The 43836-nt window shown below is 71.3% G+C and carries 42 protein-coding genes and 2 pseudogenes; 26 read left to right on the forward strand and 18 right to left on the reverse strand.

All coding sequences use genetic code 11. From position 1 onward, the window contains the following. The 7 genes and pseudogenes from AB0K15_RS45465 to AB0K15_RS45495 all read right to left on the reverse strand — a co-directional run. Positions 1 to 123: pseudogene (locus tag AB0K15_RS45465) on the reverse strand (acyl-CoA dehydrogenase); the annotation flags it as partial. Then, entirely contained in the window at positions 120 to 1460 is a 1341-nt protein-coding gene (locus AB0K15_RS45470) for an MFS transporter (protein WP_364066872.1), read from the reverse strand. The gene AB0K15_RS45470 and the pseudogene AB0K15_RS45465, both read right to left, overlap by 4 nt. A 103-nt stretch (positions 1461 to 1563) precedes the next feature. Next, positions 1564 to 3636, reverse strand: coding sequence for an acetate--CoA ligase family protein (locus AB0K15_RS45475; RefSeq protein WP_364066874.1), 2073 nt, complete (start codon positions 3634 to 3636; stop codon positions 1564 to 1566). Positions 3637 to 3641: 5 nt separating this feature from the next. Beyond that, positions 3642 to 4817, reverse strand: a complete 1176-nt coding sequence (locus AB0K15_RS45480; protein WP_364066876.1) for a CoA transferase — start codon at positions 4815 to 4817, stop codon at positions 3642 to 3644. Then, entirely contained in the window at positions 4814 to 6151 is a 1338-nt protein-coding gene (locus tag AB0K15_RS45485) for an MmgE/PrpD family protein (protein ID WP_364066878.1), read from the reverse strand. The genes AB0K15_RS45480 and AB0K15_RS45485 overlap by 4 nt, the downstream gene beginning before the upstream one ends. Then, on the reverse strand, positions 6151 to 7302 hold the full coding sequence (locus tag AB0K15_RS45490) for an acyl-CoA dehydrogenase family protein (RefSeq protein WP_364066880.1): 1152 nt from the start codon (positions 7300 to 7302) through the stop codon (positions 6151 to 6153). Before AB0K15_RS45490 ends, AB0K15_RS45485 begins: the two co-directional genes overlap by 1 nt. Then, positions 7302 to 8657 (reverse strand): MmgE/PrpD family protein, encoded by a 1356-nt coding sequence (locus tag AB0K15_RS45495; protein ID WP_364066882.1) that lies wholly within the window; start codon positions 8655 to 8657, stop codon positions 7302 to 7304. The genes AB0K15_RS45490 and AB0K15_RS45495 overlap by 1 nt, the downstream gene beginning before the upstream one ends. Positions 8658 to 8769: 112 nt before the next feature. Here AB0K15_RS45495 and AB0K15_RS45500 point away from each other — a divergent pair, with 112 nt between their 5' ends. The 4 genes from AB0K15_RS45500 to AB0K15_RS45515 are packed head-to-tail and all read left to right on the forward strand — an operon-like array spanning position 8770 to position 12313. Continuing rightward, positions 8770 to 9651: a 3-hydroxyacyl-CoA dehydrogenase family protein gene (locus tag AB0K15_RS45500; RefSeq protein WP_364066884.1), complete on the forward strand. Its 882-nt coding sequence runs from the start codon at positions 8770 to 8772 to the stop codon at positions 9649 to 9651. After that, positions 9648 to 10367 (forward strand): enoyl-CoA hydratase/isomerase family protein, encoded by a 720-nt coding sequence (locus AB0K15_RS45505; protein ID WP_364066886.1) that lies wholly within the window; start codon positions 9648 to 9650, stop codon positions 10365 to 10367. The genes AB0K15_RS45500 and AB0K15_RS45505 overlap by 4 nt, the downstream gene beginning before the upstream one ends. Before the next feature lie 39 nt (positions 10368 to 10406). Next, positions 10407 to 11075: a GntR family transcriptional regulator gene (locus AB0K15_RS45510; protein ID WP_364066888.1), complete on the forward strand. Its 669-nt coding sequence runs from the start codon at positions 10407 to 10409 to the stop codon at positions 11073 to 11075. 23 nt (positions 11076 to 11098) lie between these two features. After that, positions 11099 to 12313 carry an acetyl-CoA C-acetyltransferase gene (locus AB0K15_RS45515; RefSeq protein WP_364066890.1) on the forward strand — a complete coding sequence of 405 codons (1215 nt, stop codon included), beginning with the start codon at positions 11099 to 11101 and terminating at the stop codon, positions 12311 to 12313. Positions 12314 to 12338: 25 nt separating this feature from the next. Here the strand turns inward: AB0K15_RS45515 and AB0K15_RS45520 are convergent, their stop codons facing one another. Beyond that, on the reverse strand, positions 12339 to 13202 hold the full coding sequence (locus AB0K15_RS45520) for an LLM class F420-dependent oxidoreductase (RefSeq protein WP_364066892.1): 864 nt from the start codon (positions 13200 to 13202) through the stop codon (positions 12339 to 12341). 30 nt (positions 13203 to 13232) lie between these two features. After that, positions 13233 to 14087 (reverse strand): LysR substrate-binding domain-containing protein, encoded by an 855-nt coding sequence (locus AB0K15_RS45525; RefSeq protein ID WP_364066894.1) that lies wholly within the window; start codon positions 14085 to 14087, stop codon positions 13233 to 13235. A gap of 80 nt (positions 14088 to 14167) precedes the next feature. Between AB0K15_RS45525 and AB0K15_RS45530 the strand changes: the two genes are divergently transcribed. The 3 genes from AB0K15_RS45530 (at position 14168) to AB0K15_RS45540 (ending at position 17674) form a co-directional block, all read left to right on the forward strand. Then, entirely contained in the window at positions 14168 to 15157 is a 990-nt protein-coding gene (locus AB0K15_RS45530; protein WP_364066896.1) for a 4,5-dihydroxyphthalate decarboxylase, read from the forward strand. Positions 15158 to 15435: 278 nt separating this feature from the next. Beyond that, complete coding sequence (locus AB0K15_RS45535; RefSeq protein WP_364066898.1) at positions 15436 to 17391, forward strand: KUP/HAK/KT family potassium transporter; 1956 nt, start codon at positions 15436 to 15438, stop codon at positions 17389 to 17391. 22 nt (positions 17392 to 17413) lie between these two features. Continuing rightward, positions 17414 to 17674, forward strand: a complete 261-nt coding sequence (locus AB0K15_RS45540; protein ID WP_364066900.1) for a hypothetical protein — start codon at positions 17414 to 17416, stop codon at positions 17672 to 17674. A gap of 13 nt (positions 17675 to 17687) precedes the next feature. On the opposite strand, the pseudogene AB0K15_RS45545 reads toward AB0K15_RS45540, so the two are convergent. Further along, positions 17688 to 18651, reverse strand: a pseudogene (locus AB0K15_RS45545) (IS481 family transposase). A gap of 259 nt (positions 18652 to 18910) precedes the next feature. Here AB0K15_RS45545 and AB0K15_RS45550 point away from each other — a divergent pair. Then, positions 18911 to 19270 (forward strand): hypothetical protein, encoded by a 360-nt coding sequence (locus tag AB0K15_RS45550; RefSeq protein WP_364066902.1) that lies wholly within the window; start codon positions 18911 to 18913, stop codon positions 19268 to 19270. A gap of 87 nt (positions 19271 to 19357) precedes the next feature. Here AB0K15_RS45550 and AB0K15_RS45555 read toward each other — a convergent pair whose 3' ends face one another. Beyond that, positions 19358 to 19897, reverse strand: coding sequence for a hypothetical protein (locus AB0K15_RS45555; RefSeq protein WP_364066904.1), 540 nt, complete (start codon positions 19895 to 19897; stop codon positions 19358 to 19360). A 96-nt stretch (positions 19898 to 19993) separates the two neighbouring features. Between AB0K15_RS45555 and AB0K15_RS45560 the strand changes: the two genes are divergently transcribed. Beyond that, entirely contained in the window at positions 19994 to 20473 is a 480-nt protein-coding gene (locus AB0K15_RS45560; RefSeq protein ID WP_364066906.1) for a hypothetical protein, read from the forward strand. A gap of 70 nt (positions 20474 to 20543) precedes the next feature. Here the strand turns inward: AB0K15_RS45560 and AB0K15_RS45565 are convergent, their stop codons facing one another. The 3 genes from AB0K15_RS45565 to AB0K15_RS45575 all read right to left on the reverse strand — a co-directional run bounded on the left by AB0K15_RS45565 (position 20544) and on the right by AB0K15_RS45575 (position 21898). Continuing rightward, on the reverse strand, positions 20544 to 20678 hold the full coding sequence (locus tag AB0K15_RS45565; protein ID WP_364066908.1) for a hypothetical protein: 135 nt from the start codon (positions 20676 to 20678) through the stop codon (positions 20544 to 20546). A 193-nt stretch (positions 20679 to 20871) separates the two neighbouring features. Continuing rightward, positions 20872 to 21432, reverse strand: coding sequence for a carboxymuconolactone decarboxylase family protein (locus tag AB0K15_RS45570; RefSeq protein ID WP_364066911.1), 561 nt, complete (start codon positions 21430 to 21432; stop codon positions 20872 to 20874). A gap of 46 nt (positions 21433 to 21478) precedes the next feature. Further along, on the reverse strand, positions 21479 to 21898 hold the full coding sequence (locus AB0K15_RS45575; protein ID WP_364066913.1) for a GFA family protein: 420 nt from the start codon (positions 21896 to 21898) through the stop codon (positions 21479 to 21481). A 308-nt stretch (positions 21899 to 22206) separates the two neighbouring features. On the opposite strand from AB0K15_RS45575, the gene AB0K15_RS45580 reads away from it, so the two are divergent. The 3 genes from AB0K15_RS45580 to nadE all read left to right on the forward strand — a co-directional run bounded on the left by AB0K15_RS45580 (position 22207) and on the right by nadE (position 24698). Then, positions 22207 to 23109: a patatin-like phospholipase family protein gene (locus AB0K15_RS45580; protein WP_364066915.1), complete on the forward strand. Its 903-nt coding sequence runs from the start codon at positions 22207 to 22209 to the stop codon at positions 23107 to 23109. Between the two features lie 41 nt (positions 23110 to 23150). After that, on the forward strand, positions 23151 to 23711 hold the full coding sequence (locus tag AB0K15_RS45585; RefSeq protein WP_364066917.1) for a TetR family transcriptional regulator: 561 nt from the start codon (positions 23151 to 23153) through the stop codon (positions 23709 to 23711). Positions 23712 to 23855: 144 nt separating this feature from the next. Further along, positions 23856 to 24698 (forward strand): ammonia-dependent NAD(+) synthetase, encoded by an 843-nt coding sequence (nadE, locus tag AB0K15_RS45590; protein WP_364066919.1) that lies wholly within the window; start codon positions 23856 to 23858, stop codon positions 24696 to 24698. Between the two features lie 38 nt (positions 24699 to 24736). Here nadE and AB0K15_RS45595 read toward each other — a convergent pair whose 3' ends face one another. Together AB0K15_RS45595 and AB0K15_RS45600 are read right to left on the reverse strand one after the other, a co-directional pair. Continuing rightward, on the reverse strand, positions 24737 to 25591 hold the full coding sequence (locus tag AB0K15_RS45595; protein ID WP_364066921.1) for a transporter substrate-binding domain-containing protein: 855 nt from the start codon (positions 25589 to 25591) through the stop codon (positions 24737 to 24739). 8 nt (positions 25592 to 25599) lie between these two features. Next, on the reverse strand, positions 25600 to 26436 hold the full coding sequence (locus AB0K15_RS45600; RefSeq protein WP_364066924.1) for a transporter substrate-binding domain-containing protein: 837 nt from the start codon (positions 26434 to 26436) through the stop codon (positions 25600 to 25602). A gap of 116 nt (positions 26437 to 26552) precedes the next feature. On the opposite strand from AB0K15_RS45600, the gene AB0K15_RS45605 reads away from it, so the two are divergent. Beyond that, positions 26553 to 27290, forward strand: a complete 738-nt coding sequence (locus tag AB0K15_RS45605; RefSeq protein ID WP_364066926.1) for an SDR family oxidoreductase — start codon at positions 26553 to 26555, stop codon at positions 27288 to 27290. A gap of 51 nt (positions 27291 to 27341) precedes the next feature. On the opposite strand, the gene AB0K15_RS45610 is transcribed toward AB0K15_RS45605, so the two are convergent. Further along, positions 27342 to 28343 (reverse strand): LacI family DNA-binding transcriptional regulator, encoded by a 1002-nt coding sequence (locus AB0K15_RS45610; protein WP_364066953.1) that lies wholly within the window; start codon positions 28341 to 28343, stop codon positions 27342 to 27344. A gap of 213 nt (positions 28344 to 28556) precedes the next feature. Here AB0K15_RS45610 and AB0K15_RS45615 point away from each other — a divergent pair, with 213 nt between their 5' ends. From AB0K15_RS45615 to AB0K15_RS45675, 13 genes are all read left to right on the forward strand, one after another. Next, on the forward strand, positions 28557 to 30074 hold the full coding sequence (locus AB0K15_RS45615) for a sugar ABC transporter ATP-binding protein (protein ID WP_364066928.1): 1518 nt from the start codon (positions 28557 to 28559) through the stop codon (positions 30072 to 30074). 70 nt (positions 30075 to 30144) lie between these two features. After that, a complete protein-coding gene (locus tag AB0K15_RS45620) occupies positions 30145 to 31188 on the forward strand; it encodes an ABC transporter permease (RefSeq protein WP_364066930.1) in 1044 nt (347 codons plus the stop codon). Further along, entirely contained in the window at positions 31181 to 32233 is a 1053-nt protein-coding gene (locus tag AB0K15_RS45625; RefSeq protein WP_364066933.1) for an ABC transporter permease, read from the forward strand. Before AB0K15_RS45620 ends, AB0K15_RS45625 begins: the two co-directional genes overlap by 8 nt. 18 nt (positions 32234 to 32251) lie before the next feature. Then, positions 32252 to 33325 carry a rhamnose ABC transporter substrate-binding protein gene (rhaS, locus tag AB0K15_RS45630; protein WP_364066936.1) on the forward strand — a complete coding sequence of 358 codons (1074 nt, stop codon included), beginning with the start codon at positions 32252 to 32254 and terminating at the stop codon, positions 33323 to 33325. Between the two features lie 65 nt (positions 33326 to 33390). Then, positions 33391 to 33729, forward strand: coding sequence for an L-rhamnose mutarotase (locus AB0K15_RS45635; RefSeq protein WP_364066938.1), 339 nt, complete (start codon positions 33391 to 33393; stop codon positions 33727 to 33729). Between the two features lie 11 nt (positions 33730 to 33740). After that, the gene (rhaI, locus tag AB0K15_RS45640) at positions 33741 to 34916 is read left to right on the forward strand and encodes an L-rhamnose isomerase (RefSeq protein ID WP_364066955.1); all 1176 of its coding nucleotides are present in this window, start codon (positions 33741 to 33743) and stop codon (positions 34914 to 34916) included. A gap of 3 nt (positions 34917 to 34919) precedes the next feature. After that, a complete protein-coding gene (locus AB0K15_RS45645) occupies positions 34920 to 36962 on the forward strand; it encodes a bifunctional aldolase/short-chain dehydrogenase (RefSeq protein WP_364066940.1) in 2043 nt (680 codons plus the stop codon). A gap of 12 nt (positions 36963 to 36974) precedes the next feature. Continuing rightward, positions 36975 to 38426, forward strand: coding sequence for an L-fucose/L-arabinose isomerase family protein (locus tag AB0K15_RS45650; RefSeq protein WP_364066942.1), 1452 nt, complete (start codon positions 36975 to 36977; stop codon positions 38424 to 38426). 14 nt (positions 38427 to 38440) lie between these two features. After that, positions 38441 to 39901, forward strand: a complete 1461-nt coding sequence (locus AB0K15_RS45655; protein WP_364066959.1) for a rhamnulokinase family protein — start codon at positions 38441 to 38443, stop codon at positions 39899 to 39901. Further along, positions 39898 to 40623 carry a (Fe-S)-binding protein gene (locus tag AB0K15_RS45660; RefSeq protein ID WP_364066944.1) on the forward strand — a complete coding sequence of 242 codons (726 nt, stop codon included), beginning with the start codon at positions 39898 to 39900 and terminating at the stop codon, positions 40621 to 40623. The genes AB0K15_RS45655 and AB0K15_RS45660 overlap by 4 nt, the downstream gene beginning before the upstream one ends. A 17-nt stretch (positions 40624 to 40640) precedes the next feature. Continuing rightward, a complete protein-coding gene (locus AB0K15_RS45665) occupies positions 40641 to 42092 on the forward strand; it encodes a lactate utilization protein B (RefSeq protein ID WP_364066962.1) in 1452 nt (483 codons plus the stop codon). Beyond that, entirely contained in the window at positions 42089 to 42670 is a 582-nt protein-coding gene (locus tag AB0K15_RS45670; RefSeq protein ID WP_364066946.1) for an LUD domain-containing protein, read from the forward strand. The genes AB0K15_RS45665 and AB0K15_RS45670 overlap by 4 nt, the downstream gene beginning before the upstream one ends. A 100-nt stretch (positions 42671 to 42770) precedes the next feature. Beyond that, positions 42771 to 43424, forward strand: coding sequence for a response regulator transcription factor (locus AB0K15_RS45675; RefSeq protein ID WP_364066948.1), 654 nt, complete (start codon positions 42771 to 42773; stop codon positions 43422 to 43424). On the opposite strand, the gene AB0K15_RS45680 is transcribed toward AB0K15_RS45675, so the two are convergent. Beyond that, positions 43421 to 43836: integrase core domain-containing protein (locus tag AB0K15_RS45680; RefSeq protein WP_364066951.1), on the reverse strand; the 416-nt coding region annotated here is incomplete at its 5' end. The genes AB0K15_RS45675 and AB0K15_RS45680 overlap by 4 nt on opposite strands.

Raw genomic sequence — 43836 nt, forward strand, 5'->3', positions numbered from 1 at the left:
GGCATCCGCGTGCTCCAGCGCCTGCGCGTGCGGGACGACCTCCTTGTCCACGAACGAACGCACGGTCGCGAGGATCTCGGACTGCACATCGGTCAAACCGGCGGTCCGGGCCAGACGGGTCACGACAACTTCCTTTCGAGTTCGGCTTCGGTCTCGGCCACCTGGCCGGCCGCGGACTGCGCGATGTCCTCGAGGCTGCGCCGGCGGGTTTCCGGCGCCAGTACCACCACGGCGATCGCGCCGATCAGGCAGACGCCGAGCACCCCGAGGAACACACCCTGCACACCGGCGCCGGCGAACGTCGAGCTGACCAGGAACGGCGTGACGATCACGGCACCGCGCGCACAGGCGTTGGCCAATGCGGATCCCTGCATGCGCAGTTCCGTCGGGAACAGCTCGGGGATGTAGCTCGCGATCTGCACGGAGATCGCGAAGCTCGCGAGAAACACCCAGACGATGCCGGAGATGACGAGCTGGGTCGTCGAATGCGAGTAGCCGTACCAGATCCCGACCAGACCCATGAGGACGAACAGCACGGCGTTGATCCACTTGCGACCCAGCCGGTCGCCCACGACCCCGCCGATCAGGCACCCGGGCACGGCACCCAGCTGCATGATCACCGTGAGGCTGAGGCTCTTCTCCACCGAAAGCCCCTGGCCGACGAGGTAGGTCGGCACCCACGACTGGAACGTGTAGAACGCGATCTGGTTGCAGACGGCGATCAGGACGCACGCCGCCGTGATGCGGCCCAGTGGTTTGCGGAACAGCGCGCGGAAGCCGGGCCGCGCCGACGCGACGGGCGGGGGAGCGAAGTCGGCCGGCGGGCGCTCGGGCAGGTCGGGGTTGTACTTCCGGGCGATCCGGTAGGCCTCCTCGTGGCGGCCCCGGGACTCGAGCCACCGGGGCGACTCGTCGAGGAACTTCACCTGCAGCACCCAGATCAGCGCGGCGGGTACACCGCACACCACGAACATGGCCCGCCAGCCCAGCGACGGGATCACCAGCAGCCCGGCGATCGCCGAGGCCGGCAGCGCGAGGTTCACGATCATCGCGAGCACCCCGGCCCACGACGCCCGCCGGCGGGAGGGGACGAACTCGTTCCACGTGCCGTAGCCCGTGATCAGTACCGCGCCGAGGCCCAGGCCCGTGGCCACCCGCAGCACCGTGATCAGCCCGTGGCTGGGCGCGATCGCGGTGAGCAGCGTGGCGACGCTGTAGAGCGCGAGCGAATACAGGTAGGTCGAGCGCCGGCCGAACCGGTCACCGAGGTAGCCGGCGACCAGGGTGCCGGCGAGCAGGCCGAACGACGTCGCCGAGAGCAGCAGCGCGTTCTGGCCCACGGTCGAGAACTTCGTGGCGAGCATTGCGGCCAGCACCGAGCCCGACAGGTAGATGTCGAAGGCGTCGAAGAAACCACCGCCGCCGAGCAGTGCCAGCTGTTTGAGATGCGGTCTCCCCACGGGGGCGCGATCGAGGAATTGCCCTACGGCAGAAGGGGCACGACGGGAATCGGACATCACGAACTTACCTCCGGCTCGGCATTGAGACAGGTGGTGCAACGGGCTAGTCGTGTTCGGTGACGCACACCAGGGCATCGAGTGCCGTGACACCCTCGCCCGGGCCGAAGACTCGCAGGGGGTTGACCTCGGCCTCCAGCACAGCGGGTGCCGACTCGGCCAAAGTGGACAGTGCGACGATCGCTGCGGCGAGCGCATCGGCATCGCCGTGGCTGCCGCGGTAGCCGACCACCGGGGCGAGCCCCTTGACCTCGCGGATCATCTCGTGCGCGGTCGCGAGGTCCACCGGCGCGAGCCGGAGGCTCGAATCGCGGTACAGCTCGGCGGTGACGCCACCGGCCGCCACCATGATCAGCGGCCCGACCTCGTCGCTGACCCGGTAGCCGACCAGCGCGTCCACTCCGGACGGTGCCATCTCGGTGACCAGCAGCCGCTCGGCCGACCCACCGCAGCGGCCCACTGCGTCGGCGATCGCCCGGGCGGCTTCGACGAGCTCGTGTTCACCGGAAACTCCGAGCACGACTCCGCCCGCGTCGGTCTTGTGCGCGATCTCGGCCGAGAGCACCTTGACCGCCACCGGGTAAGGGAGGCCCCCGGGTATCCGCCCGCCGCGCACGTCGTCGACCGACACCTCGACGCCGGGCTGGGCGGCGATGCCGACCTTCTCCAGCACGCGGTAGGACCCGAGCTCGTCGAGCACCTTCCGCGTGCCGTGGGCGCCGCGGCGCGTCGACGGCCGGTACGCCGGCGTGGCCGGTCGCGCGGCCGCCGCGGTGATGGCCTCCACGATCGCTTCCGGAGTGCGGAAAGCCGGCACCCCGGCCTCGGCGAGTGCGGCCAGCGCCTGGGGCGCGTCGGGCACCGCGAACGCGGCCAGTGGTGTCGGCCCGCCGGCCCGCTCGGCTACCGCCCGCACCGCGAGCTCGGGGTGGAACCGGGCCGAGGACCCGACCACCATCACCACGAGGTCGAACTCGCCACTGCGTTGCAGCTCGTCGAGCGTGCCACTGACGATTTCGTGTTTCGCCCCGGCGAGGGTGAGGTCCATGACGATGCTGTCGGTCACCGGCGCACCGAGCGCCTGGATCCGCTTCAGCAGCGGTGCCGACGGCGCCCGCACCTCGATTCCCCGCAACCCCAGCTGGTCGACGATGAGCGCCGCGCCGCCACCGGTCGTGGTCAGCACCGCGACGGAGAAGTCCTTGGCCGACGTGCCCGCCGGCACCCGCTCCAGCAGCGCGGGCGCCTCGATCAAGGCCTCCAGGTTGTCGACGCGGCTCATGCCGCAGGCCCGGAAGAAGGCGTCGGCCTCCTCGTCGGAGCCGGCCAGCGCACCCGTGTGCGACACCGAGAGCTGTGCGCCCTGCGCAGACCGGCCGAGCTTGTAGACCACCACGGGTTTGCCCCGTTCGGCCGCCGCCAGCGCGAACTCGGCGAGCTGTTCGCTGTGGTGCAGCGACTCCAGGAACAACGCGTACGACCCGATGCCCTCGTCATCCACTGTGGACAGGCAGATCTCGCCGAGGCTCAGGTTCGCCTCGCCGCCGGTGGACACCAAGCCCGCGAACGAGATCCCGCGCTGCTTGCCGCGGGAGACCAGGGCGCCGATGACGCTGCCGGAATGGGACGCGACGAACACGCCACCGGGCGCGAGGTCGGTTTCGGCGAACGCCGCATTGGCGGTGAGCAGCATCCCGTTGCGGGGGTTGACCACTCCCAGGCTGCTCGGACCGAGCACCCGCGTCGGCCCGGCCGCCGCGCGCAGCCGCGCTTCCCGCTCCCGCCCCTGCTCACCTTCCTCGCCGAAGCCGCTCGCCAGCACCGTGGCGACGGGCACGCCGAGGCGCCCGCATTCGCCGACCGCTTCGATCGCCTGCTCGGCGCCGGTCATCACGTAGACGTGGTCGGGAACCTCGGGCAGAGCCGCGAGCGACGGCCACGCCCGCTCGCCGCCCACCTGCTCGCGGCGTGGGTTGACGGGGTAGACGCGGCCGGCGAAGCCCGATGCGCGCAGGTACCGCAGCGGGCGGGAACTCGTCTTGGCCGGATCGTCGGAGGCGCCGACCAGGGCCACACTGCGTGGCCACAGGAGCGCGCCGGACAGTTCGTCGGTGTTCACCGGCATCAGCGGATGACCCCTTCGTCCACGAGCTTTGCGATCTCTGCCTGCCCGAGCCCGAGCTCCTCGCTCAGCACCGCCTCGGTGTCCGCACCCAGGACGGGCGCGGGCGCGACGGAGTCGGGCGGGTCGGCCGGCCAGCGCACCGCGCCTCGGGCGGTCACCACCGGCCCGATGCCCGGCTGGTGGACCTCTTCGAGCAGGTGCCCACCGTCGGCCGCCACTTCGGTGAGCGAGCGGTAGCGCTGCCACAGCACGGAAGTGTCCGCGAACGCCCCGGTGACGGCGTCGACGTCGCGCTCGGCGAACCAGGGCGCCAGCACGGCGACCAGCTCGTTCCGCAGGAGGTACCGGTTCTCCTCGACATCGAGGTCGAGCCCGGCGCGCTCGCCGACGCGGGACAGCGCCTCGGTGGTGCCGGTGGCCTCCTGCAGGGCCCGCCACTGCCGCCGCGTCATCGCCACGACGATCACGTGGACCCCGTCCGCGGTCCGGAACGAGGTGCCGAAACTGCCGTAGATGTGGTTGCCCTGCTTGGGCCGGTCCTGCCCGCTCAGCCGGGCCTCTCCCAGCCACCCCAGGTCGGCGACCGCACCGAGCGCCACGTCGGACAACGCGATCTCCGCGTAGCTGCCCTCTCCCGTCGAAGCACGGTGCAGCAGGCCGGCGAGCACGGCGGTCGCGGCCTGGCTGCCGGTGAGCAGGTCCCAGGCGGGCAGCTGGTGGTTCACCGGGCCGCTGAACTCGGCCGGCCCGGTCAGGTCCGGGACGCCCACCGCGGCGTTGACCGTGTAGTCCAGCGCGGGACCACCGTCCGCGCGCCCCTGCACCCGGACATGGACCAGGTCGGGCCTCAGCTCCCGCAGCCGCTCGTCGGCGAGCCAGCCCCAGCCGACGGTGTTGTCCAGGAGCGTGCCGCGTCCGGTGACCAGAGCGGTCACCAGCTCTTGCCCGCGGGGCGACCGGAGGTCCAGGGCGACGGATCGTTTGCCCTTGTTGAGCCCGGTCCAGTACAGGCTGCCGCCACCGGGCGCGAGTGGCCACCGGTGGTGGTCACTCGCGCCGCCGAGCGGGTCGATGCGGATCACGTCGGCACCGAGGCGGGCGAGCGCGAGCCCGCCCGACGGCGCGGCGACATAGGTCGCCACCTCGACGATCCGCTGTCCCAGCAACGGTTTCACGTTGCCAGCCCCGGCAGGAACGACAGGTCCTCGAGCGCCCGGATGGCGTCGATGGCCTTCGTGACGCCGTCCGCCCCGAGCACCGGCGTGCACAGGCGGCGGAACTTCTCCTCCAGCGCCGCGTCGGAGACCGGGTTGTCCGGCTCGCCGTAGGGCTGGGCGACGCGCAGGCTCAGCGGTTCGGCGCCGTCGAACTCGATCGTCACGCGCGCCGGGCGTTGCGCCGGGTACACCGCGTCTGCTTCGGGGTCGGCGCCGACCCCGACCTTGGCCGCCAGTGCGCGTACGTCGTCGCGACCGTAGGTTCCGGCCTCGAATTCGGCCAGGCCCACCTCGCCAAGCAGCAGCGCGACCGCAACGGTGTGCGGGATGCTCATCTGGGCGCCGAGGAAGCTGTCCACGGTGGTCGCGTTGTGGTGGGAAGCGACGGTGTAGGTGCCGACGGTGATCCGGGTGATCCGGGTGGCGTCGAAGCCGGGCGTCGTCCGCAGCTCGAGCGCCGCGTCGATCGGGCCGTGCAAGTGCCTGCAGCATGGGTACGGCTTGACGTACGTCCGCAGCAGGGTCCACTCGCTGCCCAGGCCGGCGAGGAGCACGTCGGCATCGTGGTCGTTGTGCGCGAAGGCCTCGAAGTAGCCCTTCTTGCCCTCCAGCACCCCGGCCGGGCCCGTGAGCCCACGGGCGGCCAGCTCCGCGCTGGCCAGCCCGTCGCGTGCGGCTTTTCCGGCGTGGAGCCGCTTCACCTCGGCGTCTTGGCCGAGGAACGCGAACAGCCCGCCCGCGTGCGAAGCGGCGATGCCGAGCGCGTGCTCGATCACGTGAGCGTCGGAGCCGAGCACCGTCGACACTCCGGCGGCCGCCCCGATGACGCCGGCGACGGGGGTGTTGTGGAAACCGTTGCGCCACGTCGCCGGGTGTCCGGCGGCGGCGAGCCGGCACGTCAGCTCCAGCGCCACCGCCGCGCCGGCGAGCAGCCGCTCGGGCGTCGCGTCGTGACGCTGCGCGGCCGCCAGCACCGCCGGGAACGCGACCGCGCTCGGGTGCACGCTGCCGGGGGTGTAGCCGTCGTCGACCTCGAGGCTGTGCGCGGCGGTGCCGTTGACCAGTGCGGCACCTTCGGCGGACAGCCGGCCGAACCCGACGGCGGTCGCCTCGGTGCCGGGGTTGGCGTCGCCGGCGTACCCGGCGACCAGCTTCGCCACCGGGAACCGCGAGGCGGCCACGACTCCGCCGAGGTGGTCCAGCAGCAGACGTTTGACGTGGGTGACGACCTGCTCGGGTAGTGGCGCGTCGGCCAGCTGCGCGGCCCAGGACGCGATCTGCGCGGTCGGCATCAGCGCACCACCTCCGGACGGCGCTGGCTGAACCGGGTCCCGAACACGTCCTGGGCGATGGTGTTGCGCAGGACCTCCACCGAGCCGCCGGCGATCATCCAGCCGCGGATACGGCGCACGAAGTACTCCATCGGCAGGTCGGTCGAATAGCCCGCGGCGCCGAACGCCTGCAGGGCATCGTTGGCGACCGCGAAGGCGACCTCGTTCGTGTGTGCCTTGGCGATCGCGGCCTCGATCGGGTCCGGTGTCTCTCCGGCCGCGTTGGCGACCGCGCGGTGGATGAGCAGCCTCGCCGAGTCGAGCTTGATCCGCATGTCCGCGAACTTCCACTGCAGGCCCTGGAACTCCATCAGCGGACGGCCGAACTGCTTGCGCTGCTTGACGTGCTCCACCGCCCGTTCGTAGGCCGTCTCGGCGAGCGCGAGCGCCCGCGAAGCGTTGCCGAGGCGCTCGACGCCGAAGATCGACAGCATGTTCTTGACGGCGTCCGAATCGGCCAGCACGTAGTCGCGCGGCACCCGGCACTCGTCGAAGGTCAGCGTGCAGTGCTGCTCACCCGACATGTAGCGCTCGGGGCGGCCCTTGCTGAACCCGGGCGCGTCCACTGGCACGACGACGGCGCCGATGTCGCGGGTCTTCGGGCCGAACCGGCACCACACCACGGAATGCGTGATCTCCGGTCCGTGCGAGTTCCAGCACTTCTGTCCGTTGAGGACGACGGAGTCGCCGTCGTAGCGCGCGGTGGTGCGCAGGTCGGTGAGCGCCGAGCCCGCCTCCGGCTCGCTCATGCCCGCGCTGACCAGCCCCTCGCCTTTCAGGAGCTTGGCCAGCACTTCCTCCTTGACGCGCTTCGAGCCGAAGTTGGCGATCTGACGGATCGCGCCGAAGTTGCTCGCCTGCACCGCGTCGCCACTGTGCGGGCACACCTTGGTCACCGCCTGCATCACGAGGACGGCCTCCAGCAGCGACGCCCCCTGGCCGCCGTCGGCCTCCGGGATCGTCAGGCCCGTGAACCCGTGTTCCGCCAACGTTTTCAGGCTGTCCCACGCGAATGAGTCGCGCTGGAACGCCCGGGAGGCGAACTCGCGACGGGCCAGTGTGGCAGCCGATTCCCGCAAGGCTTGCTGCTCGGGGGTGAGCGTGAAATCCATCAACTCTCCTGTGTGTCGATCATGGCCAGGGCGGTGCGGAAACCCGCGCCGTCCAGCTCGGCCAACTCGGTGCTGAAGTTCGAGATCCGGCGAGCGGCCCCGCTGCCGCGACCGCCGATGCGCACGCACGCCGTGGTTTTGGCCTCCACCTGCGCCATCGTCATCGGGTGCTCGGGCGAACCGGGCATGTCCGCGCGCCGGCGTTCGACCGATCCGTCGGTGCGGACCAGCTCGACCTCGGCCGGCGCCATGCCGACCTGGGCGGGCAAGTCCTGCAGCACCTGGACGCGGGCGGCGAGCCGCTCGATCCGGTGGTCACCGAGCACCGGGTCACGCAGGCTGGCGAGGTCCACGGTGCCGGTGCGCAGGGCAGCTGCCACCAGCCAGGGGATCGAGAACTGGACGTCGGCCACCGGCTGCCCGCGCCACCGGAACGGCCGCGCCACCAAGGCGTAGGCCGGTCCGGCCGGCACGTGCACGGCCACGTGCTCGATTTCCTCGGCGCGTACGCCGAGCACCGCGTCGATCGCGGCGTGCGTGTAGCGGCACGCGGGGTAGGGCTTGAGGGAAAGACCCGCCACCTCCCACCCGGGCGCGCGGATCCCGGCGAGCGCGCCTGCGGTGTCGCCGTCCGCGCGCAATGCGAGCACGCCGTACTCACCGTCGAGCCAGCCGGTCGGCCCCGGCGCTCCGCGTGCGGCCAGCAACGCCGCGGAAACCCCGGCCTGCACGGCGAACGAGGGCTGAAGCCGCTTGGCCGGCGACCCCTCGGCGACGACCTGGCGGGTCATCGCCGAACCCGTCGCGGACAGCGCGAGGCCGAGCGCGTGGGTGAACTGTTCCGGCGCCAACCCCAGAGTCCGCGCCGCCGCGGCGGCCGCACCCAGCGCGCCGAGACCCGCGGTGCGGATCATGCCGCGCTGCCCGCCGATGGCCGCCGAAACCCGGGCCAGCACCTGGACCCCGACGAGCACGCCCGCGAACACGTCGGCCCCGGACCGGGCGTGCGCCGAGGCCACGGCGAGCGCCGCCGGCAGCGCGACACAACTGGTGTGCACCACTGCGGAATCGTGGGTGTCGTCGAAGTCCCAGGCGTGGATCAGGGCGGACAGCGCCGCCGCGGCGGCGGGGGCGGGCAGGCTCGCGTTCGTCCAGGGGAGCCGCACCGGACCCTGCCCGAGGTCCTGTTCCCAGCCGGACAACGCGGTTGCGACCCCCGGCGCGGTCTGGCCCGCCGCTGCGACGCCGAGCGCGTCGGCCACGAGCACCTCGACCGCCCGGCGCTCACGCGCCGTCAGGGACGCCGGGGAGGTGGCGCACAGGGCGGACGTCCAGTCCGCCGCCGGTTCGCCCATGTCGGTACCTCCAGCCTCGTCGTGACTTCTCCTGGCGCAGGAGGTTACACATTTTATAAAATGCTGTCTATGCAATACGATCCCTGGCATCACCGAGGATCGGAGGAATCGGATGAGCTCGACAGTCGGTGTGCTCGGAGCGGGGATCATGGGCCGGGGTATCGCCCAGGTCTTCGCCGCCGCCGGGCACGCGGTCGTCCTGTGCGACGTCGACCAGGAAACGGCCGAACGCGGGCGTGCCACCATCCGCGACGGGCTGGCCCGTGCGGCCGAGCGGGCGGGGAGACCGGGCGCCGTCGACGAAACACTCGACCGGATCACCGCGACCGGGGACGTGGCCGGGTTCGCGGGCAGCGACCTGGTGGTCGAAGCCGTGCCCGAGGTCCTCGAGCTCAAGCACCGGATGCTCGCCGACGTGGCTGCCGTGACCGGGCCGGACACGGTGCTCGCGAGCAACACCTCGGCGCTGCCGATCACCGCGATCGCCGCGGGAGTCCCGCAGCCGCAGCGGGTGGTCGGCTTGCACTTCTTCAACCCCGTGCACCGCATGCGGCTGGTCGAGATGGTGTGCGGGCTGCAAACCGCGCCCGCCACCGAATCGTGCGCTCGCGAGCTGTGCGAGTCGGCGGGCAAGGTCGTGGTCCGCGTGGCCGACCGGCCGGGGTTCGTCACGAGCCGGGTCAACGTGCTCATCGGCAACGAGGCGTTCCACATGCTGTCCGAGGGCGTCGCGAACGCCGAGGAGATCGACCTCGCGCTCAAGCACGGTCTCAACCACCCGATGGGCCCGTTCGAGCTCGTCGACCTGGTGGGCCTCGACACCCGGCTCTCGGTGCTGCGCGGGCTGCACACGGCACTGGGCGAGCGGTTCCGTCCCGATCCGCTGCTGGTCAGCCTCGTGCAGGCGGGCCGGCTCGGCCGCAAGACCGGCGAGGGCGTCTACCGCTACGACGAGGACGGGACCCGCGTCCCGGGATCAGGAGACCTGCGATGAGCGTGCGCACCGAACTCACCGACGACGCGGCGACGATCCGGCTCGACCGCCCCGAGAAGCTCAACGCGCTCGACCTCGAGATGAGCGCCGGGATCGACCGGGCGCTGGCCGGCTTCGCGGAAAGCGAGCGCCCGCTGGTGATCCGCAGTGCGGTGCCGGGCACGTTCGTGTCGGGCGCCGATCTCACCGAGCTCGCGCAGCGCACCCGGCGCGAAGCACTGCAACGCGTGAACCACCGGCTTTTCACGGCGATCGAGGAATACCCGTGGCCCACCATCGCGCTGGTCGGCGGGCACGCGCTCGGCGGCGGCTGCGAGCTCGCCCTGGCGTGCGACTTCCGGCTGTCCTCGACCACCGCGACCTGGGGGCTGCCGGAGGTCCGGCTCGGCATCATCCCGTCGGCGGGCGGGCTCTTCCGCCTGCCGCGAGTGGTCGGGCAGTCCGCCGCGAAACGGCTGATCTTCACCGGCAAGCGAATCGGCGCCGCGGAGGCGCTGGCGATCGGGCTCGTCGACGAAGTCTCGGACGACCTCGACGAAGCACTGGCCCGGTTGCTCGGCGACCTCGGCAAGGCCTCGATGACGGCGGTGCGCTACGCGAAGGAAGCGCTGCACGCTCCCGGCGACCACCGGCGGATCGCCGACGCCGCGCTGCAGGCGTTGTGCTTCGAGAGCGACGAAGCGCGTCGGCGCCTGGCCCAGGCCGTGCGTAGGTAGTCTGCACTTTACAGAATGTGAAGAAAAGAGGGCTGACCCATGGCGCGCACACCGGAGATCGCGGACGGCACTCCGGCACCTCCGCAGAGCCGGACGGACTACGTCGTGACCCGGCTGAAGCAGGACGTCGCCAACGGGACGCTGCAGCCGGGGCAGGCGCTGCGCCAGGTGCAGATCGCGCAGCGCTACGGCGTCAGCGTCACCCCCGTGCGCGAGGCCCTGCGCATTCTGGAAGCCGACGGCACGATCAGCTACTCACCCCACCGCGGCGCGACCGTGAAGGACGTCGACCCCGAGACGGCGACGCACTTGTACCGCCTGCGCGCCGCGGTGGAGGGGCTCGCGACGGAGATCGCCGTCGAACGCGTTTCCCCCGAGCGCCTCGAAGCGATCGAAGCGGCCCACGCCACGCTGCGAGCCGCGATCGCCGAGGGCGCCACGAGCACCGAGCTCTCGCGGCTCAACAAGGATCTGCACTACACGATCTACCAGGGCGGCGCGGCGCTGCTGCTCGACCACATCTCCAGCCTGTGGTCGCGGTTCCCGGCCAGCGTCACGCTGTGGGACACCGAGCACAACGTGGCGGCCCTGGACTCCGACCACGCCGAGATCATCGACGCCGTCCGGGCCGGGGAGGCCGAACGGGCGGGCGCGCTGATGTCGGCACACATCCGGCACGCCGGAAGGCTTCGCGCCGGCACCGACTGACCTTTCCCCGGGAGACCCTCGTCATGGAGCTTCGCCCTGCCCTCATCTGCTCGCCGCTGCGCACCCCCGTCGGCCGCTTCGGCGGTGCGTTCGCGTCGGTGAGCGCCGCCGACCTCGCCTCGACCGTGCTGCGCGCGCTGCTCGAACGCACCGGCCTCGACCCGGACGCCGTCGATGACGTCGTGCTCGGTCAGGCGTACCCCACTTCGGAAGCCCCGGCGCTCGGCCGCGTGGTCGCCCTCGACGGCGGCCTCGGCCTGCGCACCGGTGGCCTGCAGCTCGACCGCCGCTGCGGCTCGGGCCTGCAAGCCGTGCTGCACGCGGCCATGCAGGTCCAGACCGGCGTCAGCGACCTCGTCGTCGCCGGCGGCGCGGAGAACATGAGCGACGCCCCGTTCTACGCCACCGGGATGCGCTGGGGCGTCAAGGGTTCCGGCGTCACGCTGCACGACTCGCTCGCCCGCGGGCGCGTCACCGCCGGCGGCCGCGACCACCCCGTGCCGGGTGGCATGCTGGAGACCGCGGAGAACCTGCGCCGCGAGTACGGCATCAGCCGCGCCGACCAGGACGCGCTCGCCCTGCTTTCGCAGGAGCGCGCTGCCGCGGCGCAGCGCTCGGGCGTCTTCGCCGAGGAGATCGTCCCCGTGACCGTCCGCACCCGCCGGGGCGAGCAGGTGGTCGACGTCGACGAACACCCCCGCCCGGACACCATCGCCGAAGCCCTCGCCGCGCTGAAACCCGTGCTGGGCAAGACCGATCCCGACGCCACCGTGACCGCCGGCAACGCCAGCGGCCAGAACGACGGCGCCGCGCTGTGCATCGTCTGCACTCCGGAACAAGCGGAGGCACATGGCCTCACGCCGTTGGTGCGCCTCGTGACCTGGGCCGTGGCCGGTGTCGCCCCGGAAACCATGGGCATCGGTCCCGTGCCCGCCACCGCCGCCGTGCTGGCGCGCGCCGGGATCGAGCTGTCCGATGTGGACCTGATCGAGATCAACGAGGCCTTCGCCGTCCAGGTCCTCGCGTGCCTGCGCGAATGGCGGCTCGACGACGGCCTGGACCGCGTCAACGTCCACGGGTCCGGCATTTCCCTCGGCCACCCCGTCGGCGCCACCGGCACCCGCATCCTCACCACGCTGGCCCGCGAGCTCACTCGCCGCGAGGCCCGCTACGGCCTCGAGACCCTGTGCATCGGCGGAGGCCAGGGCATCGCCGCGCTGTTCGAACGCGTGTCCTGAGCAGGCCGGGCCGGCGGGCTGATGGTCACTCGCCGGCCGCGGCGGGGAGCCAGCGGGCGGCGAGCGTCGACACCCAGTCGGCGGCCAGCTCCGGGTCGCCGGGCGGGCTGTCGACGATCACCAGTTCGTCGACGCCGAGTGCGGCCAGCTCTTCGACGTCGTCGGGCTCGGGGTCGCGCAGGGCGACGGCGATCCGCAGTTCGGCGAGGTCGCGGTCCTGCGTGGCGAGGAAGGACAGCCGATCGGCGACTTCGGGAACGCCGTCGAGGTTGAAGCCGTACCAGCCGTCGCCCAGGGCGGCGGCGCGGCGCAGCGCCGAGTCGCTGTTGCCGCCGAAGACGATCGGGATGGTGGCGCCACAAGGTTTGGGGTTCACGCGGATCGCGTCGAACTGGACGAAGTCGCCCGTGAACGAGGCGACGTCTTCGCGCCACACCGCGCGCATGGCCGCGACGTACTCCTCGGTTCGCGCCGTCCGCCGGGCGAAGGGCACGCCGAGCGCGTCGAACTCCTCGCGTGACCAGCCGACGCCCACACCGAGCGTCAGGCGGCCGCCGGACAGCACGTCGAGGCTGGCGGCCTGCTTGGCCACGACGATCGGGTTGTGCTCGGGCAGGAGCAGGACACCGGTGGCGACGCGGATGGTCGACGTGGCCGCGGCGGCGAAGCTGAGGCCGATCAAGGGATCGAGCCAGTGCGCTGCCGCCGGCACGGCGATGCGCCCGTCGGGCGAGTACGGGTAGCGCGAGGACGCGTGGTCGACCATCACGACGTGCTCGCCCGACCACAGCGTCGCGAAGCCGCACGCCTCGGCCGCCACGGCGACCGCGTCGATCACGGCCCGGCGGGCGCCGGCGCCGATGCCCAGTGCGTGCAGTCCGAGCTGCATCGGACCAGCTTCGCACACTCCGGGCCGGGATCAGGCGCGCTGACTGTCCGCCGCGATCCGGACGAAGCCGCGGACCTGCGGGCTCGCGCCGGTTTTCGGCCACGCCACCACGAGGTCGCTCGGCGCGTGGCCGGACAGCGGGAGCGCGACGAGGCCCACCGGGAGCGGCTGGTCGGCCGGGGCGAGGGCGGCCGTGCCGTTCCAGGTGACGGCCTGGAGGCATTCGCGGATCGTGCGCAGCACGGGTGCGGCGGGGTCGGGCTGGCCGCCGGTCCAGAACGACGTCCAGGCCGGGTCGGTGCCGTCGGGGAGCCGGACCCACCGGTGGCCGGTGAGGTCGGCGGCCGAAACCGCCGGGCGGGCGGCGAGCGGGTCGCCGGCTCGCAGGACGACGGCGACGGGGACCGTGCGCAGGACGTGGGTGGCGATCCCGGTGGTGTCGAAGGGGGTGCGGGTCAGCGCGACGTCGACGAGGCCGGCACGCAGGCCGGCGGTCGGATCGGTGAGGTCGGTTTCGCGCACGGTGATCTCGACGTGCGGGTGGTGCTCGCGGAACCGGGGGACCAGCTGCGCGCCGACGAACTCGGCCGCGTCCGCGAGGGTGCCGACGACGAGCCGCGCGGTGCCGGCCGCGGCGGTCACGCGGCCGCGGATGCGGTCGGCCTTGGCGAGGAGGGCGACGGCGTCTTCGTGGAGAACCACGCCGGCGGCGGTGAGGGTGACGCCCTTGGGCGTGCGTTCGAACAGGGTGGCGCCGAGCTCGTCCTCCAGCTGCCGCAGCGCGCGGCTGAGCGGGGGCTGGCTCATGTGCAGCCGGTGCGCGGCGCGGCCGACGTGGCGCTCCTCGGCCACCGCGACGAAGTACCGCAGCACGCGCAGATCCACCTCGACACGATACCCGTGGGGTACCGGATCGTCGCAAACGGTCTTGGACGCGAGCGCCCGCACAGGCCGACGATCGGGGCATGGACACGACCCCGTCCGCACTCACGATCGGGTGCTTCCGCTACGACACGACACAGGCGCTGTTCGAGGGCGGCATCGACGCGAAAGTGACGACCGCGCCCACGCTGCCCGAGATCTTCGAACGCGTGATCCGCGAGCACGAGTTCGACGTCGCCGAGCTCGGCCTCACGTTCTACCTGCGGCTGCTGGACGAAGGCCTGCCGTACGTGGCGCTGCCGATCTTCCCGAACCGCGTGTTCCGGCATTCGTGCGTCTTCGTCAACACCCACGCCGGCATCACCGGGCCGGCCGACCTCGCCGGCAGGACGATCGGCGAGTTCGGCACGTACGGCCAGGACTCCGGCGTCTGGGCCAAGGGGATCCTCGCCGACGAGTACGGCTTCGCGCCCGAGCGCAGCCGGTGGGTGATCGGCGGGCTCGAGCACCCGGCGCCGCCGTTCGGCTTCATCCCGCACCCGCACCCCGCCCGCGCGGACGTTTCCGAGGCGCCCGCGGGGAAAGCGCTCGGCGCGATGCTCGAGGCGGGCGAGATCGACGCGCTGTTCTCCGCCAACGTTCCGCAGTGCGTGCTCGACGGCTCGCCGAACGTCGCCCGGCTGTTCCCCGACTTCGAGCCCCTCGAACGCGACTACCACCGGCGCACGGGGATCTTCCCGATCATGCACACGATCGTCGTCCGGCGTGAGCTCCTGACCGAGCGGTCTGAACTCGCGCGCGAGCTGTACACCGCGTTCTCCGCGGCCAAAGACACCGCCGCCGACCGTTACCGGCGCGACCGCAGGCTGTACCAGGTTCCGACGATGGTGCCGTGGCTCGACGCCCTCGTCGAGCGCAACGAGGAGCAGTTCGCCGGAGACTGGTGGCCCTACGGCATCGAGGCGAACCGCGCGACCCTCGACACGTACCTGCGCTACCACCACGAGCAGGGCCTGTCCGAGCGCCGGCTGCGGGTCGAGGAGGTCTTCGCCCCGGCCCTCCTCGGCACCTGACCGTCGACAGTGGACCGGCCAGCGAGGCCGGCGAGGTGCCCGGCACTCCGGTGAAACGCCGCAATCGTCCCGACGAACGGGTGAGGTCCCGGCCGGGCGCGCATCCGGACGGTGACGACCCCGGCACGCGTCGGAGCGGGTGATCGCCTCCGCCGGTTCCCCGGCCGGAGAGAGCCCCGAGCTGACGCGGCGGTTGATCTTCCGATGCCGTCCACCTCGGACCGGTAGGGTTCCCCCCGATGCCGGGGCTGTGCCCGCTCGCGCCGAGGAGGAAGACAGTGACCGAGGGCCGGAAGGCGACCACGACGGAGGACGGGCCGGCCGGCCGCGCGCGGCTCGCGCGGGACTCCGTGAAGCTGGCCGTGGTGGTCGGGGCGCTGGGGGTCGTGTTCGGCGACATCGGGACGAGCCCGATCTACACGCTGCAGACGGTGTTCAGCCCGAGCGACCCGCACCCGGTGCCGGTGAGCGCGCAGAACGTGTTCGGGGTCGTGTCGCTGATCTTCTGGTCCGTGACGATCATCGTGACCGTCACGTACGTGCTGCTGGCGATGCGTGCGGACAACGAGGGCGAGGGCGGCATCATGGCCCTGATCACCCTGCTGCGCCGCCGCGGTGGGCAGGGGCGGCGGCGGGTGGCCGTGGTGCTGGCGGGGCTGGGCATCTTCGGCGCGTCACTGTTCTTCGGCGACAGCATGATCACCCCGGCGATCTCGGTGCTGTCGGCGGTGGAGGGGCTCAAGGTCGTCGACGACTCGTTCGAGAGCTGGGTCGTGCCGATCACCGCCGTGATCATCGTGGTGCTGTTCCTGGTGCAACGCCGGGGCACGGCCGCGGTCGGGCGCGTGTTCGGGCCGGTGATGATCACGTGGTTCACCGTGATCGGCCTGACCGGCGTGACCGGCATCGTCAAGCACCCCGCGATCCTCGAAGCGCTCTCGCCCACGTATGCGCTCGACTTCATGGTGGGCCACTTCGACATCGCCTTCTTCGCACTGGCGGCGGTCGTGCTGTCGGTCACCGGCGCCGAAGCGCTCTACGCGGACATGGGCCACTTCGGCCGCCGCGCCATCACGCGCGGGTGGCTGTTCCTGGTGTTCCCCGCGTGCGTGCTCAACTACTTCGGCCAGGGCGCGCTGATCCTCGAAGACCAGGCCAACCTGAGCAGCCCGTTCTTCCTGCTCGTCCCCGGCTGGGCCCGGCTGCCGCTGGTCCTGCTGGCCACGGCGGCGACCGTGATCGCGTCGCAGGCCGTGATCACCGGCGCGTACTCGGTCGCGTCGCAGGCCGCGCAGCTCGGATACCTGCCGCGCCTGCGGATCGCGCACACGTCGGAGACCGAGCGCGGCCAGATCTACGTGCCGTGGATCAACTGGCTGCTGATGGTCTCCGTGCTGACGCTCGTGTTCGCCTTCCGCAGCTCCTCGGCGCTGGCGTACGCGTTCGGCATGGCGGTGACCGCGACGATCACCATCACCACGTTGCTGTTCTTCTACATCGCCCGGTCGAAGTGGAGCACGCCGCCGTGGCTGCTCTGGGCCGGCGGGGGCGTGCTGCTGGTGGTCGACCTGCTGTTCGTCGCGGCCAACCTGACCAAGCTCGTCCACGGCGCGTGGCTGCCGCTGCTCATCGGCCTCACCGCGTTCACGGTCATGACCACCTGGCAACGCGGCCGCCTGATCGTGACGGCCGAACGCAGCCGGCACGAAGGGTCGCTGCGCGAGTTCGTCGACAAGCTGCGCAACGGCGAGTCGCCGACGCAGACCGTGCCCGGCACGGCCGTGTTCCTCAACCGCGGCAACGACAGCGCGCCGCTGGCCATGCGCGCCAACGTGGAGCACAACCACGTGCGCCACGAGCACGTGGTGATCATGTCGCTGGAGACCGAGCCCGTGCCGCGGATCCCGGACGCCGAGCGGATCTCCGTGGACGACCTCGGCTACGCCGACGACGGCATCACCCACGTCACGGCCCGCTTCGGCTACATGGAGACCCCGGACGTGCCGCGCACGCTCCGGCTCGTCGACCCGGCCGACACCGAAGGCCGCCTGCAGGTCGACGACGCGTCCTACTTCCTGTCGAAGATCGAGCTGCGCCGCGGCGACGAACCCACCATGGCCTCGTGGCGCAAGCGCCTGTTCATCGCCACCTCCTACATCACCGCCGACGCGGCCGAGTACTTCGCGCTGCCTCGCGAACGGACCGTGATCATGGGTTCGCACATCGACGTTTAGCGCGTCACGAAAGGTGCCGATGATGACCGACCCCGATCCGGAAGCCCTGCGCGCAGCAGCGGCGAAGGGCGACTCCGACGCGGTCGACCAGCTGATCGAGCTGGCCGCCGAACGCGGCGACGCCGCCGAGCTGCGCCAGTGGGCGGCGGGCGGCAGCTCCGACGCCGCGGACCTGCTCGTCGAGCTGGCGACCGAGCGCGAGGACCACGACGAGCTGCGCCGGCTCGCACTCGGCGGCAACACCACGGCCGCGGAAGTGCTGGCGGAGCTGGAGGGCGACTAGGTCTATTTGGCCATCAGGTTGGTGGCAGTCGGCTGGTGGGTGGGTGTCCGCCGAGTGCGCTGTGGCGGCGTTGAGTGTTGTGGTGCTCGATCCAGGGGGCAAGGGCTGCGGTGCGTTCGGTGTTGCTGGTGAAGGCCTGCCGGTAGGCCCATTCGGTGTGCAGGGTGCGGTTGAGGCGCTCGACTTTCCCGTTCTGCCAGGGGCAGTGGGGTTTGATGAACTTCTGCCGGATGCCGTTTTTGGCGCAGACCTGGCGCAGGGACCAGCGGTAGGCCCAGGCGTTGTCGGTCATCAGCCGCTCGATGCGGGTGATGCCGTGGCCGGCAGTAGGTGATCGCTCGGGCGAAGAACGCTGCGCAGGTCGGGCCCTTCTCGTCCGGGAGGATCTCGGAGTAGGCCAGCCGGCTGTGGTCGTCGACCAGGGAGTGGACGTAGTCGAACCCGATCCTGACGCTGCGGTCACGGGTGGCTTCCTGGTTCGCGCGGCCGTGTGCTGGCCAGCCGCCGCCGTCAGGAATGTGGCCGATCTTCTTCACGTCCATGTGGACCAGCTCGCCCGGCCGGTCCCGTTCGTAGCGCACCGCGGTGGTTTTGCTGGCCCGGATCACCTCGCCGGTGATCGGATCGAGCGCGGACAACCGCGGGATATTGTTGCGGGCCAGCACCCGCGACACTGTCCTCGTCGGCACCCCCAGCGCGGCTCCCAGCCAGTCCGGCCCACGACGCTGGCTCTGGCGCAGGTGCACGATCCGGCGCTCGGTCTCCTCGCTGGTCCGCCGCGGCGAGGAATGCGGGCGCGAGGACCGGTCGCGAAGACCGGGCTCGCCCTCCGCGGCGTATCGGTCCAGCCAGGTTTTCACGCATTTACGGGAGACCCCCATCGCGGCCGCGATAAGCGCCTGCGGCCATCCCGCCCGGTGACGTTGGACGATCAGCAGCCTGCCCACAACCGTGGTCCCAGCATTACGGTGAGACACGAGAGCCTCCGGTTGGAGTGGGTCCTAGACAAACCACACCCCAACCGGAGGCTCTCCCCATGTCAACCAAGACCACCCGCAACCAACGTCCTGGCCAAGTACAACTAGGGCGTGCCTGACAAAACTTCGGATTGGTTGCTGAAATGCTGCAGATGTGTCGCGGTTTCAGTTGATGTCAGACGAACAGTGGGCGTTGATCGACGATCTGCTGCCGGTCCGTAGCGGGTAGCGTGGCCGTCCGTTTTCCGACGCCCGGGCGATGACCGAAGGAATCGTCTACCGGTATCCCGCCGGACTGGTCGACTGGGCGGTGTCGGTGGACTTCACGATCGCTCGGGCGCATCAGCACGCCACCACCATCACCGTCCGACAGCGGGCTGGGTGGAATTACACGGATCTGCTCAATGAGCCGCCTGACCAGGCGATCGGCCGCTCCCGCGGCGGCTGGAGCACCAAAGTGCACCACCTCGTCGACGGGAATGGCCGACCGCTGGTCGCGCTGGTCGGCCCTGGACAGGCCGGCAACGCACCGACGTTCCCTCACCTGATGCGGCACCTGGCGATCCGTCGAACCGGGCGCGGTCGGGCACGCACCCGGCGGTCCTCCTGCGCGCCGTGATCACCTGGACCAAGGCAGTCTCAGACAAGGCCTAGGGCATGGTTCACGTCGTCGGACCGTTCGCGGTCTCCACGAGCATTCGATGGGCTATCCCTCAATTGTCAGCTGCGCCGGGCCTGCGATTTGAAGCTTCTGTTGGACAACGACGTGGTCGAGCTGTGCCGCCAGGCGCGGGATCGTCGTTGATGCCAGGTAGGTCTCGGCGCCCGCGTCGATCATGCGGCGGATCGGCCCCTCATAGCGGATGCCCAATTCCGGGTCCTCGATCTCGGCGACGACGACACGCGCCTCCGGGTACGTCTCGTGCAAGGCGCCGATCAGCTGCGGGCTCACCGGCGGCACCAGCACCACATCCGCCGTCTTCGGTGCGGAGTGCAAGTCCAGCACAATGTAGTCCGACCCCAGCTGCTCGGACAGCGCCGCACGGGCCGCGCGGGACAGCTTCATCGTCGTGGCCACGACCGTCACGTTGTCGTAGACGTCCCGCGTGCCGGGATCGACGTCGGACGCGGTCCTCGTTACGGTCGCGATCGGTTCGCTGTCCCTCGTGATCACGAGGTCCTCGCCGCCGATGATGAGGTCAGCGACGTCCTGAGGCAACTGCCGCACATCGATACGGGTCGTCATGACACTCGATCATGTCACAATTTGCGGTGCAGTAACTCGGCCGGCGAATCACCGACGCCGTCAACGCCCACACACGCGGAATGCTGCAGCGATACGATGTCGGTCCTGACACCACCGCAGCGCAGGCTCAACGGCGGCGACCGCCAAGCCAACTCCGCCCTCTACACGATCGTCATGGCGCGACTTCGCTGGGATCCGCGCGCACGCGAGCAGCGGTGTCTCCGAACGCGCGGCGCGGCAATCGCCGAGGGCTCTGCAGTCTCCGCTGTGACCACGAAACTGTCTCACGGGGCGTCGGGCGCGCTGCGGCGTTTCGCGGGCTGGGTCGCGCGCGGCTCGGTCGGGCATCCGCTTCTCGACGAAATCGACTACGGGGACGAGCTGCGCGACTCCCCGAGCCAGATGGAGGCACTGTTCGCAATCTTCGCCAACGTCTTGGAACTCGACGATCAGGGCGAACCCGTGAACGAACCGCATGCCGAGCGGCGAGCCGCGGTGTGGATCTACCGGTACTGCACCGGGAACATGCCGCCGGGCGAACCGGAATTCGAAGGCTGGGAAGTCGAACTCCACTGACGGCTTCGGCTTGGCACGGCGGGTGGCCAAGGCGCGCCCCTGCTCGATCGGGTCGAAGGACCCGGCAGGGTCACTGCGGGGGCGGGATGTGGCGCGCGAAGGGGTCGTCGTCGTGGGTGTCGAGCCAGGTGCCGGCGAGGCGGAGCAGCAGGGCCACCAGCGTGAACCCGCCGATCGCGACCAGGGTGAACGTCAGGTCGGTCATCTGCTCAGCGTGCGGCGGCGTGGCGGGTCCGGCCGTGCGCCCCGACGGAACCTTGACGCCCGCGGACCGCTCGTTGACGACGTTTTGCCGCCGTCGGTCCGATTCGGGTGACGGCAGACCGAGGCGGGCCGGTCGCGTTCGGCCGTGAGGCCGGCCGATCGCGGCGTCGAACCGGCCCGGGGTCGCCGATTCCTCACTCCGGCCGCTCGACGCCGAAGACGTGCAGCTGCATCGCGACGAGCTGGTAGTAACCGACCACAGTGGACAGTTCGAACAGCTTCGCCGCGCCGAGGTCCGAGACGGCGTCGGCGTATTCCTCGTCGGTGAGCCTGCCGTGGTCGACGAGCCGGCGGGCGGTCCTCGCGACCGCTGCCTCTTCGGGATCGGCGAGGTCCGGCTCCCGGCGCTCGCGCAGCGCGGTGATCTCCTCGTCGGTCAGCCCGACCTGCCGGCCGACGTGCTCGTGGGCGAACTGCTCGTACCCGCTCTCCCGCGAAGCGGCCACCGTCAGGATGGCCAGCTCCCGGGCCCGGTCGGACAGTTCACCGCCGTGGCGCAGCGCCGCGCCGAGCCGCTGCAGCGCGTCGCCGACCGGCGGGTTGAGCAGCATGGCGTTGAACGGCCCCGCGAGCGTCCCGTCGGGGTCCACGATGCCGAACGGGTTCCGCGCGCGCGGCCCGGTCGTGATGGAGTCGTAGAGGCTGCGCTGCTCGTCGGTCATCGCGGCGGGGGAGATGCGGGGAATCCGGCTCATGGCGGGAATCCTAGGGAAACGCGGTCCGCTGCGCCTTGCTCGCGAGCTACCGTGCGTCGCCGTCGAAGCGCGCGCGACCGGGGTGCGGCGCGAGCCAGTCCTGCGCCCGGCGCCACCACACGTCGGCGAAGGGTTCGAGGCCTGTGCGGTCGTCGAGGGTGCCGCCCTTGACGATGAGGGTTTCGGGGCGTTCGCGGAGGACCGTGAAGATCGGGGTGCCGCAGTCGCCGCAGAACAGGCGGTCGCGCAGGTGGCCGTTCTCGGTCCCGGTGGTGTGGTGGACCTTGGGTGTGCCCTCGATCCCCACCGCGTCGCGCGCCACCAGGACGTTCTCCGAGAACGCCGATCCCGTGTGGCGCTGGCAGTCGTCACAGTGGCACAGGACGACACCGTCGGGCCGGGCGTCGAACCGGTAGCTGATGGCGCCGCAGAGGCAGTGGCCCGTTCGGACGACGGGGTCGGTCATGGCGAGATCTCCTTCTCCCGGTGGGGCAGCCGCGGTGGGAGTCGCGCGTGGACGGTCCCGGCCGGCCGCAACCCGAGTATCGCGACGGACGAAGGTCCGGACCCGCCCCTGCCGAACGGCCGATGGCAGGAGTACGACCGCCGGGGACAGGCTCGCGCCGGCGCGGTCGGAGTGGGGGTCGAAGCCCATGCCATCAGTAGTAGACATCAGACGTAGACATCAGGCGTAGACTATCGGGTGACGGTACCCCGAAGCCCGAAAACGGGTGTTTCGTACGCCGTTTCGGCAACCGCGAAGGAGAACGTGCCATGCCCGAATCCCGGGAGCTGCGTCCGCTGACCGCGCTCGTCCTCGGCGGCGGTGGTCCGGTCGGCGCCGCGTGGACCTCGGCCCTGGTGCACCGGCTGGAGACCGTGGGCGTGCCGCTGTCCGAGTCCGGGGTGGTGGTGGGCACGTCGGCCGGGTCGATCGTCGGCGCGTGGCTCACGATGGAGCCCGCCGGGCTGCCGACGGTGCCGGCGAAGATGCGGGAGCGCGCGGCCTGGCACGCGCGGAACGTCACCGCAGGGCGCGGGGACCGGACGCTTTTGCGGAGCCTGGCCCAGGACACCGCGGACGGACCCGAGCGGGCTCGGCGGGTCGGCCGGGCCGCGATCGCCGCGGTGCCTCCGATTTCGGAGGCGCAGGCCGGCGAGCTGTGGTCCTGGGCGTTGCCGGCCGGGGAGTGGCCGCGCCGGCTCCGGATCACCGCGGTGAGCACGGACACCGGCCTCGCCCGCGGGTGGTCGCCGGCCGACGGGATCTCCGTCGCGGTCGCGGTGGCCTGTTCGTCGGCGGCGCCGGGCGTCGCGCCGCCGGTGAGCGCGGCCGGCTCGACCTGGGTCGACGGGGGAGTTCGCTCGGGTACCAACGCCGACCTGGCCCTCGATCCGCAGTGGCACGGCGGCGGTGCCGTCGAGCCGGGCCGGGTGCTCGTGGTGGCGCCGATGCCGTCCGCGGATCTCGCGCGGGAGGAGGCTTTCCTCACCGAACGCGGTCACCGCGTGCGGGTGATCACGGCGGACCCGTTCTACGACCAGCCCCACGACCTGCTGGACGCGGGGTTCATCGACCTCGGCGCCGAGGCGGGCGCGCGCCAGGCGGACGGCCTGGCCGACGACCTGGTGCAGTGGTGGAACGAACCGATCCGGCCCGCGGCGAGCCTCGGCTAAGGTCCACGAGAACGATCACCCCAGCCGCGAAGGATCCCCGGATGCCCGAAGCTTCGTCTCCCCGTCGCCGTGACGCGGCGGCGAGCCGTGACCGGCTGCTGGCCGCCGCCGGCGAGCTCTTCGCCGATCGCGGCTACGACCAGACGACGGCCCGGGACATCGGCGAACGCGCCGGCGTCGACCCGACGATGATCGCGCGCTACTTCGGCGGCAAGGCTCAGCTGTTCATCGCAGTGCTGCGCGCCGAGGGCGAACCGGGCGAGCGGCTTCCCGACGTCCTGGAACCGGCCCGGCTGAAGGGGCTGATCGAGCGCACCGGCACGCGCGGGCCGGGCCCGATCCTGCAGGCTGCGATCCGGCCGTACGACAACCCCGAAGCCCAGGAAGCCGCGCTCGCCGAACTGGACCACCGCGTCCTCACCCCGCTGCGCGAGCGGTTCGTGCGCGAGGGTGTGGCGAACCCCGAGCTGCGCGCCGAAGTGCTGTCGGCCGCCTTGATCGGCGTGATCCTCGGCCGGCGCGCGGGCACGTTGGAGCATCTGGCGGGCGCCGGCACCGCCGAACTGCTGACCCTGCTGCAGGAGATCCTCGGCAGTGAGTGAGACCGCGCCGGCGTCCTGAGAGGACAGTGCCCGAGCGCTCGGGTCCGGCATCCGGCACCGTGCGCCGAGGCCGCGGTCGAGGCCGGCGGCGTCACCCCTTCCTCGGTGGTCGGCCGGGCACGAGGCGCCAGTAAAGTACGGCGAATGGAGAACCTACGGCAGCAGATTCTCGCCGAGCTCGGCGTCAAACCGGTCATCACGCCGAAAGCCGAGATCCGGCAACGGGTCGACTTCCTCAAGGACTACCTGCGCTCGACGCCGGCCAAGGGCTTCGTGCTCGGCATCAGCGGCGGCCAGGACAGCTCGCTGACCGGCCGGCTGTGCCAGCTCGCCGCCGAGGAGCTGCGCGCGGAGGGGCACGAGACCACGTTCGTCGCGGTTCGGCTGCCCTACGGCGTGCAGGCCGACGAAGAGGACGCACAGATCGCGCTGGAGTTCATCAAGCCGGACCATTCGGTCACGGTGAACGTCAAGCCCGGTGCGGACGCCGTCGCGACGGAGTCGGCGCTCGGGATCAGCGAGCTGCTGGGTGAGGCCCCCGGCCTGCGCGACTTCGTGCGCGGCAACATCAAGGCCCGCGAGCGCATGGTGATCCAGTACTCGATCGCCGGGCAGCTGAACCTGCTGGTCGTGGGTACCGACCACGCGGCGGAGGCCGTGACCGGCTTCTTCACCAAGTACGGCGACGGCGGTGTCGACATCACGCCCCTGACCGGGCTGACCAAGCGCCAGGGCGCCGCGCTGCTGCAGGAGCTGGGCGCGCCGCCGAGCGTCTGGCAGAAGGTGCCGACCGCCGACCTCGAAGACGACCGGCCCGCCCTGCCCGACGAGGTGGCCCTGGGCCTCAAGTACGCCGAGCTCGACGACTACCTCGAAGGCCTCGCCGTGAGCCCGGAGGTCGCGGAGAAGGTGGAGTCGATCTTCCTGAAGACGCGCCACAAGCGCACCGTGCCGGTCAGCCCGCTCGAGGACTGGTGGCGGAGCTGACCCGACGGTGGCCGGGTCCGCGGACCCGGCCACCTCGGTCACTTGGCCGCGGGATCCTTGCGGACCTGTGCCTGCAGTGAAGGCCAGTACTGGAACAGCGAGCTCGGGTACTCCTGCCCGGGGAAGTACTGGTGGTACAGCTTGAGGAACGTGCCGTCGTCCACCACGGCGGCGAGCTGCTTGTCGTAGTCGGCCAGGAACTTGTCGAGTCCTTTTCGGACGGCCATCGCCTCGGGCAGCGGGTTCTGCACCGAGACGCCCACCTTCAGCCGGCCGGGGTGCTGGGCGAAAACCGTGATGGCCTGCACCGAGCTGACCACGAAGCCGTCGAGGTTGCCGTTGAGGAGCTGGTCGATGCCGGTGGCGTTGGTCTGGACGCTGACGACACTGGCCTGCGGCAACGTCTTCGCGGCGAAATCGGCCTGCGCGCTGCCGATGCCGACGCCCACGCGTTTGCCGTTCAGGTCGGCGACGGTCTTCGCCGGCGAGTCGGAACGGACCAGCACGTCGTTGGCGTCGACGTAGAACGGCGTGGTGAAGGCGACGTTGCGCTTGCGTTCCTCGGACATGGTGAGGTCGGCGATCATCATGTCGTACTGCCCGGCGGTGACCAGCGGCAGACCCGCGCCGACGGTCGAGAGCTTGTAGGTGATCTTGAGGCCCATGCGCTTCGCGATGACGTCGTTGAGGTCGATCAGCATCCCGGCCGGCTTGCCGCCGGCGTCGGGTGACACGAACGGCGCGTCGCCCTGCGGCACGCCGGCGGTGATGGTGCCGGGTACCGCGAGGCCGTAGGGGTCCGTGCTCGCGGAGCCGCCACCGCCGCAGGCGGAAACGGTCAGCAGCCCGGCTGCCGCGAGCGCGGTGAAGGCGGTCCGGAGTCGTCGGCGCATTTCTCGCCTCATCTGCCCTTCTGGATCTGGTCCCGGAGCTGGGGCCAATAGGTGAACATCTGCGACGGATAGGGCTCGCCGGGGAAGTACTTGTCGTACAGGCGAAGGAACGTGCCGTCGTCCATCGTGGTCTCGAGCTGGTCGCCGTAGGCCTTCTCGAACGCGGTGAGTTTGCGGTTGACCGGCATCGCCGACGCCTGCTCGTGCGGTGCGGCGTAGGCGATCTTGACGCGGTCCGGGTTCTCCTGCAGCACGGTGGGGACCTCGGTGGAGGCCAGCACCATCGCGTCGAGGTTGCCGTTGAGCAGCTGGGTGACGCCCGCGCTGTTGGTGGGCTGCGAGATGAGGGCGGCGCCGGGGATCTTCGCGGTGACGAAGTCGGCCTGCGCGCTGCCCAGCCCCGCGCCGACGCGTCGGCCGGCGAGGTCTCCCGCCGCCTTCACCGCCGAGTCCGTGCGGACCACGACGTCGTCGGAGGCCAGGTAGAACGGCTTGGTGAAGTCGACGCTCTTCTTGCGCTCGGCGGTCGGCAGCATGCCGATCGCGAGCATGTCGAGCTGCCCCGCCGTGATCAGCGGCAATCCGGCGCTGACGGTGGTCATCCGGTAGGTGATCTTGAGGCCCATGCGCCGGGCGATCACGTCGTTGAGGTCGACCAGCAGGCCCACCGGCTTGCCCGTCGCGTCGGGGGAGACGAACGGCGCGTCGCCGGCCGTGACGCCGGCGGTGATGGTGCCGGGCTCGGCCAGCCCGTAGCCGTCCGGTTGGCCGCCCGACCCGCACGCGGCGAGCGAGACGGCGGCGGTGGTCGCGATCAGGATCCGCCGGATCCGCAGAGCTGCCATAGCTCCCTCCAGGCACCGGCTCGCGGGCGCGGGCTCGGTGGTCTGGTATTTCTTAGGCTCATAAGACCAGGTTGTCAACTGCCGGGTTCGTGCTCGCGTCTGGTAGACGTCGTGGCATGACAGACCTCATCGACCTGGCGGGCAAAACGGTCATCGTCACCGGTGCCTCCTCGGGAATCGGCGCGTCGACCGCCCGTCGCCTCCACGAGGCGGGCGCCCGTCCCGTGCTCGCGGCCCGGCGCGCCGACCGGCTCGCCACGCTCGGCGACGAACTCGGCGGCGCCCTCGCCGTCCCCACCGACGTGACCGACCCCGCGCAGGTGGCCGCCCTCGTCGCGGCCACTCTCGAGCGCCACGGCCGCATCGACGGCCTGGTCAACAACGCCGGTGCCGGCCTCCACGGCCCCCTCGACCAGGTCGACCCCGCCGCCTTCGGTGCGACGCTGCAGCTCAACGTCGTCGGCCTGCTCGCCGTGACGCAGGCCGTCCTGCCCGCCATGCGGCAGCAGGGTTTCGGCCGCATCGTCAACATCAGCTCCGGCACGACCCGCCGCGTCGCGGTAGGCGTGGGTGCCTACGCTGCGAGCAAGTCGGCCGTGAACATGCTCAGCGCGGTGCTCACGCGGGAACTCGCGGCCGACGGCATCGCCGTGTCGCTCCTGCTGCCGTCCATCACCGCGACGGAGTTCGCGGACGGCCGCTTCACTCTCGGGGCGTCCCCGATCCCGGGGATGGTGGTCCAGAGTCCGGAGTACGTGGCCGGGGTGGTCCTGCGGCTGCTGCGGACGGGGGAGGAGTCGTTCGACATCCCGCACGGGGTGGAGCAGCCGGAGATCACGCGCGTGCCGGAATGATCCCGAAGCAGATCCACTGTGGATGATCGGTGGCGGCCATCCACAGTGGACCTACCTGGCCCGCAGAGTGGACGCCCGCACGACCAGTTCCGGAAGATACGTCACCTGCTGGTGCACGTGCCCGGGGTCCGACGTCTCCTGGATGAGCAGCTCCGCGGCCGTGCGGCCGAGGCGGTGGCGGGGCTGGCGGACGGACGTGAGGGGCACGGTGGCGGCCGCGGCGAAGTCGATGTCGTCGTAGCCCACGATGGCGAGGTCGGCCGGGACGGAGATGCCCAGTGCGGCACAGCTGCGCAGGAGGCCAAGGGCGAGCAGGTCGTTGGCGCAGAACGCGGCGGTCGGGCGGGTGGCCGACGGCAGGCCGGCCAGGCGTTGGCCCGCGTTGCTGCCGTCCTCGACGGTGAGCTGCGGGGTGGCGAGGTCGACCAGGTGGTCGGGGCCCAGGCCGGCCGCGAGCAAGGCCCGCAGCGCGCCCTCCCGGCGGTCGCGGACCTGGCCGAGGGTGAGCGGGCCGCCGACGAAGGCAAGGCGGGTGTGGCCCTGGTCGAGGAGGTGGCGGGCGGCGAGCTCGCCGCCGCGGACGTCGTCGACGGCGACCGAGCAGTGGTCGGTGCCGGGGCGTTTGCGGTCGACGATGACGACCGGCGTGCCGCGGCGGGCGAGCTCGGCGAGGGCGGGGGAGTCCGGGTCGACCGGGGTGATGAGGACGCCCTGCACGCGTTGCTGTTCGAGGCGGCGGAGGTAGGCGGCCTCCCGTTCGGCGAGGTTCGCGCTGTTGCACACGAACAGTGACAGGTCGTCCTCGGCGGCCGCGTCCTCCATGCCCGCGGCGACGTCGGTGAAGAACGGGTTGCGCCCGTCGAGCATCACGTAGGCGAGCACGCTGCTGTGGCCGGCTCTCAGCTGGCGCGCGGACTCGTTGCGGACGAAGCCCAGCGCCGCCATCGCGGCCTCCACTTTGGCCCGCGTCTTCGGGCTCACGCGCTCGGGCCGGTTGAGCACGTTGGACACCGTGCCGAGCGAGACGCCGGCGGCCGCGGCCACGTCCTTGATCCCCGCCGCGCGGGGTGCGGGGGCCGCGACCTCGCTCGAGTCTTCCACCGCCACCCCACCCTGTGTTGAAACGTGACAATCACGGGACGCTGCCTGAAAAACCGCGACTACGTTGAGATATGCGCAGGCCGGGTTTTTCGTTGACTTCCCGTTCCGGCACATAGTAGCGTCACCGCGCCAGGTTTGTGAAACCTTTCAATCCCGGAGGTCGCGATGACGCGGCAGGAGCGCGACCGAGTGCCCTTGCTCGAGGTCCGTGGGGTCACGAAGTCGTTCGGCGCGGTCGCGGCGGTCGCGGGCGTTTCCTTCCCCCTCTACGCCGGCGAGGCCCACGCGCTGGTCGGCGAGAACGGCGCGGGCAAGTCCACGATCGTCAAGATGCTGGCGGGTGTGCACCGCCCCGACCAGGGTGAGCTGCTGCTGGACGGCCGGGAAGCCGAGTTCTCCTCACCCGCCGACGCGAAAGCCGCCGGCATCGCCGTGATCTACCAGGAGCCGACCTTGTTCCCGGACCTCACGGTCGCCGAGAACATCGTGATGGGCCGCCACCCGCGGGGCCGGCTGGGGATGATCGACCGCTCGGCGATCCGCGCCGAGGCCGAGCGGCTCTTCGCCCGCCTCGGCGTGCGCATCGACCCGAACCGCCCGGCGCGCGGGCTCTCGATCGCCGACCAGCAGATCGTGGAGATCGCCAAGGCGCTCAGTGCCGACGCGCGGGTGCTGGTGATGGACGAGCCGACGGCGGCGCTGAGCCTGGTCGAGGTCGAGCGCCTGTTCTCCGTGGCCCGGGCGCTGCGTGACGAGGGCGCGGCGATCATGTTCATCTCGCACCGCTTCGAAGAGATCGTCGACCTGTGCCAGCGCGTGACGATCATGCGCGACGGCCGGCACGTCTCCACCGACGCGGTGGAAGACGTGACCGTGGACGAGATGGTGCGCCGCATGGTCGGGCGCGACCTCGACGCGCTGTTCCCCAAGCAGGACGTGGAACCCGGCGCCGTGGTGCTCGAAGTGGACGGTCTGACGCGCGAGGGCGTGTTCCGCGACGTGTCGTTCTCCGTGCGGGCGGGCGAGATCGTCGCGTTCGCCGGGCTCGTCGGATCCGGCCGGTCCGAAGTGGTCCAGGCGGTGTTCGGAGTGGACGAACGCGACGCCGGAGTCGTGCGGCTCAACGGGAAGAAGCTCAAGCCCCACTCACCGCGCGCGTCGATGGCGGCGGGCATGGCGCTGGTGCCGGAGGATCGTCGGCAGCAAGGCCTGGTCATGGACCTGTCGATCGAGCGCAACGTGACGCTGCCGCGAGCGCGGGCGCTGTCGAAACTCGGCCTGCTGCTGGGCCCGGGTGAGCGCCGGGAAGCGGTGCGCTGGACCGAACGGCTGCGCACCAAGTACGGCCGTCTAGGCGACGCGGTGGGCACGCTCTCGGGCGGCAACCAGCAGAAGGTGGTGCTGGCCAAGTGGCTCGCGATGGCGCCGCGCGTGCTGATCGTGGACGAGCCGACGCGCGGCATCGACGTCGGCACGAAGGCCGAGGTGCACCGGCTGATGTCGTCGCTGGCGGCCGAGGGGGTCGCGGTGGTGATGGTGTCGTCGGAGCTGCCGGAGGTGCTGGGCATGGCCGACCGGGTGCTGGTGATGCGCGAAGGCCGGATCGTGGCGGAGATCCCGCGCGCCGAGGCGGACGAGAACTCGGTGATGTTCGCGGCGATGGGACAGGGGGCGGTGGCATGAGGACTGCTCGCACGTATGCCGTGAAAACCACGACACCCGCCGACGTCCGACCGTCCGAAAAGGAGGCCGCGTGAACGCGACCAAGGTGGCGGCCCCGCCACCCCGCCAGGCGAGCCCGGGGGAGCGGCGATCGGTGTTCGGAGCCGTGTTCAAGGCCCGCGAATCGGGCATCGTGCTGGCGCTGATCGTGCTCGTGGTGTTCACCGCGACGCAGAACTCCCGGTTCCTGTCGGGGCAGAGCATCCGCGACATCCTGCTCGGCACGGCGATCCTCGCGGTGCTGGCCGTCGGGCAGGCCGTCGTGATGATCACCCGCAACATCGACCTGTCCGTGGGGTCGGTGCTCGGCCTGTCCGCCTTCGCCGTCGGCACGATGCTGCGCGACAACCCCGGGCTGCCGGTGATCGTGGCGCTGCTCGCCGGCCTGGTCGTCGGCGCCGCGTGCGGCCTGATCAACGGCGCGGTCGTGCGGTTCGGCCGCGTCCCGGCTCTGGTCGTCACCCTCGGCACCCTGTACGCGTTCCGCGGCGCCGTCTACTTCTGGGCCGGCGGGCAGCAGATCAACGCCGACAAGCTCCCGCGCTCGTTCCTCGACTTCGGCGACGCATCGGTGCTCGGCATCCCGTGGCTGGTGCTGATCGCGGTGCTCGTGATGGTGATCGCCGGGGTGGTCCTGCGCAACTACCGCGGCGGACGCGAGCTGTACGCCATGGGCTCGAGCCCGCAGGCCGCGCAGCTCGCGGGCATCAAGGTCGGCCGCAACACCACCATCGCGTTCCTCGTCAGCGGAGCCCTGGCCGGCCTCGCCGGGGTGTTGTTCGCGGCCCGGTTCGGCACGGTCGACGCCGCGGCCGGCACGGGGTACGAGCTCAACGTCGTGGCCGCCGCGGTCGTCGGCGGGGTCGCGGTGTTCGGCGGCAGCGGTTCGGTGTGGGGCGCGAGCCTCGGCGCGCTCCTGCTGACGGTGATCGGCAGCGCGCTGGCCGTGCTGGACATCGACCAGTTCTGGCAGCAGGCGATCGTCGGCGCCCTGATCCTGCTGGCCATCGGCGCCGACCGGCTGGTCGCGGTGCGCGTCGCCAAGGCACTGAAGAAGAGGGACTCCCATGTCTGACCCCACCATCAGGACGGACACAGCCCGGCGGCCCGCCTGGCTGGCGCGGCTCGCGAGCTGGGACGTCGCCGTGATCGCGATCGCGATCGTGGTCCTGCTCGTCGCGTCGGGCACCATCGACAACTTCGGCACCGGCCGCAACTACACGTTCCTGTTGCTGGACCTGCTGCCGATCGCGTTGATGGCGCTGCCGATGACGTTCATCATCGTCACCGGCGAGATCGACCTGTCGGTGGCGAGCACGCTCGGGCTCACGTCCGCCGTGATGGGTTCGCTGTGGAACTCCGGGCTGACGATCGAGTCGATCATTCCGCTGTGCATCGTGCTGGGCGCGCTCCTCGGCGCGGTCAACGGATTCTTCGTCACGGTCCTGAAGCTGCCGTCGCTGGCCGTCACCATCGGCACGATGGCGCTCTACCGCGGCCTCGCGTTCGTGGTGCTCGGCGACAGCGCGGTGGCCGACTTCCCGCAGTCCTACACCGCGTGGGTCACCGGGACGCTCGGCGGCGGCCCGATCCCGAACGTGCTGGTGCCGCTGGTGATCCTCGCGATCGTCTTCGGTGTCGTCCTGCACGCCACCCCGATCGGCCGCGGCGTGTTCGCGGCCGGCGCCAGCGACACCGCGGCCCGGTTCGCCGGCATCCGCACCGGGCGCACGAAGTTCTGGCTCTACGTCGTCAGCGGCGCGGTCGCCGGGCTGGCCGGGGTGCTGTGGACGCTGCGCTACTCCAGCGCCCGGGCCGACAACGGGTTCGGCCTGGAGCTTGCGGTGGTGGCCGCCGTGCTGCTGGGTGGTGTGTCGATCTTCGGCGGCAAGGGCACGCTGCCCGGCGTGCTGGGCGGGGTGGTGCTGCTTTCGGCGCTGCAGAACGCGTTGCGGCTGCAGGACGTGTCGAACGAGGCGCTCAACATCGTGACCGGCGTGCTGCTGATCATCTCCGTGCTGCTGCCCAACATCCTGTCCTCCGCCCGTGCCGCGCTGCAGCGGCGCAGACGGCGATCCCCGTCCCCGAAAGCCGGAGCTCTCGCCGGCGCCGAGCAGTAACCCAGAAAGGTGACGAAGATGTCCCGACGAATCCTGACCGGCGTCGTGTCGCTGGCGAGTGCGGCAGGCCTGGTCCTGAGCCTCACCGCGTGCGGAGGCACCACGAAGAACGACAGCACGGGGTCCGGCCCGGCCGCGTCCACGGCGTCCGCGGACCCGAACGCGGCCAGCAAGCAGGGCGTGAAGATGGCGTTCCTGCCCAAGCAGCTCAACAACCCCTACAGCGACATCGAGGTCGGCGGCGGCAAGGCCGCGCTGGACGAGCTCAAGGGTGAGTACAAGCTCGTCGGCCCGAACGACGCCAGCGCGTCCTCGCAGGTCAGCTACATCAACACGCTGATCCAGCAGCAGCAGGACGTGATCGGCATCGCCGCCAACGACCCGAACGCGGTGTGCCCGTCGCTCAACCAGGCCCGCAGCGCGGGCATCAAGGTCGTGGCGTTCGACTCCGACGCGGCGAAGAGCTGCCGCGACGTGTTCATCAACCAGGCCAGCACCCAGGGCATCGGCGAGCAGCTCGCGAAGATGGCGAACGAGCTGGCCGGCGGTGAGGGCGAGATCGCGATCCTGTCGGCGACGCCCAACGCGACCAACCAGAACGCGTGGATCGCGGTACTGCAGAACGAGCTCAAGAAGCCCGAGTACTCGAAGCTGAAGCTGGACAAGATCGCCTACGGCAACGACGACGACCAGAAGTCGTTCCAGGAGGCCCAGGGCCTGCTGCAGTCGTTCCCGAACCTGAAGGTGATCGTGTCGCCGACCACCGTCGGCATCGCGGCCGCGGCGCGGTACGTGAGCTCGTCGAGCTACAAGGGCAAGGTCGCGATCACCGGGCTGGGCACGCCGAACCAGATGCGCGCGTTCGTGAAGGACGGCACGGTCAAGGAGTTCGCGCTGTGGAACCCGGCCGACATCGGCTACCTGGCCGCCTACGCGGGCGTGGCGCTGAGCTCGGGGCAGATCACCGGCGCGCAGGGCCAGAAGTTCAAGGCCGGCAAGCTCGGTGAGTACACGATCGGCGCGGACGGCGAGATCGTGCTCGGCCCGCCGACGGTGTTCAACGCCGACAACATCGACAAGTTCAACTTCTGAGGTGGTGTTCCGGCCGGGCCGACCCGGCCCGGCCGGAACCCCCGAGTCCACTGAGGACGGAGACCGTGGCGCGATACTGCTTTCAGCTCCAGATCCGGCCCGAGCGGATGGCCGAGTACGCCGAGCGCCACCGCGCCGTGTGGCCGGAGATGCGGGCAGCCCTGCGGGAGACCGGCTGGCGCAACTACTCGCTCTTCCTGCGTGAGGACGGGCTGCTGATCGGGCACGTCGAGGCCGACGACCTCGCCGCGGCGCAGGCCGCGATGGCCGAGACCGAGGTGAACGCCCGGTGGCAGGCCGAGATGGCGCAGTTCTTCACCGGCCTCGACGGCCGCGGGCCCGACGAGGGGTTCGCCCTGCTCACCGAGGTTTTTCATCTGGACGACGAGCGCGCGAGCGCGTGACGGGGAAAGACGTGATCGACTTGCCCGACCTGACAGCCGTGAAATCCGCTTTGCGGGCGCAGCGGATCGAGACCCCTTCGTGGGCGTTCGCCAACTCCGGCACCCGGTTCAAGGTCTTCACCCAGGCCGGGGTTCCCCGCACGCCCGAGGAGAAGATCGCCGACGCGGCGACCGTGCACCGCTTCACCGGCGCGGCTCCCAGCGTCGCGTTGCACATCCCGTGGGACCGGGTGAACGACTTCGCCGCGCTGCGTTCCTACGCCGAGGACCTCGGCGTGGGGATCGGCGCGATCAACACCAACGTGTTCCAGGACAACGACTACAAGCTCGGCTCGGTCACCAACCCCGACCCCGGCATCCGGCGCAAGGCGACCGACCACCTGCTCGAGGCGATCTCGATCATGGACGCCACGGGCTCGCGGGACCTGAAGCTGTGGTTCTCCGACGGCCTCAACTACCCGGGCCAGGACGATCTGCGCGACCGCCAGGACCGGCTCGCGGCCGCGTTGCGCGAGGCGTACGACCGGCTGGGCGAGGGCCAGCGGATGCTGCTGGAGTACAAGTTCTTCGAGCCCGCGTTCTACGCCACCGACGTGCCCGACTGGGGCACCTCGTACGCGCACTGCATGGAGCTGGGCGAGAAGGCGACGGTGTGCATCGACACCGGGCACCACGCGCCGGGGACGAACATCGAGTTCATCGTCGCGTTCCTGCTGCGGGCGGGAAAGCTGGGGGCGTTCGACTTCAACTCGCGCTTCTACGCCGACGACGACCTGATGGCCGGCGCCGCGGATCCGTTCCAGCTGTTCCGGATCATGTCCGAGATCGTGCGCGGTGACGCGCTGGATCCGGCCTACGGCATCAACTTCATGCTGGATCAGTGCCACAACATCGAGGCGAAGATCCCCGCGATCATCCGCTCGGTGATGAACGTGCAGGAAGCCACGGCCAAGGCGCTGCTGGTGGACCGGCCCGCCCTGCGCGCGGCTCAGCAGTCGGGTGACGTGCTCGGCGCCAACGCCGTGCTGATGGACGCCTACAACACCGACGTGCGGCCACTGCTGGCCGAGATCCGCGAAGACGCCGGGCTGGACCCGGACCCGGTCGCGGCCTACCACCGCAGCGGGTACCAGGAAAAGATCATTGCTGAACGAGCCGACGGCCGGCAGGCCGGTTGGGGAGCCTGAGCTGTGCCGAACGAAACGACTGTCGCGGCTGATCTGATCGCCCGCAGCAACGCGCTGGGCGCCGATCCGCGGAACACGAACTACGCCGGCGGCAACACCTCCGCGAAGGGCGAGGTGCTCGACCCGGTCACCGCCAAGCCCGTCGAACTGTTGTGGGTCAAGGGCTCCGGCGGTGACCTGGGCACGCTGACCGAGGCGGGGCTGGCGGTGCTGCGGCTGGACCGGCTGCGCGCGCTCGTGGACGTCTACCCGGGCGTGGAGCGTGAAGACGAGATGGTGGCCGCGTTCGACTACTGCCTGCACGGGCGGGGTGGGGCGGCGCCGTCGATCGACACCGCGATGCACGGTCTCGTCGAGGCGGCGCACGTGGATCACCTGCACCCGGACTCGGGCATCGCCCTGGCCACGGCGGCCGACGGCGCCGCGCTGACCAAGGAGTGCTTCGGCGACCGCGTGGCGTGGGTGGACTGGCGCCGGCCCGGGTTCCAGCTGGGCCTGGACATCGCGGCGGTGAAGGCGGCGAACCCGCAGGCGATCGGCGTGATCCTCGGCGGGCACGGGATCACCGCGTGGGGCGCGACGTCGGAGGAGTGCCGGCGCAACTCGCTGGAGATCATCCGCACCGCGGAGAAGTTCCTCGCCGAACGCGGGAAAACCGAGCCGTTCGGCAGTGTCGTCCCCGGTTTCGAGGGGTTGCCGGAGGATGAGCGCCGCGCGCGGGCCGCGGCGCTGGCGCCGCTGATCCGTGGGCTCGCGTCCACGGATCAGCGTCACGTCGGCCACTACACCGACGCCGAGGTGGTGCTGGAGTTTCTCTCGCGGGAGAAGCTCGGGCGGCTCGCCGCGCTGGGCACGTCGTGCCCGGACCACTTCCTGCGGACCAAGGTGCGGCCGCTGGTGGTCGACCTGCCCGCGACCGCGCCGCTGGAAGATGTGGTCGCGCGCTTGAAGGAGCTGCACGCCGAGTACCGCGAGTCCTATCGCGCCTACTACGAGCGGTACGCCACGCCCGACAGCCCGGCGATGCGCGGTGCCGACCCGGCGATCGTGCTGGTGCCGGGTGTCGGCATGTTCTCCTTCGGCAAGGACAAGCAGACCGCGCGGGTGGCGGGGGAGTTCTACGTCAACGCGATCAACGTGATGCGTGGCGCGGAAGCAGTGTCGACGTACGCGCCGATCGCCGAGAGCGAGAAGTTCCGCATCGAGTACTGGGCGCTGGAGGAGGCCAAACTCAAGCGCCTGCCGAAGCCCAAGCCACTGGCCGGGCGGATCGCGCTCGTCACCGGCGCGGGCTCGGGCATCGGCCGGGCCATCGCCGAACGGCTCGCCGCCGAGGGCGCGTGCGTGGCCATCGCGGATCTCGACGCCGAGACGGCCGAGCAGGTCGCGAACGGCATCGGCGGTGCGGACAAGGCCATCGCCGTGACGGCGGACGTGACCGACGCGGCGGGCGTCGCGGCGGCGGTCGACGCGACCGTGCTGGCGTTCGGCGGGCTCGACCTGGTCGTGAACAACGCCGGGCTCTCGATCTCCAAACCGCTGCTGGAGACCACCGAACGGGACTGGGACCTGCAGCACGACGTGATGGCCAAGGGCTCGTTCCTGGTTTCACAGGCCGCGGCGAAGGCGATGATCGCCCAGGGTTTGGGCGGGGACGTCGTGTACATCTCGTCGAAGAACGCGGTGTTCGCGGGCCCGAACAACGTCGCCTACGGCGCGGCGAAAGCCGACCAGGCCCACCAGGTCCGGTTGCTCGCGGCCGAGCTCGGCGAGCACGGCATCCGCGTGAACGGCATCAACCCCGACGGCGTCGTCCGCGGCTCCGGCATCTTCGCCGGCGGCTGGGGCGCGCAGCGCGCCGCGGTCTACGGGGTGCCGGAGGAGAAGCTCGGCGAGTTCTACGCCCAGCGCACGATCCTCAAGCGCGAGGTGCTGCCCGCGCACGTCGCCGCCGCGGTGTTCGCGCTGACCGGCGGCGACCTCACCCACACCACGGGCCTGCACATCCCGGTCGACGCCGGGGTCGCCGCGGCCTTCCTCCGCTAGGGAGCAGACCTCATGACCGACACGCTCGCGCGCCCCGTCCCGTCCGGCCTGGAGCGCATCACCCCGCGCCGCACCCGCGTCGGCCTCGTCGCCGGCGGGCTCGGCGCGTACTGGCCGCAGTTCCCCGACCTGCTGCCGCAGCTGCAGGCCTCGGCGCGCCGGGTCGCGGAACGGCTGTCGGGAATGGACTGCGAAGTCGTCGACGCCGGGTTCATCTCGGACGCGGCCGATGGCGCGGCCGCCGCCGAGAAGCTGCGGGTGGCCGACTGCGACCTGATCATCGGCTTCCTGACCACCTACCTGACGTCGAGCATGCTGGTGCCGATCGCGCAGCGCTCGGGCTCGCCGGTGCTGCTGCTGAACCTGCAGCCCACCGAGGCGATGGACCACGCGTCGTTCGGCACGGGCGCGTGGCTGGCCTACTGCGGGGCCTGTCCGCTGCCGGAGATGGCCAACGCGTTCCGCCGCGTCGGCGTCGAGTTCCGGTCGGTGTCCGGGTACCTGGACGACGAGCGGGCCTGGGTGAAGATCGCGCGGTGGATCAAGGCGGCCGGCGTGCGCGCGGCGTTCCGGCACGGGCGCCACGGCCTGCTCGGGCACCTGTACCCGGGCATGATGGACGTGGCCACCGACCCGACGCTGGTGTCGGCGCAGCTCGGCGGGCACGTCGAGATCCTCGAGATCGACGACCTGCGCGTGCGCGTGGAGCAGGTCACCGAAGCCGAGACGGCGGCCCGGATGGCGCTCGCGCGCGAAGTGTTCACTGTGGACGATTCGGTCGTCGACGAGGACTTCGCCTGGGGCGCCAAGGTTTCGGTGGCGCTGGACCGCCTGGTCGGGGACTTCGGGCTGGACTCGCTCGCGTACTACCACCGCGGGCTCGACGGCGAGACCCACGAGCGCGTCGGGGCCGGGTTCATCCTCGGCGCTTCACTGCTCACCGCCCGCGGAGTGCCCACGGTCGGCGAGTACGAGCTGCGCGCGTCGCTGGCGATGTTGCTGCTGGACCGGCTCGGTGCCGGCGGTTCGTTCACCGAGCTGCAGGCGCTGAACTTCCGCGACAACGTCGTGGAGATGGGCCACGACGGCCCGGCGCACCTGGCGATCAGCGCGCGCAAGCCGCTGCTGCGCGGGCTCGGGGTCTACCACGGCAAGCGGGGCTGGGGGGTGTCCGTCGAGTTCGACGTACAGCACGGCCCGGTGACGCTCTGCGGTCTCGGTCAGCTGCGCGACGGCAGGTTCGTGCTCGTCGCGTCGGAAGGCGAGGTCGTGCCCGGGCCGTTGTTGCAGATCGGGAACACGACCTCGCGGGTGGACTTCGGCTGCGACCCCGGCGAGTGGACCGACACGTGGTCGGCCACCGGGGTGAACCACCACTGGGCGCTGGGGACCGGCCACCGCGTCGCCGAGCTGAAGGCGGTGGCGGACCTGCTGGGACTCGAGCTGACCGTGGTTTCCGGCTGATGGGTGTCGAGGTGATGCGCCTCGCCGCCGTCGACCTCGGTGCCAGCAGCGGCCGGGTGATGGCCGGGACGGTCGGGCGCGGGCGGCTCGGACTGGAAGAAGTGCGGCGCTTCCCGAACGGCGGCGTCCGGGTCGCCGGCGCCACCGGCTCCACGCTGCACTGGGACGTGCTCGGGCTGTACCGCGAACTGCTGGCCGGGCTCGGCGACGCCGGGGAGGTGGCGGGTGTCGGCATCGACTCGTGGGCCGTCGACTACGGCCTGCTCGACGCCGACGGCCGGCTGCTCGGAAACCCCGTGCACTACCGCGACTCCCGCACCGACGGCATGGCGGAGTTCGTCCACCGGACGATTCCCCCGTCGGAGCTGTTCGCCGTCACTGGGTTGCAGGAGCTGCCGTTCAACACGCTCTACCAGCTGGTTGCCGAAGGGGACCGGCTGGCGGCGGCCGAGAAGATGCTGCTGATCCCGGACCTGCTCGGCTACTGGCTCACCGGGAGCGTCGGGGCGGAGCGCACCAACGCGTCGACCACGCAGCTCTACGACGTGCGCGAACGGACCTGGGCGCGCGACCTCGCCGAGCGGGCCGGCATTCCGGCGCGGCTGCTGCCCCCGCTGCGCGAGCCGGGCGAGCGGGTCGGGACGCTGCTGCCGGAGCTGGCCGAGGAGCTCGGGAAGCCGGAACTGCCGGTCGTCGCCGTCGGATCGCACGACACGGCGTCGGCGGTCGTGGCGGTGCCCGCCGAGCCCGGCACGAACTTCGCCTACATCTCCTCCGGCACGTGGTCGCTGGTCGGGCTCGAGCTCGACGAACCGCGGCTCGGCGCCGCGGCGTTGGCGGCCAACTTCACCAACGAGACCGGCGTCGACGGCAAGATCCGCTTCCTGCGCAACGTGATGGGCCTGTGGGTGCTCACCGAGACCCTGCGGACCTGGGCCGCGCACGGTGCGCCCGCGGACCTGGCCACGGTGCTCGCGGAGGCGGCCGCCGCACCCGGGCTGGCCGCGGTGGTGGACCTCGACGCCCCCGAGTTCCTGCCGCCCGGGGACATGCCCGCCCGCATCGCCGCCGCCTGCCGTGGCAGCGGGCAGCGGCCGCCGGAAAGCCGGGGCGAGCTCGTGCGGTGCATTGTGGACAGTCTCGCGCTCGCCTACCGCCGCGCGGTGCGCCACGCCGCGGAGGTCACGGGCCGGCCGGTCGACGTCGTGCACGTCGTCGGCGGTGGCGCCCGCAACGAGCTGCTATGCCGCCTGACGGCCGACGCGTGCGGCGTGCCGGTGCTGGCCGGGCCGGTGGAGGCGGCGGCGCTGGGCAACGTGCTCGTGCAGGCGCGGGCCCTCGGTGCTGACCTGCCGGACCTCGCGGCCATGCGTAGGCTGATCCGCGAAACCCAGCCGCTGCGGCGTTACGCGCCGGGCGGCGGGAACTGGGCTGCCGCCGAGGCGCGGCTGAGCGGGGCGGGGGTGGTGGCGTGAAGGTCGCCGTGCTCGTGACGTGCATCAACGACACGATGTTCCCCGACACCGGCAAGGCGGTGTTCCGGCTGCTGCGGCGCCTCGGCGTGGACGCGGACTTCCCCGAGGCGCAGACCTGCTGCGGCCAGCCGATGGTCAACACCGGCTACCTCGACGAGGCGGTGCCCGTGGTGCGCGCCTTCACCGACGCGTTCGCCGGCTACGACTGCATCGTCACGCCGTCCGGATCGTGCGCGGGTTCGGCGCGCCACCAGCACTCGCTCGTCGCGCGCCGCGCCGGTGAGCGGCGGCTGGCGGAGACCGGGCCGAAGGTCTTCGAGCTCAGCGAGTTCCTGGTCGACGTGCTGGGCGTGACCGACGTCGGCGCCTACTTCCCGCACCGCGTGACGTATCACCCGACGTGTCACTCGCTGCGCATGCTGGGCGTCGGCGACAAGCCGCTGCGGCTGCTGCGCAACGTGCGCGGGCTCGACCTGGTCGAGCTCCCCGCCGCGCAGGAGTGCTGCGGGTTCGGCGGGACGTTCGCGGTGAAGAACGCCGAGACGTCCACGGCGATGGGCGCGGACAAGGCCCGTCACGTGCGCGAGACGGGGGCGGAGGTGCTGGTGGCGAGCGACAACTCGTGCCTGCTGCACATCGGCGGCCTGCTCTCGCGCGAGCGCTCCGGCGTGCGCGTGCTGCATTTGGCCGACGTACTGGCCTCGACCGAGGAGGACGCGTGACCGCGACGTTCGTCGGCATGCCCGCGTTTACGGCGGCCGCGCGGGAGGCGCTGGCCGACAGCCAGCTGCGCCGCAACCTCGCCCACGCCACCGCCACGATCCGCGCCAAGCGCGCGGCCGTGGTCGGCGAGGTGGACGAATGGGAGGAGCTGCGGCTGGCGGGCGCCGCGATCAAGGACACCACGCTGCGGCACCTCGACGAGCACCTGCTGACGCTGGAAGCGGCGCTGCAGTCCCGCGGCGTGACCGTGCACTGGGCGCGGGACGCGGCCGAAGCGTGCGCCATCGTCGCGCGGATCGCCCACGGTCACGGCGTCGGCGAGGTCGTGAAGGTCAAGTCGATGGCGACGCAGGAGATCGGGCTCAACGAGGCGCTGGCCGCCGAGGGCATCACCGCGTGGGAGACGGATCTGGCGGAGCTGATCGTGCAGCTGGGCGACGACCTGCCCAGCCACATCCTCGTGCCCGCCATCCACCGCAACCGCGCGGAGATCCGCGAGATCTTCCGCCGCCGGATGGCCGCCGCGGGCCGGCCCGCGCCCGAGGACCTGACCGACGAACCGGCCGAGCTCGCGGGCGCCGCTCGGTTGCACCTGCGCGAGAAGTTCCTGCGCGCGAAGATGGCCGTCTCCGGCGCGAACTTCGCGGTCGCCGACAGCGGGACGCTGGTCGTGGTCGAGTCCGAGGGCAACGGCCGCATGTGCCTGACCCTGCCCGAGGTCCTGGTTTCCGTGGTCGGCATCGAGAAGGTCGTGCCCACCTGGGCCGATCTGGACGTGTTCCTGCAGCTGCTGCCGCGGTCCAGCACCGGCGAGCGGATGAACCCCTACACCTCCACGTGGTCGGGGATCACGCCCGGCGACGGGCCGCAGGAAATGCACGTGGTCCTGCTCGACAACGGCCGCACCCGCGCGCTGGCCGACGAGGTCGGCCGGCAGGCGCTGCGGTGCATCCGCTGCTCGGCGTGCCTGAACGTGTGCCCGGTCTACGAGCGCACCGGCGGCCACGCCTACGGCTCGGTGTATCCGGGCCCGATCGGCGCGATCCTCAACCCGCTGCTCAAGGGCGTCGGCGTGGACGAGCAGACCGACTCGCTGCCGTATGCCTCCAGCCTCTGCGGCGCCTGCTTCGAAGCGTGCCCGGTCCGCATCGACATCCCCGAGGTGCTGGTTCACCTGCGCGCCCAGGTCGTGGACGCGCACCGCGGCGGGACCCCGAAACCCGAAGCGGTGGCGATGAAATCCGCGGCCTGGGTGCTGTCCGACGCGCGGCGGCTCACCCTCGCCGAACGCGGGATGGGCGCGGCGGGCAAGGCACTGAACCGCTTCGGCCGCGCAGTGCTGCCCGGCGGGCGCCGGGCGTTGCGCCGGCTGCCCTGGCCCGCCTCACTGTGGACCGGCGCTCGCGACCTGCCCGCGCCACCGCCGGAGTCCTTCCGTGCCTGGTGGCGCCGGACGGGCCGCCGATGAGCGCGCGCGACGAGATCCTCGCGGCCGTCCGTGGCGCCCTGCGCGACGCCGACCGCGCCGAGGCGCCTGCACCGAGGGGCTACCGCGACGTCCCACCGCCCGCGGACGTGGTCTCGCTGTTCGCCGAACGCGTGGTCGACTACCGCGCCACCCTCAGCCGCTGCACGCCGGCCGGGCTGGCGGACACCGTCCGCGCCGCGCTGGGGCCGGCTGAAAACATCCTGGTTCCCGAGGGCTTCCCGGTCGACCTCGGCGGGGCGGCCGACGCCGACGACCTCGACTCGTGCGACGCCGTGGTCACCACCGCGGCGGTCGGGATCGCGCGCACCGGCACGCTCGTGCTCGACCACGGCCCGGGCCAGGGCGCTCGCTCGCTCAGCCTGGTTCCCGACGTGCACGTGTGTGTCGTCCGCGAGGACCAGATCGTGCCCGGCGTGCCCGAGGCCGTCGTGCTGCTGGACCCGGACCGGCCGCAGACGTGGATCAGCGGTCCCAGCGCCACCAGCGACATCGAGCTGAACCGCGTCGAGGGCGTGCACGGGCCGCGGACCCTGCACGTGGTGCTCGTCGGTTCGTGACACGCCGCGCGAGTTGGTGACGGCTGAGGCACTATGGCACGATTTGTCCACCTGACTACCGCGGCATCCGGGCAGCACCGCGGCGAAAGCGGTGGTGGCGATGACGGTGCCACGAGTGATCCTGGCCGAGGACGACGTACTGCTGCGCGAGGGTCTGGCCAGCCTGCTCGATCGCTCGGGGTTCGCCGTGGCCGGGCAGGCCGGAGACGCGAACGCGCTGCTCGACCTCGTGCGGGAGCACCGGCCCGACCTGGTCCTGGTCGACGTGCGGATGCCCCCGACCCACACCGTCGAGGGGCTCGAGGCCGCGCGGACCATCCGTGAGGAGCTCCCCGAGATCGGCATCCTGGTGCTCTCGGCCCACGCCGACGTCGATCACGCGATGGAGCTGCTGGCCGGCGGCCGCGGCATCGGGTACCTGCTCAAGAGCCGGGTCGCCGACGTGGGGGAGTTCCTCGACACGCTCCGGCGGATCGCCAAGGGCGGCTCGGTCGTGGAGCCGGCGTTGGTGCAGGAGCTCGTCGAGGCCCGCCACCGCAACGACCCGCTGGCCGCGCTGAGCGCCCGGGAACGCGAGGTGCTGGGCCTGATGGCCGAGGGCCGCTCCAACGCCGGGATCGCGCGCCGGCTGTGGGTGACGGAAGGGACCGTGGAAAAGCACGTTCGCAGCGTGCTGGCGAAGCTGGACCTGCCGGAGACGACGGACGACCACCGCCGGGTGCTCGCGGTGCTGGCCTACCTCGACAACCGCTAGTTGTAGTGCCCTGTGAGGTTGTTGACCCGGGTGATGGGTGGGTGGCCGTTGAGGGCGGTGTGGGCGCGGTGGTGGTTGTAGTGGTGCAGGAATCCGGGCAGTGTTTCGGCTCGGTGGTGTGAGCTGGTGAAGGGTTGGGAGTAGGCCCATTCTTCGGCGAGGGTGCGGTTGAAGCGTTCTGCTTTCCCGTTGGTTTGCGGCCGGTAGGGGCGGGTGGGCCGTTGTGTCGCGCCGAGGCCGGTGACCGCGTCGCGGAAGACCGTCGAGCGGCGGTAGGCCATGGCGTTGTCGGTCATCACGCGTTCGATCCGGTCGAGGCCCAGCTCGGCCAGGGCGGTGGCGGCGCGGCGCAAGAACTCGGCGCAGGTGGCGGCGGTTTCGTCGGGGTGGATTTCGGCGTAGGCGATGCGGG

It is taken from the genome of Amycolatopsis sp. NPDC049253 (assembly GCF_040678995.1).
Taxonomy (GTDB): domain Bacteria; phylum Actinomycetota; class Actinomycetes; order Mycobacteriales; family Pseudonocardiaceae; genus Amycolatopsis.

What these genes read in the sequence shown, in the direction of transcription:
- AB0K15_RS45530 (WP_364066896.1), top strand. Translation starts at nt 14,168, where the DNA reads ATGGACACGACCCCGTCCGCACTCACGATCGGGTGCTTCCGCTACGAC.
- AB0K15_RS45655 (WP_364066959.1), top strand. Translation starts at nt 38,441, where the DNA reads ATGCGCCTCGCCGCCGTCGACCTCGGTGCCAGCAGCGGCCGGGTGATG.
- AB0K15_RS45665 (WP_364066962.1), top strand. Translation starts at nt 40,641, where the DNA reads ATGCCCGCGTTTACGGCGGCCGCGCGGGAGGCGCTGGCCGACAGCCAG.
- AB0K15_RS45515 (WP_364066890.1), top strand. Translation starts at nt 11,099, where the DNA reads ATGGAGCTTCGCCCTGCCCTCATCTGCTCGCCGCTGCGCACCCCCGTC.
- AB0K15_RS45490 (WP_364066880.1), bottom strand. Translation starts at nt 7,302, where the DNA reads ATGGATTTCACGCTCACCCCCGAGCAGCAAGCCTTGCGGGAATCGGCT.
- AB0K15_RS45575 (WP_364066913.1), bottom strand. Translation starts at nt 21,898, where the DNA reads ATGACCGACCCCGTCGTCCGAACGGGCCACTGCCTCTGCGGCGCCATC.
- AB0K15_RS45565 (WP_364066908.1), bottom strand. Translation starts at nt 20,678, where the DNA reads ATGACCGACCTGACGTTCACCCTGGTCGCGATCGGCGGGTTCACGCTG.
- AB0K15_RS45585 (WP_364066917.1), top strand. Translation starts at nt 23,151, where the DNA reads ATGCCCGAAGCTTCGTCTCCCCGTCGCCGTGACGCGGCGGCGAGCCGT.
- rhaS (WP_364066936.1), top strand. Translation starts at nt 32,252, where the DNA reads ATGTCCCGACGAATCCTGACCGGCGTCGTGTCGCTGGCGAGTGCGGCA.
- AB0K15_RS45570 (WP_364066911.1), bottom strand. Translation starts at nt 21,432, where the DNA reads ATGAGCCGGATTCCCCGCATCTCCCCCGCCGCGATGACCGACGAGCAG.
- AB0K15_RS45605 (WP_364066926.1), top strand. Translation starts at nt 26,553, where the DNA reads ATGACAGACCTCATCGACCTGGCGGGCAAAACGGTCATCGTCACCGGT.
- AB0K15_RS45550 (WP_364066902.1), top strand. Translation starts at nt 18,911, where the DNA reads ATGACCGAAGGAATCGTCTACCGGTATCCCGCCGGACTGGTCGACTGG.
- AB0K15_RS45555 (WP_364066904.1), bottom strand. Translation starts at nt 19,897, where the DNA reads ATGACGACCCGTATCGATGTGCGGCAGTTGCCTCAGGACGTCGCTGAC.
- AB0K15_RS45560 (WP_364066906.1), top strand. Translation starts at nt 19,994, where the DNA reads ATGTCGGTCCTGACACCACCGCAGCGCAGGCTCAACGGCGGCGACCGC.
- AB0K15_RS45650 (WP_364066942.1), top strand. Translation starts at nt 36,975, where the DNA reads ATGACCGACACGCTCGCGCGCCCCGTCCCGTCCGGCCTGGAGCGCATC.
- AB0K15_RS45520 (WP_364066892.1), bottom strand. Translation starts at nt 13,202, where the DNA reads ATGCAGCTCGGACTGCACGCACTGGGCATCGGCGCCGGCGCCCGCCGG.
- AB0K15_RS45625 (WP_364066933.1), top strand. Translation starts at nt 31,181, where the DNA reads ATGTCTGACCCCACCATCAGGACGGACACAGCCCGGCGGCCCGCCTGG.
- AB0K15_RS45595 (WP_364066921.1), bottom strand. Translation starts at nt 25,591, where the DNA reads ATGCGCCGACGACTCCGGACCGCCTTCACCGCGCTCGCGGCAGCCGGG.
- AB0K15_RS45500 (WP_364066884.1), top strand. Translation starts at nt 8,770, where the DNA reads ATGAGCTCGACAGTCGGTGTGCTCGGAGCGGGGATCATGGGCCGGGGT.
- AB0K15_RS45675 (WP_364066948.1), top strand. Translation starts at nt 42,771, where the DNA reads ATGACGGTGCCACGAGTGATCCTGGCCGAGGACGACGTACTGCTGCGC.
- AB0K15_RS45495 (WP_364066882.1), bottom strand. Translation starts at nt 8,657, where the DNA reads ATGGGCGAACCGGCGGCGGACTGGACGTCCGCCCTGTGCGCCACCTCC.
- AB0K15_RS45580 (WP_364066915.1), top strand. Translation starts at nt 22,207, where the DNA reads ATGCCCGAATCCCGGGAGCTGCGTCCGCTGACCGCGCTCGTCCTCGGC.
- AB0K15_RS45670 (WP_364066946.1), top strand. Translation starts at nt 42,089, where the DNA reads ATGAGCGCGCGCGACGAGATCCTCGCGGCCGTCCGTGGCGCCCTGCGC.
- AB0K15_RS45540 (WP_364066900.1), top strand. Translation starts at nt 17,414, where the DNA reads ATGACCGACCCCGATCCGGAAGCCCTGCGCGCAGCAGCGGCGAAGGGC.
- nadE (WP_364066919.1), top strand. Translation starts at nt 23,856, where the DNA reads ATGGAGAACCTACGGCAGCAGATTCTCGCCGAGCTCGGCGTCAAACCG.
- AB0K15_RS45505 (WP_364066886.1), top strand. Translation starts at nt 9,648, where the DNA reads ATGAGCGTGCGCACCGAACTCACCGACGACGCGGCGACGATCCGGCTC.
- AB0K15_RS45600 (WP_364066924.1), bottom strand. Translation starts at nt 26,436, where the DNA reads ATGGCAGCTCTGCGGATCCGGCGGATCCTGATCGCGACCACCGCCGCC.
- AB0K15_RS45485 (WP_364066878.1), bottom strand. Translation starts at nt 6,151, where the DNA reads ATGCCGACCGCGCAGATCGCGTCCTGGGCCGCGCAGCTGGCCGACGCG.
- AB0K15_RS45615 (WP_364066928.1), top strand. Translation starts at nt 28,557, where the DNA reads ATGACGCGGCAGGAGCGCGACCGAGTGCCCTTGCTCGAGGTCCGTGGG.
- AB0K15_RS45510 (WP_364066888.1), top strand. Translation starts at nt 10,407, where the DNA reads ATGGCGCGCACACCGGAGATCGCGGACGGCACTCCGGCACCTCCGCAG.